Annotated in this window: 48 protein-coding genes, 1 tRNA gene and 2 pseudogenes (2 of these 51 only partly in view); 25 read left to right on the top strand and 26 right to left on the bottom strand. The window is 64.0% G+C overall.

Translation table 11 applies throughout. The features are described 5' to 3' along the window. Together ACVWY3_RS29310 and ACVWY3_RS29305 are read right to left on the bottom strand one after the other, a co-directional pair. Positions 1 to 1,522 (bottom strand): annotated as a pseudogene (locus ACVWY3_RS29310) (AMP-binding protein); it reaches 60 nt to the left of the window's first position. Between the two features lie 277 nt (positions 1,523 to 1,799). Beyond that, positions 1,800 to 2,210 carry a VOC family protein gene (locus tag ACVWY3_RS29305; protein ID WP_456841583.1) on the bottom strand — a complete coding sequence of 137 codons (411 nt, stop codon included), beginning with the start codon at positions 2,208 to 2,210 and terminating at the stop codon, positions 1,800 to 1,802. 159 nt (positions 2,211 to 2,369) lie between these two features. Between ACVWY3_RS29305 and ACVWY3_RS29300 the strand changes: the two genes are divergently transcribed. The 5 genes and pseudogenes from ACVWY3_RS29300 (at position 2,370) to ACVWY3_RS29280 (ending at position 5,440) form a co-directional block, all read left to right on the top strand. Then, positions 2,370 to 3,344: a Bug family tripartite tricarboxylate transporter substrate binding protein gene (locus ACVWY3_RS29300; RefSeq protein ID WP_456841582.1), complete on the top strand. Its 975-nt coding sequence runs from the start codon at positions 2,370 to 2,372 to the stop codon at positions 3,342 to 3,344. A 149-nt stretch (positions 3,345 to 3,493) separates the two neighbouring features. Further along, entirely contained in the window at positions 3,494 to 3,772 is a 279-nt protein-coding gene (locus ACVWY3_RS29295) for a DUF3551 domain-containing protein (protein ID WP_456841581.1), read from the top strand. Positions 3,773 to 3,872: 100 nt separating this feature from the next. Next, positions 3,873 to 4,337: an ArsR/SmtB family transcription factor gene (locus tag ACVWY3_RS29290; RefSeq protein ID WP_456841580.1), complete on the top strand. Its 465-nt coding sequence runs from the start codon at positions 3,873 to 3,875 to the stop codon at positions 4,335 to 4,337. Next, a pseudogene (locus ACVWY3_RS29285) lies at positions 4,322 to 4,681 on the top strand (SRPBCC family protein); the annotation flags it as partial. The gene ACVWY3_RS29290 and the pseudogene ACVWY3_RS29285, both read left to right, overlap by 16 nt. Before the next feature lie 21 nt (positions 4,682 to 4,702). Next, the gene (locus ACVWY3_RS29280; protein ID WP_456841579.1) at positions 4,703 to 5,440 is read left to right on the top strand and encodes a DUF899 domain-containing protein; all 738 of its coding nucleotides are present in this window, start codon (positions 4,703 to 4,705) and stop codon (positions 5,438 to 5,440) included. A gap of 198 nt (positions 5,441 to 5,638) precedes the next feature. Here ACVWY3_RS29280 and ACVWY3_RS29275 read toward each other — a convergent pair whose 3' ends face one another. Further along, positions 5,639 to 6,883: a S1C family serine protease gene (locus tag ACVWY3_RS29275; RefSeq protein ID WP_456841578.1), complete on the bottom strand. Its 1,245-nt coding sequence runs from the start codon at positions 6,881 to 6,883 to the stop codon at positions 5,639 to 5,641. 198 nt (positions 6,884 to 7,081) lie between these two features. Here ACVWY3_RS29275 and ACVWY3_RS29270 point away from each other — a divergent pair, with 198 nt between their 5' ends. From ACVWY3_RS29270 to ACVWY3_RS29255, 4 genes are all read left to right on the top strand, one after another. Continuing rightward, positions 7,082 to 7,699: a hypothetical protein gene (locus ACVWY3_RS29270; protein ID WP_456841577.1), complete on the top strand. Its 618-nt coding sequence runs from the start codon at positions 7,082 to 7,084 to the stop codon at positions 7,697 to 7,699. Then, on the top strand, positions 7,686 to 8,060 hold the full coding sequence (locus ACVWY3_RS29265) for a transcriptional regulator (protein ID WP_456841576.1): 375 nt from the start codon (positions 7,686 to 7,688) through the stop codon (positions 8,058 to 8,060). The genes ACVWY3_RS29270 and ACVWY3_RS29265 overlap by 14 nt, the downstream gene beginning before the upstream one ends. A gap of 29 nt (positions 8,061 to 8,089) precedes the next feature. Next, a complete protein-coding gene (locus ACVWY3_RS29260; RefSeq protein ID WP_456841575.1) occupies positions 8,090 to 8,845 on the top strand; it encodes a di-trans,poly-cis-decaprenylcistransferase in 756 nt (251 codons plus the stop codon). A gap of 506 nt (positions 8,846 to 9,351) precedes the next feature. Continuing rightward, on the top strand, positions 9,352 to 9,837 hold the full coding sequence (locus ACVWY3_RS29255) for a Crp/Fnr family transcriptional regulator (protein WP_456841574.1): 486 nt from the start codon (positions 9,352 to 9,354) through the stop codon (positions 9,835 to 9,837). Here ACVWY3_RS29255 and ACVWY3_RS29250 read toward each other — a convergent pair. Then, entirely contained in the window at positions 9,776 to 10,603 is an 828-nt protein-coding gene (locus ACVWY3_RS29250; protein ID WP_456841573.1) for a metallophosphoesterase family protein, read from the bottom strand. The two genes, ACVWY3_RS29255 and ACVWY3_RS29250, sit on opposite strands and share 62 nt — an antisense overlap. A gap of 205 nt (positions 10,604 to 10,808) precedes the next feature. Here ACVWY3_RS29250 and ACVWY3_RS29245 point away from each other — a divergent pair, with 205 nt between their 5' ends. From ACVWY3_RS29245 to ACVWY3_RS29220, 6 genes are all read left to right on the top strand, one after another. Then, positions 10,809 to 11,495, top strand: a complete 687-nt coding sequence (locus tag ACVWY3_RS29245) for a DNA-3-methyladenine glycosylase I (RefSeq protein ID WP_456843486.1) — start codon at positions 10,809 to 10,811, stop codon at positions 11,493 to 11,495. 327 nt (positions 11,496 to 11,822) lie between these two features. Then, the gene (locus tag ACVWY3_RS29240; RefSeq protein ID WP_456841572.1) at positions 11,823 to 12,116 is read left to right on the top strand and encodes a hypothetical protein; all 294 of its coding nucleotides are present in this window, start codon (positions 11,823 to 11,825) and stop codon (positions 12,114 to 12,116) included. 387 nt (positions 12,117 to 12,503) lie between these two features. Next, entirely contained in the window at positions 12,504 to 15,194 is a 2,691-nt protein-coding gene (locus tag ACVWY3_RS29235) for a hypothetical protein (RefSeq protein WP_456841571.1), read from the top strand. A 157-nt stretch (positions 15,195 to 15,351) separates the two neighbouring features. After that, positions 15,352 to 15,645: a hypothetical protein gene (locus ACVWY3_RS29230; RefSeq protein WP_456841570.1), complete on the top strand. Its 294-nt coding sequence runs from the start codon at positions 15,352 to 15,354 to the stop codon at positions 15,643 to 15,645. Positions 15,646 to 16,155: 510 nt separating this feature from the next. Next, a complete protein-coding gene (locus tag ACVWY3_RS29225; RefSeq protein ID WP_456841569.1) occupies positions 16,156 to 16,443 on the top strand; it encodes a hypothetical protein in 288 nt (95 codons plus the stop codon). Between the two features lie 124 nt (positions 16,444 to 16,567). Beyond that, positions 16,568 to 16,981 carry a gamma-glutamylcyclotransferase family protein gene (locus ACVWY3_RS29220; RefSeq protein WP_456841568.1) on the top strand — a complete coding sequence of 138 codons (414 nt, stop codon included), beginning with the start codon at positions 16,568 to 16,570 and terminating at the stop codon, positions 16,979 to 16,981. 226 nt (positions 16,982 to 17,207) lie between these two features. Here the strand turns inward: ACVWY3_RS29220 and ACVWY3_RS29215 are convergent. From ACVWY3_RS29215 to ACVWY3_RS29155, 13 genes are all read right to left on the bottom strand, one after another. Continuing rightward, a tRNA-Arg gene (locus ACVWY3_RS29215) sits at positions 17,208 to 17,284 on the bottom strand. Positions 17,285 to 17,344: 60 nt separating this feature from the next. Then, positions 17,345 to 17,650, bottom strand: a complete 306-nt coding sequence (locus ACVWY3_RS29210) for a hypothetical protein (RefSeq protein ID WP_456841567.1) — start codon at positions 17,648 to 17,650, stop codon at positions 17,345 to 17,347. After that, the gene (locus tag ACVWY3_RS29205) at positions 17,650 to 20,616 is read right to left on the bottom strand and encodes a bifunctional diguanylate cyclase/phosphodiesterase (RefSeq protein ID WP_456841566.1); all 2,967 of its coding nucleotides are present in this window, start codon (positions 20,614 to 20,616) and stop codon (positions 17,650 to 17,652) included. The genes ACVWY3_RS29210 and ACVWY3_RS29205 overlap by 1 nt, the downstream gene beginning before the upstream one ends. A 174-nt stretch (positions 20,617 to 20,790) precedes the next feature. Then, on the bottom strand, positions 20,791 to 21,876 hold the full coding sequence (locus tag ACVWY3_RS29200) for a branched-chain amino acid ABC transporter permease (RefSeq protein ID WP_456841565.1): 1,086 nt from the start codon (positions 21,874 to 21,876) through the stop codon (positions 20,791 to 20,793). Further along, on the bottom strand, positions 21,873 to 22,883 hold the full coding sequence (locus tag ACVWY3_RS29195; RefSeq protein WP_456841564.1) for a branched-chain amino acid ABC transporter permease: 1,011 nt from the start codon (positions 22,881 to 22,883) through the stop codon (positions 21,873 to 21,875). Before ACVWY3_RS29195 ends, ACVWY3_RS29200 begins: the two co-directional genes overlap by 4 nt. Next, the gene (locus ACVWY3_RS29190; protein WP_456841563.1) at positions 22,880 to 23,602 is read right to left on the bottom strand and encodes an ABC transporter ATP-binding protein; all 723 of its coding nucleotides are present in this window, start codon (positions 23,600 to 23,602) and stop codon (positions 22,880 to 22,882) included. Before ACVWY3_RS29190 ends, ACVWY3_RS29195 begins: the two co-directional genes overlap by 4 nt. Next, positions 23,599 to 24,363, bottom strand: coding sequence for an ABC transporter ATP-binding protein (locus ACVWY3_RS29185; RefSeq protein WP_456841562.1), 765 nt, complete (start codon positions 24,361 to 24,363; stop codon positions 23,599 to 23,601). The genes ACVWY3_RS29190 and ACVWY3_RS29185 overlap by 4 nt, the downstream gene beginning before the upstream one ends. A 161-nt stretch (positions 24,364 to 24,524) precedes the next feature. Continuing rightward, positions 24,525 to 25,709, bottom strand: coding sequence for a substrate-binding domain-containing protein (locus tag ACVWY3_RS29180; RefSeq protein WP_456841561.1), 1,185 nt, complete (start codon positions 25,707 to 25,709; stop codon positions 24,525 to 24,527). A gap of 105 nt (positions 25,710 to 25,814) precedes the next feature. Beyond that, positions 25,815 to 27,860, bottom strand: coding sequence for an acyl CoA:acetate/3-ketoacid CoA transferase (locus tag ACVWY3_RS29175; RefSeq protein WP_456841560.1), 2,046 nt, complete (start codon positions 27,858 to 27,860; stop codon positions 25,815 to 25,817). A 123-nt stretch (positions 27,861 to 27,983) separates the two neighbouring features. Then, the gene (locus ACVWY3_RS29170) at positions 27,984 to 29,294 is read right to left on the bottom strand and encodes an MFS transporter (protein WP_456841559.1); all 1,311 of its coding nucleotides are present in this window, start codon (positions 29,292 to 29,294) and stop codon (positions 27,984 to 27,986) included. Between the two features lie 197 nt (positions 29,295 to 29,491). Next, positions 29,492 to 30,931, bottom strand: coding sequence for a sigma-54 interaction domain-containing protein (locus tag ACVWY3_RS29165; RefSeq protein WP_456841558.1), 1,440 nt, complete (start codon positions 30,929 to 30,931; stop codon positions 29,492 to 29,494). Between the two features lie 125 nt (positions 30,932 to 31,056). Further along, positions 31,057 to 32,793, bottom strand: a complete 1,737-nt coding sequence (locus ACVWY3_RS29160; protein ID WP_456841557.1) for a putative bifunctional diguanylate cyclase/phosphodiesterase — start codon at positions 32,791 to 32,793, stop codon at positions 31,057 to 31,059. A gap of 344 nt (positions 32,794 to 33,137) precedes the next feature. After that, positions 33,138 to 34,103, bottom strand: coding sequence for a sensor histidine kinase (locus tag ACVWY3_RS29155; protein WP_456843485.1), 966 nt, complete (start codon positions 34,101 to 34,103; stop codon positions 33,138 to 33,140). Positions 34,104 to 34,266: 163 nt separating this feature from the next. Here ACVWY3_RS29155 and ACVWY3_RS29150 point away from each other — a divergent pair, with 163 nt between their 5' ends. Then, a complete protein-coding gene (locus ACVWY3_RS29150) occupies positions 34,267 to 35,106 on the top strand; it encodes an SDR family NAD(P)-dependent oxidoreductase (protein WP_456841556.1) in 840 nt (279 codons plus the stop codon). A 238-nt stretch (positions 35,107 to 35,344) separates the two neighbouring features. Here ACVWY3_RS29150 and ACVWY3_RS29145 read toward each other — a convergent pair whose 3' ends face one another. The 3 genes from ACVWY3_RS29145 to ACVWY3_RS29135 all read right to left on the bottom strand — a co-directional run bounded on the left by ACVWY3_RS29145 (position 35,345) and on the right by ACVWY3_RS29135 (position 38,474). Further along, positions 35,345 to 36,721: a cytochrome P450 gene (locus ACVWY3_RS29145; protein WP_456841555.1), complete on the bottom strand. Its 1,377-nt coding sequence runs from the start codon at positions 36,719 to 36,721 to the stop codon at positions 35,345 to 35,347. A gap of 142 nt (positions 36,722 to 36,863) precedes the next feature. After that, positions 36,864 to 38,099, bottom strand: coding sequence for an LLM class flavin-dependent oxidoreductase (locus ACVWY3_RS29140; protein WP_456841554.1), 1,236 nt, complete (start codon positions 38,097 to 38,099; stop codon positions 36,864 to 36,866). 213 nt (positions 38,100 to 38,312) lie between these two features. Then, complete coding sequence (locus ACVWY3_RS29135) at positions 38,313 to 38,474, bottom strand: hypothetical protein (RefSeq protein WP_456841553.1); 162 nt, start codon at positions 38,472 to 38,474, stop codon at positions 38,313 to 38,315. Between the two features lie 221 nt (positions 38,475 to 38,695). Between ACVWY3_RS29135 and ACVWY3_RS29130 the strand changes: the two genes are divergently transcribed. Both ACVWY3_RS29130 and ACVWY3_RS29125 read left to right on the top strand, forming a co-directional pair. After that, the gene (locus ACVWY3_RS29130) at positions 38,696 to 40,102 is read left to right on the top strand and encodes an MFS transporter (protein ID WP_456841552.1); all 1,407 of its coding nucleotides are present in this window, start codon (positions 38,696 to 38,698) and stop codon (positions 40,100 to 40,102) included. A 146-nt stretch (positions 40,103 to 40,248) separates the two neighbouring features. After that, on the top strand, positions 40,249 to 41,406 hold the full coding sequence (locus ACVWY3_RS29125) for an extracellular catalytic domain type 1 short-chain-length polyhydroxyalkanoate depolymerase (protein WP_456841551.1): 1,158 nt from the start codon (positions 40,249 to 40,251) through the stop codon (positions 41,404 to 41,406). A 92-nt stretch (positions 41,407 to 41,498) separates the two neighbouring features. On the opposite strand, the gene ACVWY3_RS29120 is transcribed toward ACVWY3_RS29125, so the two are convergent. Continuing rightward, positions 41,499 to 42,179: an MBL fold metallo-hydrolase gene (locus ACVWY3_RS29120; RefSeq protein WP_456841550.1), complete on the bottom strand. Its 681-nt coding sequence runs from the start codon at positions 42,177 to 42,179 to the stop codon at positions 41,499 to 41,501. A gap of 169 nt (positions 42,180 to 42,348) precedes the next feature. On the opposite strand from ACVWY3_RS29120, the gene ACVWY3_RS29115 reads away from it, so the two are divergent. Then, complete coding sequence (locus tag ACVWY3_RS29115; protein WP_456841549.1) at positions 42,349 to 43,947, top strand: alpha-amylase family glycosyl hydrolase; 1,599 nt, start codon at positions 42,349 to 42,351, stop codon at positions 43,945 to 43,947. Between the two features lie 76 nt (positions 43,948 to 44,023). On the opposite strand, the gene ACVWY3_RS29110 is transcribed toward ACVWY3_RS29115, so the two are convergent. After that, positions 44,024 to 45,724 carry an alpha-amylase family protein gene (locus tag ACVWY3_RS29110; protein ID WP_456841548.1) on the bottom strand — a complete coding sequence of 567 codons (1,701 nt, stop codon included), beginning with the start codon at positions 45,722 to 45,724 and terminating at the stop codon, positions 44,024 to 44,026. 151 nt (positions 45,725 to 45,875) lie between these two features. On the opposite strand from ACVWY3_RS29110, the gene ACVWY3_RS29105 reads away from it, so the two are divergent. Then, positions 45,876 to 46,364 (top strand): MmcB family DNA repair protein, encoded by a 489-nt coding sequence (locus tag ACVWY3_RS29105; RefSeq protein WP_456843484.1) that lies wholly within the window; start codon positions 45,876 to 45,878, stop codon positions 46,362 to 46,364. A gap of 175 nt (positions 46,365 to 46,539) precedes the next feature. Here the strand turns inward: ACVWY3_RS29105 and ACVWY3_RS29100 are convergent, their stop codons facing one another. Next, entirely contained in the window at positions 46,540 to 47,094 is a 555-nt protein-coding gene (locus tag ACVWY3_RS29100; protein ID WP_008141807.1) for an ActR/PrrA/RegA family redox response regulator transcription factor, read from the bottom strand. Positions 47,095 to 47,197: 103 nt separating this feature from the next. Further along, complete coding sequence (locus ACVWY3_RS29095) at positions 47,198 to 48,508, bottom strand: ActS/PrrB/RegB family redox-sensitive histidine kinase (protein ID WP_456843483.1); 1,311 nt, start codon at positions 48,506 to 48,508, stop codon at positions 47,198 to 47,200. 104 nt (positions 48,509 to 48,612) lie between these two features. Here ACVWY3_RS29095 and ACVWY3_RS29090 point away from each other — a divergent pair, with 104 nt between their 5' ends. The 4 genes from ACVWY3_RS29090 to ACVWY3_RS29075 all read left to right on the top strand — a co-directional run bounded on the left by ACVWY3_RS29090 (position 48,613) and on the right by ACVWY3_RS29075 (position 53,020). Continuing rightward, positions 48,613 to 49,413 (top strand): ABC transporter ATP-binding protein, encoded by an 801-nt coding sequence (locus ACVWY3_RS29090; protein WP_456841547.1) that lies wholly within the window; start codon positions 48,613 to 48,615, stop codon positions 49,411 to 49,413. A gap of 187 nt (positions 49,414 to 49,600) precedes the next feature. Continuing rightward, the gene (locus tag ACVWY3_RS29085) at positions 49,601 to 50,419 is read left to right on the top strand and encodes an ABC transporter permease (protein WP_456841546.1); all 819 of its coding nucleotides are present in this window, start codon (positions 49,601 to 49,603) and stop codon (positions 50,417 to 50,419) included. 121 nt (positions 50,420 to 50,540) lie between these two features. Then, entirely contained in the window at positions 50,541 to 51,869 is a 1,329-nt protein-coding gene (locus ACVWY3_RS29080; RefSeq protein WP_456841545.1) for a polyhydroxyalkanoate depolymerase, read from the top strand. Positions 51,870 to 52,180: 311 nt separating this feature from the next. After that, positions 52,181 to 53,020 carry a M48 family metallopeptidase gene (locus ACVWY3_RS29075; RefSeq protein ID WP_456841544.1) on the top strand — a complete coding sequence of 280 codons (840 nt, stop codon included), beginning with the start codon at positions 52,181 to 52,183 and terminating at the stop codon, positions 53,018 to 53,020. A gap of 390 nt (positions 53,021 to 53,410) precedes the next feature. Here the strand turns inward: ACVWY3_RS29075 and ACVWY3_RS29070 are convergent, their stop codons facing one another. Further along, positions 53,411 to 55,636: a transglycosylase domain-containing protein gene (locus ACVWY3_RS29070; protein ID WP_456841543.1), complete on the bottom strand. Its 2,226-nt coding sequence runs from the start codon at positions 55,634 to 55,636 to the stop codon at positions 53,411 to 53,413. Between the two features lie 167 nt (positions 55,637 to 55,803). Between ACVWY3_RS29070 and ACVWY3_RS29065 the strand changes: the two genes are divergently transcribed. Further along, positions 55,804 to 56,229: a DUF1330 domain-containing protein gene (locus ACVWY3_RS29065; protein WP_456841542.1), complete on the top strand. Its 426-nt coding sequence runs from the start codon at positions 55,804 to 55,806 to the stop codon at positions 56,227 to 56,229. A 183-nt stretch (positions 56,230 to 56,412) separates the two neighbouring features. Here the strand turns inward: ACVWY3_RS29065 and ACVWY3_RS29060 are convergent, their stop codons facing one another. Beyond that, positions 56,413 to 56,944 carry the end of an ABC transporter substrate-binding protein gene (locus tag ACVWY3_RS29060; RefSeq protein WP_456841541.1) on the bottom strand. Its footprint extends 710 nt past the window's final position, so only the last 532 of its 1,242 coding nucleotides appear in the window; its start codon lies off the right edge, out of view — the gene reads right to left on this strand; its stop codon occupies positions 56,413 to 56,415.

Here is a 56,944-nt window from a genome sequence, read left to right as displayed (position 1 = left end):
GTCGTCGACGAGCCTGATCTCGCGCGGCACTTTGAAGTCGGCGAGGCTCTTGCGGCAGGCCTCCATCACGCGGTCCTGCAGATCGGGCGCGGCACCCGCGACGCCGCCCTGCGGGATGATGAACACGACCGGCACCTCGTCCAGCATCGGATGTTTCTTCGCCACCACGGCGGCCTCGCGCACGCCCGGCACGAGCGCGATCACCTGCTCGATCTCGGAAGCCGCGACATTCTCGCCGCCGACCTTCAGCATGTCCTTGGCGCGGTCGCCGAACTTGATGAAGCCGTGCTCCAGCCGCTCGACGCGGTCGCCGGTGAGGAAGAAGCCGTGCTCGTCAAAACTCTCGCGCGTGGCTTTCTCGTTGTGCAGATATTCGGCGAACAGCGACAGGCCGGGGATGCCCTTGATCGCGAGATTGCCGGTGTCGCCGACGGCGGTCGGCCGTCCGTCATCATCTGTGATGCGGATCTGATATTCCGGCGCGGCGCGGCCGATCGACATCGGGATGTTGGGCTGGTCGACCTCGCCGAGGATGCCATGGGTGATGGTCTCGGTCATGCCCCACCAGCCGATCATCTTGACGCCGAAGGCGGCGAAGGCCGGCGGCTCGTTGATCGCGGTGCCCCACAAACGGAATTTGTGGTCTTTCGGGATCTCCTGCTCGAGCAGCGCCTTCATGCAGAACGGAATCGTCGAGGTCCAGGTCGCGCCGTGCTCGCGCGCGACGTTCCAGAACCGGCTCGCGGAGAAGCGCGGCTGGATCACGCAGGTGGCGCCGACCCACAGCGTCGCCAGCATGGAGTAGGCGAGGGCGGTTGGTGTGGAATAGCGGCAAGTATGCCTGGTGCACGTCGCCGGCGTGAAGGTCCTCATGCGCGGCGTTGATCTTGGCGCCCCACAGCGCGTTGGCGTGGGTCCACAGCACCGCCTTCGGCCGCGACGTCGTGCCCGAGGTGTACTGCACGCTGCACGGCGCGAGCGGGTCGGTCGCACGTTTGGGACGGTCGGCACTGTCGGCGAACAGCGATTCAAAGCTGTCGCCGCGCGACACCGCCTGCACAGACGCCGCGCCGGCATCATGCGAGGTCACGGCCATCCAGCGGATGTTGCGGCAATTCCGCGCGACGATCTCCGCATAGGCCGGCTGCGTGATCGCGGCGACCGCGCCGCAATGATCGGCGAAATATTCGATCTCGGCCGGCGCCGAGCGGGTGTTGGTGGTGACTGCGATGGCGCCCAGCTCGACACAGGCAAACCAGGCCAGCATCGCCTCGATGCAATTGTCGAGGTGAATGAGCACATATTCGCCCGATGTCACGCCGCGCTTCGCCAGCCCCGCGGCGAGCGCGCCGACCCGCTCGTGAAACTCGCCATAGCTCCAGCGCCGCGCCGGCGCATCGAACGGCGCCCAGATCAGGAACGGGTGATCGCGACGTACCTCCGCGCGCAGCTTGAGCAGCCAGGGCACGTCGAGCCCGTCGAATGGCCCCACGATTCCGGCTGCGGTCTGTTGAATGGCCATGGCTCCTCCCGTGCAGCCTGCATCTTGCTGGCGGCTTTCTTTGGATTATTGCGTCTTTCTGCCATTGGATGACGCGGGGAGCAAATCGGAGGAGATGCTCGAGGTGGCCCGCGCTCTCTCCCCGTCATTGCGAGGAGCCCTTGCGACGAAGCAATCCAAGTCCGTCCACGGAGGGATTCTGGATTGCTTCGCGGAGCCTGTCATCGGGCCGCGCTTCGCGCGGACCCGTTGGCTCGCAATGACGGCGGTGAGGGTCGGCAGGGGAGCCCTATCAGCCTCAATCCTCGTACGACGAAATCTCGATCAGGTTCCCGTCCGGATCGCGGCAATAGACCGAGCGCAGCGTGCCGCGGGCGCCTTGCCTCGGGCCCGGGCCTTCCTCGATCGCGACGCCGTTCGCCTGCAAATGCGCCACGACGTCGTCGGGCGCAGCGGAGGTGAGGAAGCACAGATCGTCGCTGCCCGCGGTCTGGTGCTCGGCGGTGAACCACTCGACCTTGTCGGCATCGCGCGGCCGGACGTTGATCTTCTGGTTACCGAATTCCAACGATGTCCGCGGCGCTTTGCCGCCGCCAGGGTCGAACAGCTTGACTTCCATGCCGAGGATCTTGCGATACCACTCGGCGGTCACCGCGACGTCGGCGACGTTGATCACGAGATGATCGAGGGCTTCGACCTTGACTGTCATGCCTTATCCTTTCGTCGTGATGCGCCAGGTGCACTTTCCGCCTGCGGTAAGCTTTGTTACAACCGCATCGACGACACTTTCAAGATATCCGGCCTTCAAGAACAACGCTCTTTGAAGAACAACACGCTTTGAAGAATACCACCTGGGAGAACCCTTGAGATGATCACTCGCCGTACCGCGCTGGGTCTGCTTGCCGCCACGCCTCTTGCAGCCAGCCCGCTGTCGAAGGCCCTTGCCGCGGATTATCCGTCCCGGCCCGTGAAATGGGTGGTCGGCTATCCGCCGGGCGGGGCCACCGACATCCTGGCGCGGCTGATCGGCCAGCGGCTGTCGGAGAAGCTCGGCCAGCAATTCGTGATCGAGAACAAGCCGGGCGCCGGCAACAACATCGGTACCGAATCGGTCGTCAATGCCGAGCCCGACGGCTACACGCTGCAGCTGGTCAATCCGGCCAACTACATCAACGCCTCGCTCTACGCCAACCTCAAGTTCAACTTCGTGCGCGACATCGCGCCGGTCGCCTCGTTCCAGCGCGTGCCGAACGTGATGACCGTCAACAAGGACGTGCCGGCCAAGAACGTCGCCGAGTTCATCGAATATGTGAAGGCCAATCCCGGCAAGGTGAATATGGCCTCGTCCGGCAACGGCACCTCGGTGCATCTGTCCGGCGAGATGTTCATGGCGATGACCGGCTGCAAGATGCAGCACGTGCCCTATCGCGGCGCCGCGCCCGCGATCACCGACATGCTGGGCGGCCAGGTGCAGGTGATCTTCGATAACATGCCCTCGATCATCCAGCACATCCGCTCCGGCTCGCTGCGCGCGATCGGCGTCACCACCGCGCAGCGCTCGCCGCAGCTGCCGGACGTGCAGGCGATCGCCGAGACCGTGAAGGACTACGAGGCCAGCGCGCTGTTCGGCATGGGCGCGCCGAAGAACACGCCGAAGGAGACCATCGCCAAGCTCAACAGCGAGATCAACACGCTGATGAAGGAGCCCGACATGACCAAGCGCCTGGTGGAGCTCGGCGGCGAGCCGCGGGTGCAGACGCCGGAGGCGTTCGGCGAGGAGATCAAGGCCGAGACCGAGAAGTGGAAGAAGGTCGTCGAGTTCGCCGGCCTCAAGGTCGAGTAGCGGTCTTGTGATGACCGGGAATGGAGCCCTGCCGTTCGGCAGGGCTTTTTCTTGCGTATCTTGTTCTGTTGCGGCGGAATAAGGCGGCGCCGCGAGACCTGATGAGAGAAAGGCGCGCATCTCATGCCGCGAGGAGAGGAGTTGGGATCATGCGCAAGACGCAATTGGCACTGCTGACGTTGGGCGCGACCGTTCTTGCCGGCTTCGTCACGGCGGCGCCGGCCGCCGCCCGCGACTATCCCTGGTGCGCGCAGGGCGGCGAGTATGATTATCCCGGCGAATGCGCCTACAGCTCCTATGAGCAATGCCTCGCCAGTGTGTCCGGCCGGCTGCTGTATTGCGACCGCAACCCCCGCTTTGCCTATGGCCAGCAACCGCTCCCCCAACCGCGGCTGCAGCGTCGCATGAGGCCCGTGGCGCCGTACTGATCGCGCTTCGCACGGATCGCCGCCCGATCACGCAGTCGTGCGGACCTGCGCCCGCCGGTTTCCACTTGACGCATCTTTGCTCGCGCCTATACTAAACCACATGGTTAAGTATCAGGACGACGGACTGGACCGCACCTTTGCCGCGCTCTCTGACCCGACGCGCCGCGCATTGCTGGCGCGCCTCGGCGAGCAGGACGGCCTGTCAGTGAGCGAGCTCGCCGCACCGTTTCCGGTCTCGCTGCCGGCGATCATGAAGCATCTCGATGTGCTCACGGATGCAGGCCTGATCGTGCGGGAGAAGACCGGGCGCACGGTGTCGTGCCGGCTCACGGCGCAGCCGATGGAGCAGGCGATGAACTGGCTCAATCGCTACGCACAGTTCTGGTCGGAGTCGTTCGACCGCCTTGCCGCTTTCGTGGAGGAAGACACATGGCCAACGCAGCCGTCGACGCCGATCCCCGCCCGGCCGCTCGCCCCACCGAACGACCAAGCCTCACGCTCACGCGCCGGCTCCGCGCGCGGCCGGAAAAAGTCTACGCCGCCTGGACGCAAGCCGCGCAGCTAGCGCAATGGTTCGGGCCGCCGAACATGAAGCCGGCGACGCTTGAGGCCGAGCTCGACGTCCGCTCCGGTGGCCGCTTTCGCATCAGCTTTACACGCGATGACGGCGAATATTTCGAAGCGAGAGGCATCTATCGCGAGGTCGTGCCGAACGAGCGCCTGGTCTTCACTTGGGCCTGGCACTCGACCCCTGCACGCGAATCCCTGGTGACGATCACGTTCAAGCCGGATAGCGCCGGTACGCTGATGGTCTTCCATCACGCCCAGTTCTTCGACGAGACCGCACGCGACAACCACCAGCGCGGCTGGAGCTCGTTCTTCGACAAGCTCGATGCCTTTGTTACCTGAAGTCCCTCAGAGGAGAATGCCATGCAGCCTCATCAGATCGTCTCGCGCGAACAATGGATCGCAGCGCGCAAGGCTCATCTCGCGCATGAGAAGGAGCTTAGCCAGGCCCGCGAGCGCCTTGCCGAGGAGCGCCGTGCGTTGCCCTGGGTCAGGGTCGACAAGGACTACGTGTTCGAGGCTCCCACCGGCAGGGTGAGGCTCGGCGATCTTTTCAAGGGCCGTCCGCAGCTTGTGGTCCAGCACGTGATGTTCGCACCCGACTGGGACGCGGCCTGCAAGAGCTGCTCCTTCTGGGCCGACGGCCTCGATCGCATGGCGCCGCATCTGGCCGCGCGCGATACCACCGTGGTGGCGATCTCGCTGGCACCGGTCGCAAAGCTCGAAGCCTTCAAGAGGCGGATGGGCTGGACGTTCGATTGGGTCTCGTCAGGCGGGTGCGACTTCAATCGCGATTACGGGGTCTCGTTCACGCGCGAAGAGATCGACAAGGGTGTCCTGAAATACAATTTCGGCACCACGCCGTTCTATGGCCCCGAACTCCCCGGCATCAGCGTGTTCTTCCGGAACGACGCCGGTGAGGTCTTTCACACCTATTCGTGCTTCGCCCGCGGCCTCGACATGATGAACGCCGCCTATCAGTACCTCGACCTCACCCCGCTCGGCCGCCACGAGGACGGCCTGCCCTATCCGATGGACTGGGTCCGCCTGCGCGACCAATACGAGCCGCAAGCCGCGAAGGCGGCGTGCTGCCACGGGTGAGAGAGCGGGTTGCTGCCGCAAACTCTAATCTATCACCGTCACCCTGAGGTGCTCGTCCTGCGGTGCGCCGCAGGACGAGCCTCGAAGGGCGACGGCCCAGTCGTATCCGGGCCGTTCATCCTTCGAGGCTCCCGGCGCGATGCTTGGCATCGCGCCGCTCGCACCTCAGGATGACAGGGGCTCGTTGTTTGACCAGCTTCACCGCTTCGCGTCGGCCTGCTCCGTGGCATTGCACGAGATCAGCATCGTATAGGGCCGCGCGTTGCCGGCGATGTCGGTGGTCTTGAGCTCGCCCTTGGGTTCGGCGGTCTGGTAGGGCACCACGGAATTATCGAGGAAGTCGCGCAGCGCGCCGGTCTTGATGGCGAAGTTGATGTTCTCGGGAATGTTGCCGGTTGCGACCGCGATCCGCAGAGTGTCGAGCTTTCCCGTGACCACGCCCACGATCTGCCCCGTCGTGTCGAACAACGGGCCTCCGCTGTTGCCGGGCTGTACGGGGGCACTGATCTGCAGGAAACGCGAATCGTTGCGCATGCCGCTGAGCGAACTCACGATGCCGGTGGTCACGGTGAAGTCCGAGCTTAGCAGCCCGTGGTAGGGAAAGCCGATCGCGACCACGGAATCGCCGGAGCGGATCGAGCGGTCGCGGATCCGGGCAAACTCCTTGAACGTCGCTGTCGGCGGCGCCTGCAAAAGGGCGAGATCGTTGTTTGCATCACTCGATACGACGCGCAACGCCATCGCGGCCTCGCCCGTGAGATTGCCCTTGAGGTCGCTGCAGCCCTCGATCACATGGTTGTTCGTGACGATGTGCCCATTGGCGCTGACCACGAAGCCGGTGCCGGTCTTGGACTTGGCGGACTTGCCGGCCGGCGGTGAGACCTGCTTATCCGCCGTGACCGCTGGCTTCGCGGCACCCTTGGCGAAATCCCCGGCCTTGCTGAGCCCGTCCGCTTTCACCCGTGTGACGCAATTTGCCAGCGCTGCGACCACGGGCGCTGTCGACGTCAACACGAATTGGAGCGGCTTGCTGCCGTTGGTCGCCACCACCATCAGGCTTGCCTTCTGGAAGGTGCGAGCGACGTTGAGGGGCAGGATGGTCGTCACCATGTTGGGAGCGTTGGCGGTCGCGAACAATCTAGCCTGCTCCTGGCCGTCGAAGATGAAGTCGACCGGCGCGGTATCGCCCTTGTTGAAGTGAAAGCCGGGGCTGGCAAAGCTCAGAAGGAAGGAGCCGGCCGCATTCTGCGCGACGACGAGACTCACCCCATTGGCGTAAGGCGCGGTAGCCGCGCAATGGGAGAAGGCGCCCGTCTCGTCATTGCTGAAGGCGCCGCCGATCCAGTTGCCCACATTGACTGAGCCGAACGGCCCCGCCGCCTGCGCCATGCCGACGACACTGAGTTGCAGGCAAGACGCAACGACAAATGACTTAAGCCACATACTCTTCCCCCAAGAACATTATGGGAACATCTTAGCGGCCGGGGCAGGGGCGCGCAACCCGCAGTTGTCTGCCCCGGTCAGGTCTCATTCGAATGATCGCGCCCTTGCGTTTACTTTGCACTGCTATATACTTTGCGATACAAAGTAACGGGGCAGCAATCCCGACCAGCACGGGTGGAGCGAGGTTTGGCGTTGCCGATGCGCGATCTCGACAAGGCACTGGCCGACATCGTGGCGATCCGCAGCCAGATCGCGGCGGGCACTGCGTTCCGCGGCTATGGCCCGGCGACGATGGCTGCCACCGGCGCCGTCGCACTGATCACAGCAATCCTGCAATTCTGGCTGCTCGGTGATCCCACAAGTGAGCCGATCGGTTTCTTCTTCGGCTGGTTCATCGCCGCCGCGCTCTCCGTCCTGATCATCGGCATCGAGATGCGGGCGCGCTCGCGCCGTCATCATTCGGGTCTGGCCGACGCCATGATCCATCAGGCGGTCGAGCAGTTCCTGCCCGCGGCCGTCGCCGGCATCCTGCTAGCCGTCGTGATGTGGAAGTTCGCGAGCGAGAGCCTGTGGCTGCTGCCGGGCCTGTGGCAGATCCTGGTGTCGCTTGGCATCTTCGCCTCGGTCCGTTCGCTGCCGCGCACCGTCGCGCTCGCGGGCGCCTGGTATTTCATCTCCGGCTTTGCGGTCGTGGTGCTCGCGAGCCGGACCCACACGCTGTCGCCATGGACGATGGGCCTGCCCTTCGTGATCGGGCAATCCGTAATGGCGGCCATCCTGTATTTCGCGTCCGGAGACCATGATGTCGAAGACTGACAACGCGCCCTTCTCCTATGAAGGGCTGGACCGCGTGATCCACGAGAAGGCGAGGCTCGGGCTTCTGACCTCGCTGATGGCCCATCCCAAGGGACTGGCGTTTGCTGATCTCAAGCAGCTTTGCGGCCTCACCGACGGCAATCTCAGTCGGCATCTCGCCGTGCTCCAGGAGGCCGGGCTCGTCGAGGTCACCAAGGGCTATGAGGGCAATCGCCCGCACACGACCTGCCGGCTGACCAAGGCCGGCCGCCGCCGCTTTCTCGACTATCTCGCCGTGCTCGAGCGCCTGGTGCGCGACGCCGCCAGGGCCGCTGGCCGCGAGGCGCCGCCGCTCGGCCACCTCGGCATGGTCTCGACCTGATCCTCTCCTTTTTGACCGGAGACTTTGCAATGCAAAGTGACAAGACGTCCAGCAACATCACCTCTCGCAACGAGAAGCTACACGTCGGCATCATCATGGACGGCAACGGCCGATGGGCAACGCGGCGCGGACTGTCGCGGGTACGCGGCCATGAAGCCGGCGTCGAGACCATCCGCCGCATCGTCGAGGCCGCGCCCAAGCAGGGCATCGGCACGCTGACCCTCTATGCCTTCTCCACCGACAATTGGCGAAGACCCAAGGCGGAAGTCGCCGCGCTGATGACCTTGCTGCGGCTTTATCTCGCCAACGAGGTGCAGAGCCTGGTCAGGAACGGCGTGCGTCTCACCGTGATCGGCCGCCGCGACCGCCTGCCTGACGGGATCGCCAACGCGATCACGCGCGCCGAGGCCGCAACCGCCCACGGCACCACGCTTCACTTGCGCATCGCCGTCGACTATTCCGCGCGCGAGGCCATACTCAACGCCGCGGCCAAGGCGGCGGCGCTGACCAGCCTCACCCGTGAAGCCTTTTCACAGCTGGTCACGGGCGAAGCCGGCCTTCGCGACGTCGATCTCATCATCCGCACCTCGGGCGAGAAGCGCCTGTCCGACTTCCTGCTCTGGGAAGGCGCCTATGCCGAGCTGCACTTCACCGAGCGGATGTGGCCCGAATTCGACGCCGGCGATCTCGCCGCGGCGTTGGCCTCCTTCCATGGCCGCGAGCGCCGCTTCGGTGGCCTCCAAGCCATTTTGCCGGAGGAGGTGCCCTCGCTCTCTCGGGCGTGATCGTGAAACGGCGCCGAGCAAGAGGCACCGCAGCAAGTCACGCACGATAGTTTCAAGTTCAGTCGGGGGATTGGGATTCTTCATAGAAGCGGGACGGACGATGACACCGATGCGCCGTGTGTGACGCGCGGCACAGGGCAACGCGCGGGTCGTTTCGGCCGCAACTTTGGCAGCCATGTCCAAGCCGCGCGTGCACCGTCTCGGTTAGATCTGCAAGTCCCAGCCACCGGCCTCGGCGACTGGCAGTCGACCACTTCGCCAAGCGCCTGTCGCGCTAAGCATGATCCGGAAAAGTGCGCAGCGGTTTCCGAAAAGATCATGCGCAAACAACAAGCTAAAGCGCGATGACGATTCATCCTGATCTCATCGCGCTTTAGCTCTGATCCGGAGCGCAGCGCCATTCCGGAAAGATCGTGCGCAAACATAGCCTCAAGCCATGCCGGAAATTTGAGCAAGCCTGCGGCGCGGATCGTGCTCTACTGCCCACTTGACGGGAGTTTTGCAGGATGCGCGCAATTCTGGATTATTGCACCGGCGGGACCCAGCGGCAGGTCGCGGCCGGCACGCACCTTGTGACCGAGGGCGGCGCCTCCGGCCATCTCTATGTGCTGATGCAGGGCAAGCTCGAAGTGCTCAAGGGCGAGATGGTGGTTGCCACCGTCACCGAGCCCGGCGCGGTGCTCGGCGAGATGTCCGTGCTGCTGGGTCTGCCGCACACCGCGACGGTGCGGGCCTGCTCCGACGCGGTCGTCTACGAGTTCGAGGATGCGGCCTCGTTCCTGAAGCAGACCCCCGAGGTGGCGCTGCTGATCGCAAAGATGCTGGCGCAGCGGCTCAACGCCGCCAACACCTATCTCGCCGATCTCAAGCGGCAATATGCCGGCCACGGCACTCATCTGGCCATGGTCGGCGAGGTGCTCCAGAGCATGATCAACCTGCCGCCGCTCGAGGTTTCGCCAGGCTCGGATCGGCAATCCGATCCAAGAATGTAAGCCAGTCCGGCGGCTCCTCGATCGAGTTGGCGGGCCGCTGCAGCGGTGCGTTCAGGTCGATCCACTGCGCTTCGCCCGCCGCCAGCCAGAACGCCTTGTCCGCATCGAGATCGAGCACGATATGCGTCGGCGGCCGGCCCGGCTGCAGGCCGGCATTGAACACCCAGGTCTGGCCCAGCCGGTCGAACCACGAGCCATCGGTGATGAAGGGCGATTGATGCACATGGCCCGAGATCACCATCGACGGCTGATACTGCATGATCCATTGCACCAGCTCGACGTCGCCGAAGAAGCGCTTGCCGCCCCAGCTCGTCGGTGAGTTCGCCGGCGGCGCATGATGCGCCCAGATCCAGTGCGGCGGCCGATTGGCCGCGGCCTCCCGCAGCTGCTCGACGATGCCTTGCCTGACCAGCGGCCCGTCCCACCACGGGCATACCGTGAACAGGGTGTCGCCGATGGTGAGGCTGTCGCCGTCGCAGGCAATCCCGAGCTCGCGCACCTCGGATATCCAGCGCGAGATCTTTTCGCCTTCCGCATTGCGCTCGTCGAGATCGTGATTGCCGGAGCAGAGGATGACGCGGGTCTTCGCCGCGAGCAGCGAGAGGTACTTCTTCACCACCACGATCTGCGCGCGGAAATCCACCATCGAGCCGATGTCGAGCGCATCGCCGGCGAAGATCACGAGGTCGAACTCCTGGGCCGCGCTGACCAGCCAGTCGAGCTGCGGCAGCGAATAGTGCAGGTCGGCCACGACCAGGCAGCGCATCGAAAATCCGTTCGCGATTGAAAATGTCTGGGAATTCCAAACGTCATAAAGCAAGAAGCAGACCAGCACGGCCGCTCCTTCAGGTCAGTCCAATGAGCGGGAGCATGCTGCGGCGCGCTGCAGCGCGCAAGGGGCCTGCCGGCGCAGGGCTGGACCGGATCGCCGAATTCTGATGTCGCGGCGCACCCTCAACACGGGCGTCCGCATGACCTCCTTCAAGACCATTCGTGCCCGCGCCGAGACGCGCAAGGGCGGGCCCAAGGCGCTCGAAAAGCTGATGCCTGACAAGCCCGACCTGAAGGGTCTCGCAAAGCTCGGCGACGACCCTATCCTCGCCGAGATGACGAAGCGGGTATTTTGCGCGGGCTTTGCCTGGAGTGTGATCGACTCGAAATGGGACGGCTTTGAAGAGGCCTTCCTGCATTTCCAGCCGGCCAAGCTGAGCTTCCAGCCCGAGGATTATTGGGAGGGCCTCTTGCGCGACGCGCGCATTGTGCGCAACGGCGCCAAGATCATGTCGGTGCGGGAGAACGCCGCCTTCGTGCAGGGGATCGCGAAGGAGCACGGCAGCTTCGGCAAGTTTCTGGCGAAGTGGCCGCCGTCGAACGAGGTCGGCCTGCTCGATCTCCTCGCCAAGCGCGGCAGCCGGCTCGGCGGCAACACCGGCCAGATGCTGCTGCGCTTCGTCGGCTGGGCTGGCTTCGTGACATCAAAGGACGTCGTCGCCTGCCTGCGCGAGGCCGGGCTCGACATCGCCGAAGAGGTGAAGTCGAAAGGCGATCTCGCCAAGGTGCAGGCGCAGTTCAACGCCTGGGCCGAGGAGACCGGCCTGCCCTATACATATCTGTCACGCATCTGCGCGCTCTCGGTCGGCGAGAACCACAGCGCGTAGCGTTTTTCGCTTGCGCTAAAGCATGATCCGGAAACGTGCGCAGCGGTTTTCCGAAAAGATCGCGCTCAAACGACACCGAGGGTGCGGTGACGATTCATCCCAATCTCATCGCGCTCTAGCCGGATCGTGCACATCGTGTGGCGCTTCTGTGCCGCGGGCGCGGCCGATGAAACCCCGCGATCACGAATTGCATTTCGCAGGAACGTTTGTGCCCAGTGCCTGTTCGGCAGTTGAGCCAGGCGGCCACGACGCAGGGAACGCCTGCTCCGGCCCGGACCTTAGGCCCGAGCCGACGAAACCGGACACGACAGACACGGAGCAGCCCCGATGAAGCTAACGTCCGAACAGGTCAAGCAGACCGTCAACCAACTCGGCGCTCAGGTGCTGCCCGACGAGCATCCCGCCATGCCCCAGCTCAACAGCATGTTCGGCGAGCACACCTTCTTCGTCGACGAGATGGGCCTCAAGGTGCTCGAGCCCACCCCGTCGCTGGGCACGGAACGCGAGAGCGGCGAAGTCGTCAGCCTCGCCGATTGGGGCGATGCCGACCTGACGCGCCTGATGGCCCATGAGCCCGAGCCGACCGGCGTGATCGTGGTGTTCGAGCATGTAAGGCATTGAGTTCAGCGAGGACGAGGGCCGCGCCCGGCCCTCGTCCGGTGTCGCGATCGTCGCTCTGGGGTCAAGGCGGTTCCGCGCGCGACGCGAGGAGAGTGCGGTTACGTCGGTCGCATTGCCGTGACGGAGGACACATACCGAGACCCGCTCCCTTTCCGCCGCGAACGCTGGCTCGCATCCTCTTTCTTTGCGTCGGCTCCACCTTCGTCAGCCTCCAGACGCGCCCGCGACTGCATCAAGCGGCGGTGCCGCGGAAGCACCGGAGGTGACGGCGAAGGCCGGTGCGGTCAATTTCCCGTAAAAAACATGCTTCATAACCTGGATAGTTGACCTTATGGGCCATAACAGGCTTGGATTGTAGGACTCCTTTGTCCGATTGGGTGCCGAGCCATGTCCTGGAACTACTCTGTCCAGTTGAGCGATCCGTCCAACGCCGGCGGCTCCGCAGACCCCATTTTGATTTACGACATCGAGCAGGCGCTTGGAGTCTGGTCCCAATATATTTTGGGAACGGGCACCCTGGTGGTCGCGCTAAATGTGGCTGCTACTCAGGAGGGACGAGAGGCGGGAGGGCCTACCTCGTCCGCATATACGGGGACCACGGCTCAAGGTCTGTCGGTCTATGAATCGTCCGCTCTCTACGAGCTCACAACCGGTCATCATGTAAGCGGTACGACGAGCGACATAACGATCACGATCGATCCTGGATATTTCAAGTACCTCGATCTCGCCTCAGGGCTTACATACGGCAGCCAAGTACCGAGCAACGAGTACAATCCCATTGTCGTCTTTTTGCACGAGTTGATGCACGGCTTTGGCATGTCTGGCTGGTACAATCAGTCAGGTGCGCTGCCCGGCAACTACGAGTCTACGTTCGACACGTTCCTTTCGAAAACGGCATCAGGACAAGTCTATTTTACCGGTGCGAATGCTGAAGCCGCTTACGGCGGTCCCGTGCCGATTACGAGCAACAGCACGGCAGGCGAAAATTACTATCACTTTGGAAACCAGCAATCCGACTTGAATGCCACGCCATCTACCGTTCAGGACCCGCTTACATTGGATCTCATGAACGGCATCGTTTTCTATTACGACTACCAATACGCCATCTCCGCGCTGGATCTGGGGGTGCTGAAGGATATCGGCTACAATATCCGTACCGCACCGATCGTCGCCGCGCACGATATTAGTGCCACGCGCTACCAGAGTTTTGCAGCGTCGTCACTATTCACCGCGAGTACGGCCGCCGGGGATTCGATCACCGAATACGCGCTGTGGGACACGAACGGCAACGGCCACTGGATCGTCAACGGCGTTCCGCAAGCAACGAACGTAGAGATCGACATTAGCGCAGCCCAACTTGCAAACACCACTTACCAGGCCGGTGCGGCCTCTGATCAACTTTGGATCAGGGCTTTCGATGGCGTCATATGGGGCAAATGGCAATCTTTCACGGTTTCGGTGCCGACCGATAACCCTCCAGTCGTTTCGGCTTCGAACGTGGCCGCGATCCGCGGCGAGACATCGGCTGCTGCTACGACCCTCTTCAGCGTGAGCGATGCCGACGGCGATACAATCACGCAATATGCGCTGTGGGACAGCAACGGCAACGGCCATTGGGTCGTCAATGGAGCAGTCCAGGCCTCCAATACGGAGATCGACATCACTGCCGCTCAGCTCGCGCAAACCAGCTACCAATTCGGTTCTGCGGCGGACCAGCTCTGGGTCAGAGCCAATGACGGAATCGTATGGGGAGCTTGGGTACCGTTTACGGCGACCCCCTTCGCAGACCATGCTCCCGTAGTCGGCGCGAGTGATTTTGCCGCGACCCACAACCAGAACATCGCGGCCTCCGGCCTGTTCACTGCAACTGATGTGGATGGGGACACGATAACCAACTACCAGCTCTGGGACTCGACAACGGATCCTTCCAGCGGTCATTGGGTTGTCGGCGGCGTTTCGCAGGGGTCGAATGTCGCCATCGACGTAAGCGCTGCGCAGCTGGCAACGACGACGTTCCAGAGCGGCTCCGGATCCGATGATTTGTGGGTGCGGGCCAATGATGGCACGCTATGGGGCGCGTGGAAGGAGTTCCACGTCAATGCTCCGATCGACAACGCTCCTGTGGTCAATGCATCCGATGTGAACGCTATCCATGGACAGAACATCGCTGCTGGTACCCTGTTCACGGCTAGCGATGCTGATCACGACGCGATCACCGGCTACCAGTTTTGGGATTCGACCGCCGATTCCGCGAGCGGGCATTTCGTGGTCGCTGGCGCTGCACAGCCTTCGAACCGGAGCATTGATGTCAGCGCCGCCCAGCTGGCGAATGCGTCATTCCAGAGTGGATCAGGATCGGATGACCTGTGGGTTCGCGCCTTCGACGGCACGAGCTGGAGCAGCTGGAAGGAGTTTCACGTCAACGCTCCGCTGGACAATCCTCCCGTCGTGACCGCAGCGGATTTCACAGCGACCCACAATCAGAATGTCGCCGCTTCAGCTCTGCTCTCGGCCTCTGATGCGGATGGAGACACTGTCACGAATTATCAACTGTGGGACTCGACGACTGACCCGAGCAGCGGGCATTGGGTGGTCGGGGGCGTTGCGCAGGCCGCGAACGTCGCTATCGGTGTCACGTCAGCGCAGCTCTCGACCACGACCTTCCAGAGTGGATCAGGCGCAGATGATCTCTGGGCTCGCGCTTACGACGGCTTTGCCTGGGGGCCGTGGAAGGAGTTTCACGTCAATGCTCCCTTGGATAGGGCGCCCGTCGTTACCGCACCGGACTACCATGCCGCACCCAGCCAGAGCATTGCGGCATCGTCGCTCTTCTCGGTTTCCGATCCCGATGGGGACAGTATCACGCAATACCAGTTCTGGGATTCCACAGCCTCAGTCTCTAGCGGCCACTGGGCCATATCCGGGACCGTCCAGCCAGTGAACACTGCAATCAACGTCAATGCAGCTCAGCTCGCCGCGACGAGTTTCCAAAGCGGCACGGTGTCGGACGATCTCTGGGTGAGAGCCAGCGACGGCGTGTCGTGGAGTACATGGCAAGAGTTTCATGTGCTCGTGTAATAATCAGTCAAATGTCGGATGACATCCCGCAAATAACTGTTGTGCCCCAGTTCATACGCCTCGGTTCGTCAGCGAAGTTGCGCCTCGCCTAGCCGCGGGACTGGCCTCAACGGCAAGGAGGGGATCGTTCTCGGACAAGGGAGACCTTGAACGGTCCATGCTGGTGACGATCGAACCCTTCGGCATCGCCGGTTCTCGGAAGCTCTCCTGCATCAGATCCGCAAATAGGACAAACGCTCATCAATACCTCCTTGGGCGTGGCCCTCTGGGCCGGGACACCGAAAGCGGCTTCCTGGTGGAGATTCTCGTGGCCCGCAAGGCCGCTCATGATTGGGCTTGGCCGGCCGTTCTTTTCGCGGAGACACTTGATGACAAAGGCCGCAGCGAACTCAATCGCTGCGGCCCGCGCAAGGTCAATGAACCGGGTGAAAACGATCTAAGTGAACTATGAAGCCAGCCCCGGTTTGCCGAATCTTCCCGCTGCGTGAGGTTCCCGCGACCACAAATGTGAATCCACCATGGCACCAGCGAGCGGCGCTGGTTCACGCTGCGAGCTTTCGTGGTAGCGCATCGCGTCGCGCTTGGATGGATGGTGCACACGCTGATTTCGGGATTGACCGCCGTTGCCTTGAGCACTCTCCTAATCATGCCGATTGGGTAAGGCGGTCTCAATTGGCGGACTCGCGTTAGGACAGGTTCCTTGCCAGTTATCGCCCAAATAATAGGGGGAGCAGGTTTGTCGTTCGAATGGGAGAGCGTGGTGACAACGTTGGCAATTTCCGCACTCGGGACGCGAAACAATCAACGGCCGCGAGTGACATTTAGCTCTTCGCGCGACAACAGCCGCCGAAAAAAGGGGGCTCCGACAAACTCCTGGAGCCAAAAGGAACGTGCGCCACAGCCCGATGTTGTTTGCTCGCGGCAGGCTCTGCCTGCGCGCCAAAAATTAGGAGGAAGCGTCATGAAATGCACCGTGAGCACCATTGCTATCGCATTCGCTCTTTCAGCCAGCGCGGCGACCGCACAAACTACTCAACCGAACGTCTCCAGCGCTCCGAGCGCCCAAAACTCCGGCGCAGGGATAGCCGGCCAGCCAGGCAACAAAAATGGCCCAGCGTTGAAGCCAGGCGATACCGTTGGCTCCTCCAGCACTCAGCAGAATCCGACGACCTCGCAGCAAGACACTTCTAATATCAAAGGACTGCCAGGCAACAAGAGCGGGCCTGCGGCTAAGCAACCAAGCAAGTGATCCCTTGCGGCTGCGCTTATGCTAGCCTTTGCCTGCCGTGCTATCCGTCAGGAAGGGCGCGGCACCGGCCACAGGACCTGCCTCTGGACGGGTCGCGGGGGCAAACCATCTTTCTGGGGCAAGCATGGCGGAGCAGGTTACAATCTTCTTCTATGGGTTGTTTATGGATCCCGACGCTCTCGAAGCTAAGGGGCTGCGGCCGCGCCAAGTCAGGCAGGCGTTTGTCGAGGGTTTTGCGTTGAAGCTTGGTGCGCGTGCCACGCTGGTCGCGAGCGGACACGGTCGAGTCTACGGCACGACAATGCGGCTTACTCACGCCGAGGTCGACCAATTATATTCAGATCCTAGTGTCGCTGCCTACCGGCCGGAGCCGGTGCTGGCGCAGTTGGCGGACGGCACGGCCGAACTCGCCCTTTGTTTCAACTTGCCGTCTTCGCCGCAGCGGACGAGCGGGAATCCCGAATATGTTGCTGCCTTGCAAGGCGTCGCACGGAAGATGGGATTGCCAGATGCCTACGTGGCGGGACTTTCCAGCTGATGCAACAGTACGATGCTCGCCGCTTCGGAAATCTAAACGTCCGATCGAGGAATGAGAAATTCTCTGCGGAAGGACGGCCCGGCTCAGCGCCTCTCGTCCGAGTTGACGCACAATATTCCGGAAAAGCTTGTGAGAAAACACAGGTGGCTGAAGTCGGACTGCTTACCTAGTGCTTACCCGGCGGGACGCCAAGAACGGCGAATGTCGCGTATCTTGCTGATTTTATTGGCGCACCCGACACGATTCGAACGTGTGACCTTTGCCTTCGGAGGGCAACGCTCTATCCAGCTGAGCTACGGGTGCTGATCGGGCCTCATTAGCCGATTGGCGGGAAGCGGGCAACCGCTTCTCGCCGACATCATCTCAGGCCGATCTGCATCTCAGGCCGATCTGCGTCGCGCCGGGGCCGGAACTGGCGCGCCCCGCGCGGCGGAGGCCGACGAATTCGGCGAGCAGGCGGTCGGCGCCGATGACGCGGTTGCGGCCGAGCCGTTTGGCCGCATGTAGCGCCTCGTCGGCGGCGCAGCACCCGGTCCGGGCCGCCGTCGGCTTCGCCCGGAATGTGGCTGGCGACGCCCGGCACTGAGGGACGGCCGGCACTACCAGTTGTTGCATCAGCCGGACGGCGTAGGAATCGGCATCGTCGACCATCTTGCGCGATTTTGTCATCAGGCCACCGCCGCCACCGGCAAGGCTTTGGGCGAGGCGACGCCTGGGCCGAACAGCTTGCGCACGTCAGCGGCCGGTTTCGGCGCGCTGAACAGGTAGCCCTGCATCTCCGTGCAGCCGAGGTTACGCAGCATCTCGCGCTGGGCCTTGGTCTCGACGCCCTCGGCGACCGTGGTCATGTTGCTGGCGGCGGCGATGTTCACCACCGCCTGCACGATGACGGGCGCGCCGCTGGTCTCCGCGATGTCGGCGACGAAGCAGCGGTCGATCTTGATCTTGTCGAACGGGAAGCGCTTCAGATAGCTCAGCGAGGAATAGCCGGTGCCGAAATCGTCGAGCGCGATGCGCACGCCGATCGAACGGAGCTGATGCAGGATCGAGAGCGCGGCCTCGTCGTCGCGGATCAGCACGGCCTCGGTGATCTCGAGCTCGAGCCGGCGCGGGTCCAGCCCGGAGGCGGCGAGGGCGCCGGCGATCCGCAGCGCCAGCGTGTCGCATTTGAGCTGCACCGGCGAGACGTTGACCGCGACGCGCACATGCGCCGGCCAGGTCGCGGCCTCATTGCAGGCGGTGCGCAGCACCCAGTCGCCGAGCTCGTTGATGAGGCCGGTGTCCTCGGCCACCGGAATGAACTCCGCCGGCGAGACCATGCCGCGCTCGGAATGCCGCCAGCGCAGCAGCGCCTCGCAGCCCGAGACCTCGCCCGAGCGCAGATCGACCAGCGGCTGGTAGTGGATCTCGAAGCCGCCATTAACCAGCGCCCAGCGCAGATCCTGCTCCATGGCCAGGCGCGCCTTGGCGCTCGCATCCATCTCCGGTTCGAAGAAGCGGTGGGTGCGGCGTCCCTCGGCCTTGGCACCGTACATCGCAAGGTCGGCGTTCTTGATGAGCTGGTCGAGGTCGGTCCCGTCCTGCGGCGCCAGCGCGATGCCGATGCTGGCATCGGTGGAGAGCTGATAGCCGAGGCAGTGATAGGGCTGGCGGATCGCCTCATAGATCCGCGTCACGAAGGACAGCACCTCCGCGGAGGACTGGATCCCGGTCCGGATGACGGCGAATTCGTCGCCGCCGAGCCGCGCGATCAGATCATCCTTCTTGAGGCAGCCGCGCAGGCGGGTCGCGATCGCCTTGAGCAGCTCGTCGCCGACATGATGGCCGAGCGAATCGTTGATGCCCTTGAATTCGTCGACATCGATATAGAGCAGCGCGAACTGGCAGCCCTCCGCCACCTTGGCCAATTCGCGCTCGATCTGCTCGCGGAACAGTGTGCGGTTCGGCAGGTCGGTGAGCGCATCGTAATGCGCCATGTGCGCGATCTTGTCGTGGGCGCGCCGTCGCTCGGTGACGTCCTCGACCACGCTGATGAGGTAGCGCGGTTCGCCGGAATCATCGCGGATGCTGATCCGCGTCGAGGTGATGTAGCGCATCCCCTTGGTCAGGCTCGGCCAGGGATGCTCGTCCTTGAACAATCCGGTGTCGGCGCCTTGCAGCGCCTCGCTGTCGTCCTCTGTGACGCGCCTTGCCGTCTCCTCGGGGTAGACGTCGAGGGGAGTCTTGCCGACGATGGCCTCGCGCGATCGGCCGAACTGCTCCTCGGCGGTCCGGTTGACCAGCAGATATTGCCGCGTCCGGGCGTCCTTCACCGTGATCTGCGAGGGGATATGGTCGATGATCTCGCGCAGGAACGTGTAGTTGCGGTCGCGCTCCTGCTCCAGATTGCGCCGGTCCGTGATCTCCTCGATCGTGGCGACCCAACCGCCTTGCGCGAGCGGGGTGTTGATGACGTGGAAGGCGCGGCCGTTCGGCAGATGATGGGTTCGCGCGGAGACCGTGCCTTCGGCGACGACCCGCATCACGTCGGCGCAGAATGCCTCGACGTCGCCATCGAACGCGCCGCGCTCCTTGCGGTGATGCATCGCCTCGAGAATGTGACAGCCGGGCTTGATGACGTCGTGGGAGAGGCCGAACATGTCGGCATAGCGGCGGTTGCAGATGACGATGTAGCCGTTGGCGTCGTACAGGATCAGCCCTTGCGACATGTTGTTGAGAGCGGTGTCGAGCCGCTGCCGCTCCGCTTCGATCCGTGCCTGGGCGTCTCGGTTCTGCCGGTTGATCTGGCGGATGATCAGATAGAGGATCATCGCGATCACGGCGGCCGAGAGCGTCGCGGTCGTGACCATGAAGCCCGTCTGCTGCCGCCAGTCCGCAAGCGCGGCGCTCATGGTGTTGGTGGCGACGATGACCAGCGGAAAATGGTTCAGCGAGGCGGCCGAGCCGAGCCGCTCCTCGCCGTCGAGGGGGCTCCTGACGCGAAGCGTTTGCTGGCCACCCCTGGTCAACACCTTCTGCATCAGCGGTGCGGTCTTGAAGCTCCTGCCGACGTGCAGCCGGCGCGCCACGATCGTGGTCCATTTGCCGATGATGAAGCTGCGGACCGATTCCAGGATGACCGGCTCGGACATCGGATCCGACTTGAAGGTCTGGAAATAGGCGCGCGAGGAGATGTTGATCTTGGGCAGCGGCTGGCTTCGCGACCAGTTGATCAGCTCGCCGTCGGCGTCGTAGATCGCGATGTCGCCGAGATAGGAGACCGAGTTGATCTTGCTGCGCAGCATCCGGTTCGCGGCCGGTCCCGACATGCGCTCGCGGAACATGGCGGCTGAATTGATCTCCGGCAGGTTCATCTGCCCGATCAGATCGGCGGCAACCACGTCGGAATCCTCGAATTGCTGATCGAAGTGGCGCGCGATCAGCTGCACGGTGTTTTCCAGCTCGCGCTCGCGATTGACCAGGGTCCGTTCGCGGAATTCGCCGACAGCCATGGCCGTGACGGCGAAAATCCCCGCGACCAGCAACACGCCGCACAGGGTCAGCCACAGCACCGGTCCGCGCCGAAGCGCTGCCTCCCAGCCGCGCCGAGCGGCTAGGGACATTCCGGCTGTCATCCGTGCAAAGACCTGGTGCATTCCCCCTCCCTGGAGGGACAGAAATACACCGCACAAATGGCGCAAACATTAGGAAAGCCAGTTACCTAAGCATTAATCCGGTTGCGCCAACGCGCTCTGATGCAGCAGGACGGGAATCACGCGGCGGTTGTGTGAGGCGCACACCAACCGCTGCGCTGCATCATTAATCGCGGCCTAATGCGAGGCGCCGGTGCTCTTATCGCCGCCGCCACTGCGGAGACGTCCGACCACGCCTGTCGGGAAGAAATAGACGCTGGCGATGAACAGCAGCCCCAGCCACAGCAGCCAGCGGTCGGGATGCAACAGGCCCGGCAGCAGCGGCAGGCCGGCTTCCGAGGCCGCCTTCGAGGCAACGCCCATCAGCGATTGCAGATAGTTCTGCGCAAGGATGAAGATGGTGGCGCCGATGATGGCGCCGTAGATCGTGCCCATGCCGCCGATCACGACCATCAGCAGGATGTCCAGCATGATCGAGAAGCTGAGCGAGGTGTCGGGGCCGGCATAGCGCAGCCACAGCGCGTTCAAAATGCCGGCGCTGGCGGCAACCAGCGCCGCGAGGCAGTTGGCATAGGTGAGGTGGAAGACGGTGCGGAAGCCGAGCGCCTCGGCGCGGAAACGATTCTCGCGGATGGCTTGCAGCACGCGTCCGAACGGTGAGTTCACCACCCGCAGCAGCGCGAGGATCATCAGGGCCGATATCGCGAACACCAGATAGAAAGTCAGGATACGGCCGTTGATCTCGAAGCCGAACAGGCTCTTGGAGATCAGCACCGTGCCCGGGCGGAGCAGTTCGGGCAGCTGGAAGCTGCGCCCGTCCTCGCCGCCGGTCAGCCAGGACAGCTGCGAGGCCAGCACCTGGAAGGCGGAGGCGACCGCGAGCGTGATCATGGCAAAGAAGATCGCGGCGACCCGCAGCGAGAACAGGCCGATCGCGAGCGCGAGCAGTGCGGCCAGCGGCAGGCCCGTGACGATGCCGGTGGCGACCGCCGCCCAATTGGGACCCATGCCATACAGTGCGATGGCAATGGCGTAGCTGCCGATGCCGTAGAACATGGTATGGGCGAACGACACCGAGCCGGTATAGCCGAGCAGCAGATCGTAGGACGCGACCAGCGCGGCGAAGACGCAGATCTTGGCCGCCACATTCAGCGCCTTGGCACCTGGAAACAGGAATGGCGTCGCCGCCAGCGCCAGGATGATGACGACGAGGACGAGCGTGAGGATGCGGCTGCGCGGCGGATCGCCGGAAAGAATCATCATCGACTGGTTACCGCATAGAGGCCGCGCGGACGCCACATCAGAATGGCGACCATCAGCAGGATGTTGGAGACGAGGGCGAGTTTCGGCACCAGGAAGCCGCCGTAATTGGCGACCATGGCGACCAGGATCGCGCCGATGAAGCAGCCGCCGATCGAGCCCAGACCGCCGATGATCACGACGATGAAGATCAGCACGGTAAGATCGTCGCTCATGGAGGCGTGGACCTGCTCGCGGTAGAGCGCCCACATCACGCCGCCGAGGCCGGCAAGCGCCGATCCGGTCATGAACACGCCGAGGAACAGGCGGCGGATGCGATAGCCGAGCGCCTCGACCATCTCGCGGTTCTCGACGCCGGCGCGGATCAGTAGGCCGAGCTTGGTGCGGTTGAGCACGAGCTGGATCGCGATGAAGACGGCGAGGCCGATCAGCATCGCCAGTACGCGGTATTTGGCGATCGCGACGTCGCCCAGGATGAAGGAGCCGCGCAGCGAGGCCGGCAGCGGCATCGGAATGATCTGCGGTCCCCACAGCGCATAGAGCGTCTGTTCTGCAACAATGAGGCCGCCCGTGGTCATCAGGATCTGCTTCAGGTGCTGGCCATAGACCGGCAGGATCAGCACGCGCTCGACGACGAGGCCGAGCGCGCCGGAGACCGCCATCGAGAGCAGCGCGGCCGGGGCGAGCACCGCCAGGTTGATCCAGAGCGAATCCGCTTGGATGGAGGCGGCGAACGGCGCCAGCACCAGCGTTGCGATATAAGCGCCGACGGCGATGAAGGCGCCGTGGCCGAAATTGAGCACGTCCATCAGGCCGAAAACGAGAGTAAGCCCGGAGGCCATGATGAAGATCATCATGCCCATCGCGAGGCTCGCCGCGGTCAGTGTCAGCCAGGACGAGGTCGATCCGATCAGCGGGATCATCAGAAGTGCGAGCGCGACCGGCAGCAGGATCGGCGCGATGTCGCGCTTCGGCTTCGGCAGCGGGTCGGTCGCGGCAAGGTCAGTCACTGATGCGCCTCCAGGCTCAGGCCGAGCAGCCGCTCCTGCAGCGGCACGTCGGCGGCGAGCGCCGCCATCTCGCCGCGATGGACGATGGTGCCGTTGTCCATCACCAGCACGCTGTCGCCGAGCTCGCGGGCGGCGAAGAAATTCTGTTCGACCAGGAGAATCGTCGCGCCTTTGCGCTTGATCTCCTTCAGGCACTCGATCAGCGCCATGACGATGGCGGGCGCAAGGCCCTTGGTCGGCTCGTCGATCAGCAGCAGCTTCCGGGGCTCGATGATGGCGCGTGCGATGGACAACATTTGCTTTTGCCCGCCTGACAGGCTTCCCGCCCGCGACAGCCAGAACCGGCGCAGCGCCGGGAAGAAGCCAAAGATCCATTCCAGCTGCCTGTCGTCCATCGGCGCGTCGCGCGCCGCGAGGACGAGATTTTCCTTCACCGTGAGATCGGAGAACACCGCCATGCTCTCGGGCACATAGCCGACGCCGAGCCGCGCGATGTCGGGCGTGGCGCGGCTCTCGATGCGCTCGCCTGCGAGGGTGATCACGCCGGAGGAGGCCTGCCACAGGCCCATGATGGTGCGAAGCGTCGTGGTCTTGCCGGCGCCGTTGCGGCCGAGCAGCATCGTGACCTGTCCTTGCGGGACGGCGAGATCGATGCCTTGGAGGATGTGGTAGCGCCCGATATGGGTGTGCACGCTGGCAAGTTTGAGAAGGTCGGTCATGCGGCACTCTTCGGGGCGACGCCGAGATAGGCTTCCTGCACGATCGGCGAGGCGATCACTTCGGCTGGCGGGCCATCGGCGACAAGCTGCCCGTTATGCAGCACGATGATGCGATCGGCGAGCGAGCGCACCACGTCCATCTTGTGCTCGACCAGCAGGATGATCTTGCTCTTGTCCTGCTTGAGCTGTGCGATCAGGTTGAGGACAACGGGCACCTCGTCGATGCTCATGCCGGCGGTCGGCTCGTCGAACATGAAGACTTTCGGCTCCAGCGCGATCATCAGGGCGACCTCGAGCTTGCGCTGATCGCCATGCGACAGCGCGGTCGCGGCGACGCCGCGGCGATTGCCGAGCGCGACCTGGTCGAGGATGGCATCGGCGCGCGCGATCAGGTCGCGGCGCACCATCCAGGGCCGCAGCATGTCGTAATGGGTGCCGTTGGCCGCCTGCACTGCGAGGCGGACATTCTCTTCCACTGACAGGTTCGGGAACAGATTGGTCAGCTGAAACGCGCGGCCGAGACCCGCACGGGTCCGCAGCGGCGCGGAATGCTGGGTGATGTCGGTGCCGTCGAACAGGATGCTGCCGCTCGATGCGCGCAGCTGGCCCGAGATCAGATTGAAATAGGTGGTCTTGCCGGCACCGTTCGGCCCGACGATGGCGGTCAACTCGCCCGGGCGGAACGTGCAGGTGACGCTGTTGACCGCGACATGGCCGCCGAAGCGGATGGTGAGGTCGCGGGTTTCGAGGGTGAGGGGCATTGAGATTTTGCAAGTGACAGAATGAAGATATGTCCGCGATCTCGGTGGGCTCCCTCCCCCGCTTGCGGGGGGTGGGGAGAGGGTGTTTCCGCGAGGCGAGGACTCCCAAGAGGTGAGAGCCCTCTCCCGGCCTCCCCCGCAGGGAGGTGAAGAAAGAAAGCTCAGCGCTTGTTCTTCACCGGAACGTCCATGTCTTCGATCTTCAGCTCGCGCACCGGCTCAAGCACGGCCCAGGCGACGTTCGGATCGACCTTGACCTTGAAGTGGTACATGCTCTGCAGCGCCTGATGGTCTTCCTTCCGGAACACCATCTTGCCCTTCGGCGTGTCGAACTCCATGCCCTCCATCGCCGTGATCAGCTTCTCGGTGTCGGTCGACTTCGCCTTGGTGACGGCGGCGACGACGGACATCGCGGCGGCGAACCCACCGGCGGTGAAGAAGTCCGGCGGCGCGTTGAAGCGCTTCTGGTGCTCGGCGACGAGCCAGTCGTTCACCGGGTTCTTCGGGATGTCGTAGTAGTAATAGGTGGCGCCTTCCATGCCGGGCAGGCCCTTATAAGCGGCGAGCGCCGGCAGGATATTGCCGCCGGTGGAGAGCTCGATGCCGTAGCGCTTCGGATCCATGTCCTGGAGCTTGGCCAGCGGATTGCCGGCGCCGGCCCAGATCACCCAGATGATCTTGCGGCCCGGCTTGTCCTTCAGCGCGTCGAACAGACGCTGGCCGACCGCGGTGAAGTCCGTGGTCGTGGTCGGAGCATATTCTTCGGCGGCGAGCGTCGCGCCGGTCTTGGCCAGCGCCTCCTTGAAGGCGGCAACGCCGTCGCGGCCGAACGCGTAGTCCTGCGCCAGCGTCGCCACGGTGACGCCCTGCTTGCCGATCGCGACCGCGTTCGAGATCGCGTCCTGCGAGGAGTTGCGCGCGGTGCGGAAGATGTAGCGATTCCACTTCTCGCCGGTAATCTGGTCCGCGACAGCGGGCTCGACGATCAGGATCTTCTTGTTCTCCTCGGCGACGGGGAGAATGGCGAGCGCGGCGGCCGACGAGGTCGTGCCGATCGCGATATCGGCCTTGTCGTCCTGATAGGCTTCGGCGAGCGCGGCCTTGGACAGGTCCGGCTTGCCCTGATCGTCCTTGGTGATGACGACGATCTTGCGGCCGTCGATCGTCATGGTGCCCTTGGTAGCGTATTCAAAACCCATTTGCAGCCCAGTCTCGGTCTGCTTGGCATAGGCCTCCAGCGGACCGGTCTTGCCGTAGATCAGCGCGACCTTGAGGTCGTCGGCCCGTGCGGAGGTGCCCGCAGCGAGGGCAAGAATGGTTGTTGTTATGATGAGCGATCGACGCACGATGGTCCCTCCTGATTCAAAGTTTCTCGGCAACAGCGATTTGCACAAGCTCGCAGATATTGCAATTGCACCTTCCGGCGAAGCGCGTCGGCCTACGAGCCTGCATCATTTTTGAGCCTGCCGCAGGGCGTGGGATGCGCCGGCGGCGGCAGCTCCCTCGGCTTGACGCCGATCCGACTGCGCCTCGTCCGCACTCTCGAAAATATGCGGCGCAACGCCGCGCCGCTCCAGCGCTTCGCCGAGCTTGATGCGCAGGAACCCCGACGTGGTGTAGCGCGACACGCCGGAATAGAAGCGATCGACGAGGCTGCGGACCATGGCCGAATAATCGTCCATCAGCTCCGGCAGGATGGAAAAGTTGTCATAATTGACGATGGCGTAGACCCGGCGGCCGAGCGGCGCGAGCCTCGCCTCGACGATATCAGCGATGGTGTCGATCTCGGCCCGGCTGCGCAGCGGATAGCGTTCCAGATTGACGAAGAACAGGTTCTGCTGCTCGTCCAGCGTGAAGCGCTGGTCGAGCGGGACGGTGAGCAACCGCTCGCGCAGCTCCATCAGGCCATCGCGAAAGATCCGCTCGTCCATCAGCGCGGGATCGCGCGGGATCAGCGGCTTGAAGTCCATCAGGCGCAGGATGTCGCGCTCGATGTCGATGCCCGGCGCGACTTCCGAGAGCTCGATTCCGTCCGGGCGCAACACGAAGACGCAGCGCTCGGTGACATAGATCACGCGTTGCCCGCGCGCCGCCGAGACGGCGCCGCTGAAGGTGACGTGCTCGACATGATCGACGAATTTGCGTGAGCTGGCTTCCTCGAGGATCGACAACCTGCCGTCGTTCACCGCGATACGTTGCCGGCCTGCGCCGAAAGTGCCGACGAAGACGACCTCCTTGGCGTTCTGGCTGATATTGATGAAGCCGCCCGCGCCCGCGAGCTTCGGGCCGAACTTGCTGACATTCAGGTTGCCGGCGCGGTCGACTTGCGCCAAGCCAAGGAAGGCGGCGTCGAGGCCGCCGCCGTCGTAGAAGTCGAACTGGTAGGGCTGGTCGATCACGGCCTGGGTGTTGATCGCCGCGCCGAAATCGATGCCGCTCGCCGGAATGCCGCCGATCACGCCGGGTTCCGCCGTCAGCGTGATCAGATCGATGATCCGCTCTTCATTGGCGACCGAGGCGATCCCCTCCGGCATGCCGATGCCGAGATTGACGACGCTGTTCGCCTTCAGCTCGAGCGCGGCGCGCCGCGCGATGATCTTGCGCTCGCTGACCGGCATCACCGGCAGCGAGGCGGCGCGGACGCGGATCTCGCTCGAATAGGCCGGATTGTAGGGCGTGCCGAAGGTCTGCCAATGGTTTTCAGGCTTCGCCACGACGACGCAGTCGACCAAAACGCCGGGGATCTTGACCTGGCGCGGATTGAGGCTGCCGCTCTCGGCGACGCGTTCGACCTGGGCGATGACGATGCCGCCGGAATTATGCGCGGCCATGGAGATGGCGAGCGCTTCCAGCGTCAGCGCCTCCTTCTCCATGGTGAGGTTGCCGTCGGCATCGCCGGTGGTGGCGCGGATGATGCCGACATGAATCGGAAACGTCTTGTACAGCAGGCAGTCCTCGCCGCCGATCCGGATCAGCTCCACCAGCTCTTCGGTGGTGCGCGCATTGAGCTTGCCGCCGCCGTGCCGGGGGTCGACGAAGGTGCCCATGCCGACGCGGCTGATGTGGCCGGGCCGGTGGGCCGCGATGTCGCGGAACAGGTGCGTGATCACGCCCTGCGGCAGGTTATAGGCCTCGATCTGATTGGCGATCGCAAGCTGCTGCAGCTTTGGCGCAAGGCCCCAGTGCCCGCCGATCACGCGGCGGACCAGGCCCTCATGCGCGAAATGGTTGAGGCCGCGATGCTTGCCGTCGCCCTGGCCCGCGGCATAGACCAGCGTCAGATTGCGCGGCTTGCCTTGCGTATAGGGCGCATCGCCCTCGTTGGAGAGATAGAGCTCCTCCAGCGCGATCGCGATCTCCTCGGCAAAACCGATGCCGACGAAGCCGCCGGTCGCCACGGCGTCGCCGTCGCGGATCAGCATGACCGCTTCCGCCGCGCTGACGACTTTGCCCTTCTCGGCGTTGCGCAAATAGGGCAAGGCAGGATGCTGGCTCATGGCATTACCTCCCATGTCAGTCGCGGACCGCATGCCCGTTCTTCTCGCTTGCCTCTATTCGTAGCGCGTGGAGCGGCTGGCGACCAGCCGCTCCGGCGTCGCGGGGGGCCGCGCTCAGCCCATTCAGGGCTGAGCCGTCTTGCGCGTCTCGGTGGCGAAATAGACCGACACGACCGTGATGATCGCGAGCGCGATCATGTAGAGCGAGATCGGCCAGGTCGCCGGCGCGTAGGCCGTCATCAGTCCCGTCGCGATCAGCGGCGACAGCGCGCCGGCGAAGATCGAGGCGAGATTATAGCCGAGCGAGACGCCGCTATAGCGCACCTTGGTGCCGAACAGCTCGGACAGGAAGCTCGCTTGTGGGCCGTACATCGCGGCATGGCCGACAGCGAGGCCGAGCACGATCGCGATCCAGGCATATTGCGGGTTCTTGGTCGCAAGCAGCATGAACAGCGGGAACGACATCAGCGCCGAGAACACCGCGCCGAAGATGTAGATCGGCCGCCGCCCGACGCGATCGGAGAGCGCGCCGAAGGCGGGAATGGTGAAGGTCTCGATCGCGGCGCCGATCAGCACGCCGTTGAGCATGTCCTGCTTGTTCATGCCGAGCGATTGCGTGGCATAGGCGAGCACGAAGGTGGCGTAGATGTAGAAGAAGCCGTTCTCGGCAAAGCGCGCGCCCATCGCGAGCAGGATGTTCTTTGGGTACATCCTGATCGCCTCCAGGATCGGCATCTTCACCTCCTGCTTGGTGTCCTTGACCTTCTGGAACTCCGGCGATTCCGCGATGGTGAAGCGGATCCACAGGCCGACCAGCACCAGCGCGATCGAGAACAGGAATGGGATGCGCCAACCCCAGGCATAGAGCTGGGCGTCGGTCAGCAGCGCCGACACCACCGAGAACACCAGCGTGCCGAGCACGAGGCCGAGCGGCGCCCCGAGCTGCGGCCAGCTGCCATAGAAACCCTTCTTGTCCGCGGGCGCATGCTCCACTGCCATCAGCACCGCGCCGCCCCATTCGCCCCCTAGGCCAAAGCCCTGGATCAGCCGGCACGTCACCAGCAGGATCGCGGCCCAGATGCCGGCGGTCTCGTAGGTCGGCAGGAAGCCGATCGCCGCGGTCGCCGCGCCCATGATCAGCAGCGTCAGGTAGAGCATGGTCTTGCGGCCGATCTTGTCGCCGTAATGCCCGAACACGACGCCGCCGAGCGGGCGCGCGATGAAGCCGAGCGCGTAAGTCGCGAACGCCAGCAGCGTTCCCATCATCGGGTCGAAGGTCGGAAAGAACAGCTTGTTGAAGATCAGCGCCGCGGCGGTGCCGTAGAGGAAGAAGTCGTACCACTCGATGGCCGTGCCGATCAGGCTCGCGGTGGCGACCGTGACGTGCGAGGGCTGCTTTGCCCCGAGTTCATTGACGGTGATCGCTCCACTCATCTGGCGTCCTCCCTGGTTTTGCGAATGCGCATGTGCGGCATGCGTCATTGTGCAAAGCAAAGAGCAAACGTCGCGCCAGATGCCGAGGGCCTGGGCAAAATGCCGGAAAATCCAGCAGATTCAGCGCCCGTGCCGAACTGAAGGTGTAAATCGCCCTGTCCGGAATCCGAGACTCCGGACACACTGAGTCTCGAAACTCAGACGGAGGCGGGGCCCGAGGCGAGGCCGAACTTGGCCAGCTTCTTGTAGAAGGTCGCGCGCGAGATCCGCAGCATCCGCGCGGCCTCGGCGATCTGGCCGTTGCTGGCGGCGAGCGCCTGTTCGAGCGTGTGCTTCTCGAACTCGGCCTCGGCTTCGGCATAGGGCACCACGCGCCCGGTCGGGCGCGAAGGCGCCGCGAGCCTGACCTCGGCGCCGAGGGGAAGGATGCGCGCGACATCGTCGCCGGTCAGCCGCCCGGAATCGCTCAGGATCAGCGCGCGCTCCAGGATGTTACGGAGCTCGCGGACATTGCCGGGCCAGTCGTAGCGCGCGAGCGCTGCGAGCGCGCTCGGCGTGATCCTGGCGTTGACGTAGTCGCCGGATGCGCTGATGTCCTCGATCAGCCGGGCGCAGATGTCGGGCAGATCGTCCAGGCACTGCCGCAGCGGCGGCAAATCGATCGAGAGCACGTTGAGGCGATAGTAGAGATCGGGCCGGAACGCGCCGTCGCTGACGCGCTTGCGCAAATTGACATTGGTGGCGGCGACGACACGCACATCGACCTTGGAGATCTTGTCCGAGCCGAGCGGCTCGATCTCGCGCTCCTGCAGCACGCGCAGGAGCTTGGCCTGCAATTGCAGCGGCATCTCGCCGATCTCGTCGAGGAACAGCGTGCCGCCGTCGGCGATGCGGAACTTTCCCTCGCGCCCCCGGCGGTCGGCGCCGGTATAGGCGCCCGGCGCCGTGCCGAAGAACTCCGATTCGATCAGCGTGTCGGGAACGGCCGCGACATTGACGCTGACGAAGGGCTTCTCGGCGCGCGAGGAGGCATTGTGAATGGCCTGCGCCAGCATCTCCTTGCCGGTTCCGGTCTCGCCGGTGAGCAGCACGGTCACGTTCTGCCGCGCGGCGCGGCTTGCGAGCTGCTTGGCCTGCGCGATCGCCGGCGTCGTGCCGACGAAGTCGGCGAAGGTGAAGCGCGCCGCGCGGGCGTTGGACAATTGCCGCCGCGCCAGCCGCAGATCGCTCTCGAGCTGGGCGACGCGGGCGAGCAGGGGTTTGAGGCTTTCGAGATGGTCGTAGAGCACGAAGCCGATCGCGCCGATCACCTTGCCGGTCTCGTCCTCGATCGGCATCCGGGTGACGACCAGCTGCTCGCCGCCGAGCTCCATGATGTCGAGCAGGATCGGCTCGCCGGTCTCGGCGACCTTCCGCATCAGGCTGTTCGGAATGACCTCCTCGATCGGCCGTCCCATCGCCTCGGACGTATGCTTGAGGCCGAGCGCCGCAAGATATTTCTCGTTGACGTAGACCACCCGCCCGCCGCGATCGATCGCGATGGCGCCCTCGCAGAGCTTCTCCAGCCGCTCGAACAGCGTCTCCATCGCGCGCGCACGAAGATAGGCGGGGTCGCTGACGGAGGACGAGGCGGACATGACATATCCCAGGGGAGGTCCGCCTGTGTATTAGCAAAAGCGCAGCAATTTCAAAGGGGGAAATGGTGATTGGAGCACGGTCGAATCTCCGCCGTCGTCCCGGGCAGGCGCAGCCCGCTGTCGGCCTACCTTCGGTAACCGCCCGCCCGCGAATAGCCCTGGCGGTTCTGCTGCATCGGGCGGCTCGCCACGTTGACGCGCGCCTCACTGGAGAGCGGCGTTGCGAGCTTCAGCTCCTCCAGGAAGATCGGCCGCGAGAAGTAATAGCCCTGGGCGTAGCGGATCTTGGTCGCGGCCTGGAGATAGGCGAGCTCCTCGTAGGATTCGAGGCCTTCGGCGACCACGGTCATGCCGAGTGCCTCGCTCAAGGATTCGATCGCGCGCAGGATGCCCTGGCTGCGCGGACGCTTATGGATGTCGGTGATGAAGGAGCGGTCGATCTTGATCTCGTCGGCGGTGATGTCGGCCAGCGCCGACAGCGAGGAATAGCCGGTGCCGAAATCGTCGATCGAGATGCCGACGCCGAGCTTGCGGAACATCGGCAGGATCTCGGCCTGGAAATGATTCTTGGTGACGAAGGCGTCTTCCGTCACCTCGATCATGAACCGCTTGGGAAATCCGGTGTCGTCGAGCGCCTGCGCGAAGCTGCGCATGAATTCGGGATTGCCGGCCTGCCTGGCCGCGACGTTGATGCTGATGGTCGCTTCGGGGCCGAACGTATCGTTGATCAGGTCGATCGACTTGACGATCTCGGCCAGCACCAGATGGGTCAGCTCGTCGATCAGCCCGAGCTCGCTGGCGAGGTTGATGAACGAGCCCGGCGCCTGGATCACGCCCTCGTCGTCGCGCAGGCGCACCAATGCCTCGATGCCCTTTACGGCCTGGGTGCGGATGTCGACCTTGGACTGGAACGCGCAGCAGAAACGCTTTTCGAGGATGGCGAGCCGCAACGACTGCTCGATCTTCATCCGCGCCAGCGCCTCGCGCTCCATGCTGGAATCGAAGAAGGCGGCCGATCCCTTGCCATCGTTCTTGATGCGGTACATCGCGATGTCGGCGTTCTGGCGCAGCGTCTCGAAATTGCGTCCATGGTCGGGATAGAGGCTGATGCCGACCGAGGTCGAGGCGAAGACTTCCGAATTGTCGATGAAGAACGGTGCGGTCAGCCGCTCCAGCGTCGATTGGATGAATTCGGCGACTTCCTCCTGGCTCTGGATTGGGGCGAGCAGCAGCAGGAACTCGTCGCCGGAGATGCGCGAGAGCATGTCGGAATCGCGCAAGTCGCGCCCGAGCCGCTTCGACAGCTCGACCAGCAGCGCGTCGCCGACGGCGTGGCCGTAATAGTCGTTGATGTGCTTGAAATTGTCGACGTCGAGAAAGGCGAGCGCAAAGGGCTCGCCAGCGCGATCGCGCGCCAGAAGGCTGTTGGCGCGATGCTCGATCACACGCCGCGAGGGCAGGCCGGTCAGCTCGTCGAAATAGGCCGAGCGAAACAGCTGGTCCTCGAAATTCTTCTGCTCGGTGATGTCGGAGGAGGCCGAGATCAGGAGCTCGCGTCCGGCGAGGCGCACGGGGCGATGGGTCGTGAGCAGCACCTGGCGCGCGGCGCCCTCGTGCAGCGCTTCCTCCGTGACGACGCATTGGCCGGCGCTCAGCGCCTGACGGCAGGCTTCGCGGCGTGGCGAAAGATCGGGCGAGGGACGGCTGCCGTCCATGCCGAGCTGGGCGGCTGCGGCATCGTTGACCAGCAGAAGCCTGCCTTCGGCGTCCTGCACGGTCAGGCCGGCAGGAAGCATTCTAACGATTTCCTTGAGAAATCCGAGCTCGGCTTCGCTCACGCCGGAATATTTTTTGTCGTTCATAGAAGTCATGAATCTTGTTGTTTCAGCGCGCCTTTGCAATGGCCGCGATCTTGCGTGGTTCCCTCTTAGGTTTGGTTAAGGGATCCGCAGAAATACGTGGGTGTTTTCGAGGAAACTTGCAGCGATGCGACACACGCTGTCGATCGTCATTAACAGAGCGTCAATGTCACTTGCGAAAGCGCGTGTGGTGTGCGCGGATCGCTTTCGCCTGGATCGAGTCTCGTTGCGTGATCAGAGCTTGTCATGCCCGGGCATCCAGCCGCGTGGCGAGGCGTGGGTGGCCGGGACGAGCCCGGCCATAACGCTGTGGATGGTTCGGTGAGTCGATAACGTTCGCTATCCGCCTAGCCGCTCTTCGGGATGCGGCATTGCATGATGCAATGCAGGCCGGTCTGAAGATACGAGATCTCGGTCTTGCCCTCGAAGGCGGACAGGGCCGACTTCAGCAATCTGGTGCCGAAGCCCGGCGCCGAGACCTCGCCGATGCTCGGCCCTTCGGTTTCATCCCAGGTGATGGTCAGGCGATCGCCGTTGACGGTCCACGAGACCTGCAACAAGCCGCGCGGCGAGGAGAACGCGCCATATTTGCCGGCGTTGGTGGCGAGCTCGTGAAACATCAGTGACAGCGTGACTGCGAGTTTCGGCGGCAGGAACAGCCGGTCGCCGTTGAGCGTGAAGCGGACATGGCCGTAAGGTCCGAGCTCCGCGATCAGCAGATCGCGGATGTCGCAGCCACCCTTGTCGACCCGCGAGATCAGATCGTCGGTCGCGGCCAGCGACCGCAGCCGCGGATCGATCCGGGCCCAGATCTGCGGCTGGTCGTGCAGCACCTGGTGCATCACGGCATGCACGGTCGACAGCTTGTTCTTCAGCCGGTGCTGGAGCTCCTCGACCAGGAGCTTGCGATACTCTTCCTCCTCGATCAGGCGCCTGGAAATCCGGCGCTGCTCGACCAGAAGCGAGCGATAGTGCTCGACGCCCCAGATGGTGAGCGCGCAGACGGCCCAATACAGCGCCAGGAGGGCAAATCGCGCACGATCGGCAAAGGCATCGCCGAAATTCACGACGACGCCGAGCACGCCGCCGACGATCGCCGTCAAGATGCCGATCCGGAAGCCGCCGAAAGCGGTGGCAAAGAACACGGCAGGAAAGTAGGGGGTGAAGTAGACGTCGGGCCGCACTTGCGCGAGGCCCCAGCGCGCCAGCGTCGCAACCAGCACGCAGGCAACCGCAAAGGCAAGACTCAGGCCGAGCGATGGCGGTGCGATGCCCAGCCAGCCCTTGCGGAATTCGTCGATCAGCTTCTCCATGCGCGGCCCGGTCGCGATGTGCATTCGGTGCGAATGTTACGCATGTCGCCAGCGCAAGCAAAGCTTGCCTTGGCGAAAGCCGGCAGGAATAGTGACCATCGCGGAGCCGTCATGCGCGGTGTCCGCCATTTGGCATCAAAACGTTCAAAAACGGGGACATTCCATGGCCAGGCTGGACGGCAAGGTGGCGGTGATCACGGGCGCGACGAGCGGCATCGGCTTGCGGACTGCGGAAGTCTTCGTTGCCGAAGGTGCCAAAATTGTGATCGCGGGGCGGCGTATACCGGAAGGCGAGGCGCTGGCAACGCGGCTCGGGGCAAACTGCATCTTCCGCCAAACGGACGTAACGGTCGAAGCGCAGATGCAGGCGCTGATCGCGCTCGCGGTGGAAAAATTCGGCCGGATCGACTGTCTCTTCAACAATGCCGGCGGCCCGGCCCAGACCGGGGGCATCGAGGGTCTCGAGGTCGAGCGTTTCGACGCGGCGATGGCGACCCTGGTGCGCAGCGTCATGCTCGGCATGAAGCATGCCGCGCCCTACATGAAGAAGCAGGGTTCCGGCAGCATCATCAACAATGGCAGCATCGCCGGCCGTCTCGCGGGCTTCTCCTCGTCGCTCGTCTATGGCGCGGCCAAGGCGGCGGTGATCCATCTCACCAAATGCGTGGCGATGGAGCTCGGCGAGTCCAACGTCCGCGTCAACTCGATCTCGCCCGGCGCGATCGCGACCGGCATTTTCGGCAAGGCGCTGGGGCTATCGACTGATGCCGCCGAGAAGACGCCGGCCGTGATGCGCGAGGTCTACAAGACCGCGCAGCCGATCCCGCGCGCGGGCCTGCCTGACGACATCGCCCAGGCCGCGGTGTTCCTGGCCAGCGACGAATCCAGCTTCATCAACGGGCACGACCTCGTCATCGACGGCGCCATGACCGGCGGCCGCAACTGGAGCCAGCAACAGCAGGGCTTGAGCGCGTTGCGCAAGGCGTTTGACGACGGGGCGTAACGGCTCGGGCGACGCTGCCGTAGGGTGGGCAAAGGCGCGCCCTTCGCGCGCCGTGCCCACCAAATGTCCCTATGTGAAAGTCGTGGGCACGGCGCTACGCGCCTTTGGCCACCTGCGATATCCGCTGTCATTCCGGGGCGATGCGGAGCATCGAACTATGGTGCGCAGTTGCGCACCTGAGAATCTCGAGATTCCGGGTTCGCACTTCGTGCGCCCCCGGAATGACGTCGTGCTGACTTCACACCGCCCTCATCCTCACCCTCAGCCCATCCTTCGGCTTCGGGATCGGCCACATCTGCCAGTCCGGCTTGTAGCCCTCATTCAGCGACACCTCGATGTTCTGCAGGAAGTGCCGCGCGAAGCACTTTGCCTGCATGTAGGCGAAATGCAGGCCGAGGCACATATGCGCGCCGCCGCCGAACGGCACGAAGGCGAAGCGATGGCGGTTGCGCTGGGCCTCTTCGGTAAAGCGCATGGGATCGAACCGATCCGGCTCCGGCCAGAGTTCCTTCATATGATGGGTGTAGAGCGGATTGACGCCGACCGCGGTGCCGGCTGGAATCCTGTAGCCCTTGAAGCTGAAATCGCGCATCGCGCGGCGCGGCATCGAGGGCACCGGCGGCTTGATCCGCAGCGCTTCCTTGAAGGCCATCTCCGTCAGCTTCATCTTGTCGAGATCGTCGAAGCTGCTCGGTGCGTCCGGCGCGAGCCGGAGTGCCAGAACCTCGGCCCGCAGCTTCTCCTGCCAGTCCGGATTGGCGGCGAGCTCGCCGACGAAGGAGGTCAGCGACGAAGTCAGCGTGTCGTGCGCCGCCATCATCAGGAAGCTCATATGATCGATGATGTCCTGCTCGGAGAGCAGCGCACCGTCCTCATGTGTGGCGCGGCAGAGCTGCGAGAACAGATCGTCGCCGCCGTGGTTGCCGCGTCGCAGCGGAATCTGCTCGCGGAAATAGGCGACGATGCGCCTGCGGCCCTTCACCCCGCGCGCCATCTGCGTGCCGGGCAGGGGCCGACGGATCGGCGCGACGGCGGCCGCGACCATGTCGACGAAGGCGCGGTTGATCTCGTTGACTTCCGGCCCGATCCCGGCGCCAAGGAAGGATGCGGCGGCCAGATCGAGCGTCAGCTGCTTCATCGCCGGATAGAGCTGCATCTCGCCGGGATTGGCCTTCCACTGCGCGACGCGCGCGGAGATGCCGCGATCGAGATCGGACAGGTAGGACTTCATCGGCCCGGACTTGAACGCGACCGACAGCGCCTTGCGATGCAACCGGTGCTCGTCGAAATCGAGCAGCATCAAGCCGCGTGGAAACAACAGGCCAAGCACCTTGTTCCAGCCGTGCGTCGACGAGAACAGCTTGTGCTGGTCGAACAGCACCAGCTCGTTGGCCTCGGGGCCGAGCAGCACGACGTTGGTCTCGCCGAAAATGTGGGTGCGATAGACGGGGCCATATTTGGCACCGTTGCGCTCGATATGCCCCTTGGGGTCGGCGAGCACCTTGAAGGTCATGCCGATGATCGGCCAGCCTTCGTCGCCAGGGATATGCGTCAGCTCGTTGCGTCTGGGCGCCGTGTACTGGAGCGCGGGCGTGGCCACATTCTGGATCGACATGACGCTTGCTCCGGTTGGCGGACCGAATAGACATCGCGCGACCGCGGCAACATTGCGGCCTGCGCCAAGCTGAGAGGTCAGCATAGCACAGGCCAATATGTCTTGCGCGTGAACGAGGTTACGATCGTAACGCCAACTTGGCCTAGCGCTTCGCTGCTTCCTTCTGCAGATCAGGTGCGTTGACGGCGGGAATCGCGACGCGGCCGGGGCCGGTCACCTTCAGCGCCTCGGCGGCCTTTTCGTTCTCCATGATCTTGGCCATCACGGCCTGTCCCGCGCGCTCGAAGATCGCGCGGTTCTCGATCACGAATTTTTGCGACTTGCGCAGGCCGTCGATATAGCCGTTGATCTCCGGCACGACATAGCGCGCCACCATGTCCCAGCTCCGGCGCGTGGCTTCCGGATTGGCCCAGTCGTGCACGAAGCCGATAATGGCGCCGACGCCGCCGGACACCTGCATCACGTTCTTGATGGTTTTGACGAGATCGTCGGGCGTGCCGATCGTGGAGGCCGCGCCCTCGACGAAAGCAGTCTTGTCCACGGCCTCGTCGGGCGAGGAGAATGCGGTGAGGCCGGGCCGCTGCAGCGTGCCGACATTATATTCGTTGTGCCAGCGCATCAGCCCGGCGGCGGCTTCGCGGCGGGCCTGCTCGCGGCTCTCGGCGATGTGGAAGGTCAGCAGCACGCGCCAGTCGGCGCGGTTCACCGTTGTGCCGTGCTTCTTGGCGGCATCCTCGGCGAACTGCCATTGCTGCTGCAAGGACATCAGCCCCTGCGTCGTCATCGAGCCCAGCGAAATGATGCCGATGCCGTATTTGCCGGCGAGGGTCATGCCTGACGGCGAGATCTGCGAGGCCACCACGAACGGCATCTCCTCCTGCAACGGCAGGATCTGCAGCGCGGCGTCGTTCATGGTGAACCAGTCAGTCTTGGCGGTGACGCGTTCGCCGTTGAAGAGGCGGCGGATGATGCCGATCGCCTCGTCCTGGCGGTCGCGCTGCGTCATCGGGTCGATGCCGAGCGTATGTGCATCCGACGCCAGCGCGCCGGGGCCGGAGCCGAAGATGGCGCGGCCGCCGGTCATGTGATCGAGCTGCACCATGCGCTGGGCGACGTTGAAGGGATGATGATAGGGCAGCGAGATCACGCCGGTGCCGAGCCTGATCCGCTTGGTGCGCTCGCCCGCCGCAGCCAGGAACATCTCGGGCGAGGCGATCATCTCCCAGCCGGAGGAATGGTGTTCGCCGCACCAGAACTCGTCATAGCCGAGCGCGTCGAGCTGCTCGACCAGGTCGAGATCGCGCCGGAACTGGAGCATCGGATGTTCCCCGATCGGATGATGCGGGGCAAGAAAGGCTCCGAACTTCAGGCGCGCCATGGCGTTCTCTCCGGCTGAATTTTCTGGTTGTTGAAGTGATGAGGCTACGTGGTGGCGGAAGCGAACGCAATCGCGTGATGTCCCGCGCGACGGAATGGAGGCATGCGTGGCGTAGACCGCTCTCTTCTCCGCTTCTCCCGGTTTATTGCGCGCACACGCTCCCACAGCCGTCATGGCCGGGACAAGCCCGGCGATGACCAGAAGTGAGTGAAGTTACCGCGTCATCCTGTTCCACGCATCGAGCTCAGCGATCTCGACGCCTCGGCCAGCGTCGGATAGTTGACCGTGTTCTGGAAAGTAGTCGATGCCGGCTTTGAGGTTCAGCACGGCCTGCCCGATCCGCAGCGCGACATTGCGGTCGCGCAATTCGTGCATGAACGTCGATCAATTCCTTGTCGATGAAACCGAGGAAGGCCGGCCGCGGCTCGATCAGGGTGGGAGACTTCCGAACCCCCTGCAAAATCAGCGGGAACCGACATGCAGCAATCGCGCCGGTGCGGCACGGGGAGAACAAGCCTTACCTCTGAGGTAATCGCGCAGATGACGCCGATCTGCGAGCATCGCGTGCAAATAGATTTCCGAAAGCCCGCGCGCCAATGCATCAAACCGTCACAAAGCCGATCGATTCGACCCGCCGCTGGTGGGTGCTGACGATCGTCGTCGCCGCCCAGTTCATGTTCGGCGTCGACGCGTTCGTTGTGAACGTCGCGATCCCGACCATCGCGGTCGATCTGCACGCGACGCCGGCGCAGATCGAATCTGTGATCGCGATCTATCTGATCGCCTATGCGACGCTGGTCGTCACCGGCGGCCGCCTCGGCGACATTCATGGCACCAAGAACGTCTTCCTGGCCGGCGTGCTTGGCTTCACCCTGACTTCGCTCTGGTGCGGTCTTGCGCAATCCGGCGTCGAGCTGATCATTGCACGGCTGGCGCAGGGCGCGACCGCGGCGCTGATGGTGCCGCAGGTGCTGGCGACGCTGCATCTGCTGTTCACCGACGAGACGCGCAGCCGCGCCTTCGCCATCTACGGCATCGTGCTGGGGCTCGCGGGTGCCGCCGGCTTTCTGCTCGGCGGTCTCCTCGTCACGATCGACCTCGCGCACACGGGCTGGCGCTCGGTGTTCTTCGTCAACGTCCCATGCGGCCTCCTCATCGCGCTTGCAGCCTGGCAGATCATGCCCTCCGCGCCGCGGCAACCAGACACGAGGCTCGACGTCAAGGGCAGCGTCGTCCTGTTCGCGGGCCTGCTCTGCCTGATCGGGCCGCTGCTGTTCGGCCACGACGTCGGCTGGGCGCCGTGGCTGTGGGTGGTGATGGCACTCGGCGGCGTGATCCTCCTGGCGTTCCTGAAGCTCGAGCACGCTGTCGCGCACGCCGGCGGCATGCCGCTCGTCGATCTCACTCTGCTCGCGGATGCCGCCTTCCTGCGCGGGCTCGGCGCCGCCTTCTTCTTCTTCGTCGCCAATCTCTCCTTCTATCTGGTCATGACGCTGTACATGCAGCGCGGGCTCAGAATCCCGCCGCTCGAAGCCGGCACGGCCTTCATTCCGCTCGCGCTCGCCTTCGTCGTTGCCTCGCGCCACAGCGGCGTGCGGGCGCGCCATCGCGGCACCAAAGTGTTGATCGAGGGCTGCGCATTGCAGATCGCGGGCCTCGCCGCGCTCGCGCTCGTTGCGGGCGCGATGGAATCGCCGACGGCAATCACGCTCGCCCTCACCATGATCGTCTTCGGCTATGGTCAGGGACTTGTGATGGCGCCGCTCTCAGGCGCGGTGCTGTCGACCGTCAAGCCTGTCGCGGCAGGCTCCGCCTCCGGCGCGTACGGCACGACGGCGCAGATCGGAAATGCGGCCGGAGTGGCCGCTATCGGTGCGGTGTTCTTCGCGATCGAGGCACTGCAATCAGCGCGCGCAGGATTTCTCGTTTCGCTCGCGTTGTTTGTGACGTTAATCCTGATCTGCGCCGCATTCCTGTCGTGGATGCGCCGCGCACCTGCATGAAGTTGAGGCAGTGCGGCCGACACGAGGTGATTCCTGCGAGTTTTTGCGTGATTTCGGGTGATTGACAGCACACGGCCTTTTTATTTTGCGCTGCAGCAACTATTTGGTTTGGGTGAACGTTGAAAGTCGCCCACCAGGAAGTTGCCGTGTCGCTAGCTAGAAATGTCGATCTGTTGAGACGTCTGCCGAAGCTGGACGGTCTGCGCTTTGCCGAGTTCGGCCGCAGCGCTGATTCATCCAGTCCTTTGCAAGAGGTCACGGACTTCGGCGCCAATCCCGGAAACTTGCGCATGTTCGCGTTCGTGCCGGCGCAGCTGCAGAAGCCGCGCGCGCTGGTCGTCGTACTGCATGGCTGCGGCCAGACCGCTGCCGGCTACGATCTTGGCGCGGGCTGGTCGACGCTCGCGAAGCATTACGGCTTCGCGCTGCTGATGCCCGAGCAGCAGCGCGTCAACAATGCCAACACCTGCTTCAACTGGTTCAATCCGGAAGATACCGCGCGGGACAGCGGCGAGGCGCGTTCGATCCGCGAGATGATCGCTCATATGGCCGCGACGCATCGCATCGATGCCAGGCGCGTCTTCATCACCGGTCTTTCCGCGGGCGGCGGCATGACCTCTGTGATGCTCGCGACCTATCCGGAAGTTTTTGCGGCCGGCGCCATCATCGCGGGACTTCCCTACGGCATCGCCTCGAATTTGCGCGAGGCGCTCGACGGCATGTTTCATTCGCCGGTGCGGTCCGCACGCGAGCTCGGCGATCTCGTCCGCAATGCCTCGAATCATCGCGGGCCCTGGCCAAAGGTCTCGGTGTGGCACGGCAGCGCCGACCGCACCGTCAATCCCGGCAATGCCAGCGAGATCGTCAAGCAGTGGCTCGATCTGCATGACCTGCCCGCGGTGCCGATGGCCGAGACCAATGTCGACGGCTATCCGCGCCAGGCCTGGTGGAACAAGGACGGCGAGACGCTGGTCGAGTCCTACGCCATCACCGACATGGCGCACGGCACGCCGCTTGGGCTGGCCGACAACGACCAGCGCTATGGCATGGAGGGCGCGTTCCTGATCGAGGCCGGCATTTCCTCGTCCTATCACATCGCAAAATTCTTCGGCCTGACCGGCTGGATTCCGGACGCCGCGAAGAAAGCGGACGCAAAGCCGGCGCTGCCTCCCGCGCCCCATCTCGCCCGCTCGATCCGCGCCGCCGCCGCCGAGCAACCCGCGCCGAAGCGCGAGAAATCCCGCAGCTTCGATCTCGGCCAGATCATCACCCGCGCGCTGACAGCCGCGGGGCTGATGAAGTAGGCCAGCCCCGCTGTCGTCCCTGCGAACGCAGGGACCATACTTTATGATCTATCGATCGCGGACGGTCGATGTGCCGAACAACGGGGAATATCTCACATCTCGCCGGTGATGAACGGATTGGTCATCCGCTCCTGGCCGATGCTGGAGCCGGCGCCATGGCCGCAGATGAAGCCGACATCGTCGCCGAGCGGCAACAGCTTGGTCTTGATCGAGTTGATCAGCGTGGCGTGACTGCCGCCGGGCAGATCGGTGCGTCCGACCGAGCCCGCGAACAAGACGTCGCCGACATGGGCAAAGCGCATCTCCTTGTTGAAGAACACCACGCTGCCGGGTGAATGACCCGGGCAGTGGAAAATCTCGAACGACAGGCCGCCGATCGAGACTGTATCGCCTTCTTCGAGCCAGCGGTCCGGCGCGAAATTACGCACGCCGGTCATGCCGAAGCGCGCGCCGCTCTCGACGACATTGTCGAGCAGGAACTTGTCCGCGACATGCGGGCCTTCGATCGGCACCTTCAGCGCATCGCGCAAGTCCGCCGCGCCGCCGACATGGTCGATATGGCCGTGGGTCAGCCAGATCTTCTCCACGGTGACGCCGGTCTGCTTGATTGCATCCAGGATCTTCGGCACATCGCCGCCGGGATCGATCACCACGGCCTTCTTGCCGGGCTCGTCCCAGATGATGGTGCAGTTCTGCTCGAACAGCGTCACGGGGACGATGATCGCGCCCGCCCTCGCTCGCGAGGATTCTTGGGTGTCATTTTGCTCGGTCATGGCCTCACAATGCCGATTTTTGCCATGCCGCCAAGCAAAAGATTCGCGCGGCCCCGGGAACAGCCGCAACTGCCGTCACACGGCTGTCCCAATTGCCCCGCCAATCTGAACCGGGGCGCTGCTTTCGCGTTCTCCCGCGCAAGACACGGATTTTCAGGGTACCTCCGGCATGGCACAGGGCGGCGACAATTGGTGGCGCGACGGCATCTTCTATCAGATCTATCCGCGCTCGTTTCAGGATAGCAACGGCGACGGCGTCGGCGATCTCGCCGGCATTTTGCGCCGGCTTGCTTATGTCAAATCGCTCGGCGTCGACGCGATCTGGCTGTCGCCGATCTTCCCCTCGCCGATGGCCGATTTCGGTTACGACATCTCCGACTATACCGGCATCGAGCCGCTGTTCGGCACGATGGCGGATTTCGATGCGCTGCTCGCCGCCGCGCATGACAACGGCTTGAAGCTGATCCTCGACCTCGTGCCGAACCACACCTCCGACCAGCATCCCTGGTTCATCGAGAGCCGGTCCTCACGCGACAATCCCAAGCGTGACTGGTACATCTGGCGCGACCCGAAACCGGACGGCGGCGTGCCGAACAACTGGCTCTCCGAATTCGGCGGCAGCGCCTGGCAGTTCGACGAGACCACGGGTCAATATTACTACCACGCCTTCCTCGCCCAGCAGCCGGACCTCAACTGGCGCAATCCCGAGGTACGCACGGCGATCTACGACGTGATGCGGTTCTGGCTGGAGAAGGGTGTCGACGGTTTTCGCGTCGACGTGATCTGGCACCTGATCAAGGACGCCGAATTCCGCGACAATCCACCCAACCCGCATTACGTCGAGGGCAGGCCGCCGAACGAGAGAATCCTGACCCAATATTCCACCGACCAGCCGGAGGTGCATGAGGTGATCGCGCAGATGCGGCGCGTCACCGATGCATATGCAGCGCGCGTGCTGATCGGCGAGATCTACCTGCCGCTGCACCGCCTGATGGCCTATTACGGCAACGACCTCACCGGCGCGCAGATGCCGTTCAACTTCGCGCTGCTCTCGACCTTCTGGAGCGCGCGCTCGATCGAGAAGATCGTCGAGGATTACGAGAAGGCGCTGCCGAAGGGCGCCTGGCCGAACTGGGTGCTCGGCAATCACGATCGTCCGCGTGTCGCGAGCCGCGTCGGGCCGGAGCAGGCCCGCGTCGCCGCCATGCTGCTCTTGACCCTGCGCGGCACGCCGACGCTTTATTACGGCGACGAGATCGGCATGCATCAGCTCGCGATCGCGCCCGAGGATGTGCGCGATCCCTTCGAGAAGAACGTGCCCGGCCTCGGGGTGGGCCGTGATGGCTGCCGCACGCCGATGCAGTGGGACGCGTCGAATTACGCCGGCTTCTCGGAAGCAAGGCCGTGGCTGCCGCTGCCTGAGGATCACATCCGCGAGAACGTCGTCAATCTCGACGCCGATCCGCGTTCGATCCTCAGCCTGTACCGGCGCCTGATCGCCTTGCGGCGCACAAGTCCGCAGCTGGTCTCGGGCGACTATCACCCGATCTCCGCGCAAGGCGATCTCCTGATCTATCGCCGCGAGGCCGAGGACAGGTCGATCATCGTGGCGCTCAATCTCGGTCGCGAGCCGATCGCGGTGACGACCAGCGCGATCCGGTTTGGCAGCGAGATATTGCTGTCGACGTTCCTGGATCGCGAGGGTGAGCGGCTCGAAGGCGTGCTGGATTTGCGCGGCAATGAGGGTGTGATCGTCGCGCCGCCGTAGCTACTGTCGTCCCGGGGCGCGAAGCGCTCGCAATGACGAGCGTTGAGACGGCGGAGCAAACGACGGCAAGCCTACATCATCCCGAATGCTTCTTCCCCCGCACCATATGCTCGTCGATATCATCGCGCTTCAAGAGATAGTCCAGCCCGCCGACGCGGTACCAGCGATAGCCATAGGGCTCCAGCACGACGCGGTGCTGGCCGCGCTTGTCGGCGTGGCTGTGGTCTTCCGCGAGCAGGTTGATCAGCAGCTTGCCGGCGTCATCCGGCAGCCCGGCCGAGAACGCGATCTCGCGCGGCTTCTCGTCGAGATTATGCACGAACAGCACCGAGTTGCTGCGCCAGTCGTAGCGGATGATGAAGATGGCGGGATCGCGCGTCGGAATCACCGTGAAATCGCCCCAGCCGATCTCCGGCACCTCCTTGCGCATGCGCAGGATGCGCTCGGTCCAGTTCAGCATCGAGTTCGGATCGCGCCGCTGCTTTGCGACATTGAGGTGCGGGTAGCCGTAAGGTCCCTCGTCGATGACGGGGATCGCCGGCTTGTCGCTCTTGGTGAAGCCGCCATGCGGCTCGGTCGACCATTGCATCGGCGTGCGCGCGCAATTGCGCTCGGGCAGCGAGAGATCGTCGCCCATCGCGATCTCGTCGCCGTAGCGGATCACGGGCGTTCCCGGCAGCGTGCACATCAGGCTGTAGGCGAGCTCGAGCCGCCTGCGGTCGCCGCCGAGCATCGGTGCAAGGCGCCGGCGGATGCCGCGGTCGTAGAGCTGCATGTCCTTGTCAGGGCCGAAGCTTTTGAACACGGCCTCGCGCTGCGCTTTCGTCAGCCGCCCGAGATCGAGCTCGTCGTGATTGCGCAGGAACATGCCCCATTGCGCCGAGGCCGGCCGCGGCTTCGTTGCTTTCAGCGCCTTGGCCAGCGGGCGGGAATCGGCGGATGCCAGCGCATAGAACAGATGCTGGTTGACCTGGAAGTTGAACATCATGTGCATGCGGTCGGCATCGCGGCCGAAATACTCAAGGTCGGTTTCCGGCAGCACGTTGGCTTCGGCGAGGATGATGGCGTCGCCCTGCCGCCATTGCAGGAATTCGCGGAATGTGCGCAGCATGTCGTATTGCTCGACCGGCTTCTTTACCTTTGCACCCTTGGTCGCGATCACGAAGGGCACCGCGTCCATGCGGAAGCCGGAGACGCCGAGCTGGATCCAGAAGCCCATGATCTTCAGGATCTCGGCCTGCACGCGCGGGTTCGAGGTGTTGAGGTCGGGCTGGAAATCGTAGAAGCGATGGAAGTAGTACGCGCCGGCTTCCTCGTCGCGCGTCCAGGTCGATTTCTGCACGCCGGGAAACACCATGCCCTTGTTGGCATTGGCCGGCTTCTTGTCGGACCACACATACCAGTCGCGATAGGGAGAGCTCTTGTCGCGCCGCGCCTCCTTGAACCAGGGATGCTGGTCCGAGGTGTGGTTGACGACGAGGTCGATGATGATTCGGATGCCGCGCTGCTGGCAGCCATGGGTGAACTCGACGAAATCGCCGAGCGTGCCGTAGCGGGAATCGACACTGTAATAGTCGGCGATGTCATAGCCGTCGTCGCGGCCCGGCGAGGTCTGGAACGGCATCAGCCAGATCGTGGTGATGCCGAGCCCGTGCAGGTAGTCGAGCCGGCGGAGCAGGCCCTTGAAATCGCCGATGCCGTCGCCGTTCGCATCCATATAGGTGCCGACGGACAGGCAATAGATCACGCCGTTCTTGTACCAGAGATCGTCGATCATGCGTGCAGCCTGGCTGGTTCCGCCCGGATGCGGCGGCTGCGTGATAAGTGCGTGGGGCAGGTGAGGTTCCGCGCGTGTCCGCATACTCACTGTCGTCCCGGGGTGCGCGAGACGGTGTCCGCCCTTTATGGAATCGGCTATCCTCCCGGCGATGGACAACACGGCCCGCATCACCCTCGTGCCGCCGCCGGATCGCCGCCAGTCCGAGACGGCGCTCGCGATTGCGCGCGGCACGTCCCGGCTGCTCCGTTCGCTCGGCTTCTCCTGCATCAGCGAATTGCCGCTGCCCTCGGGCCGGCGCGCCGATCTCGTGGCGCTGAACGAGCGCGGCGAGATCTGGATCGTCGAGATCAAATCGTCGGTCGAGGATTTGCGCGCCGATCAGAAATGGCACGAATACCGCGCCCATTGCGACCGGCTGTTCTTCGCCTTCACGCAGGATCTGCCCTGCGAGATCTTTCCTGAAGATACCGGCCTGATCATCGCCGACGCCTATGGCGCGCACATGCAGTGCGAGGCGCCCGAGCACAAGCTTGCTGCGGCCACGCGCAAGCAGATGACGGTGCGCTTTGCGATGGCGGCGGCGTTGCGGATCAACCGCCTGGTCGACCCGCAAGGCCACGCGGATTTTTGGGAATAGCAACGAGCAGAGCTGCTGACCCGTCATCCTGAGGTGCGAGGCATGGGACGCAAGGCGTCCCATGGGGAGCCTCGAAGGATGCACGGCCCCGATGCAGCCGGGCCGTCGCCATTCGAGGGCCGCTGAAGACGCGGCCACCTCGGGGTGACGGTGATAGATTGCTTGAGGCGGAAGCTTACCGCGGCGCGCGCTTGGCCAGGATCCGCTGCAGCGTACGCCGGTGCATGTTGAGCCGGCGCGCCGTTTCCGAGACGTTGCGGTTGCACATCTCGTAGATGCGCTGGATGTGCTCCCAGCGGACGCGGTCGGCCGACATCGGGTTGGTCGGCAGCTCGGATTTCTCGGCGCTGGTCGAGAGCAGCGCGGCGACGACGTCGTCGGCATCCGCCGGCTTGGAGAGATAATCGATCGCGCCCATCTTCACCGCGGTCACGGCGGTGGCGATGTTGCCATAGCCGGTCAGCACGATGGCGCGCGCATCGGGACGCTTCTTCTTCAGCGCCGAGACCACGTCGAGGCCGTTGCCGTCACCTAATCTGAGATCGACGACGGCGAATGCCGGTGCCGCCTTGCCGATCTGGGCAAGACCGTCGGAGACCGTGTCGCACGAGGTCACCGCAAAGCCGCGTGTCTCCATCGCGCGCGACAACCGCTCCAGGAACGGCTTGTCGTCTTCCACGATGAGCAGCGAGCGGTCGGTCTGTTCGTTCAGTTCGGCGATGGCGTTCAAGGTGTTGTCCTCTCTCCAGCGCGTTGACATATGGCGTCGCAATCGGGCGGTGCCAAGGCCGCCGATAGTCGAGCGGCCCTGCTGTGCGACGCAAGGTCGCGGTCTATCCTATTGTTTCTTCGAGCGTCTCGATAGCCTCAAATCGCTCTCGCGGCCATGTGACCTGCACCACCGCGCCGTGTTCCGGGAATGTACGGTTGGTAAACGAGACCTTGGCGCCGGTGCGCTCCAGCAAGGTGCGCGCGATGAACACGCCGAGCCCGAGGCCGCCGCCGGCATCCTGGGTGCGCCGCCGCGACAGATAGGGCTCGCCGATCCGGTTAAGGATATCGGGCGGAATGCCGGGGCCGTCGTCGGAGATTACGAGCTCGATCGCGTCCTTGTTCCACCACGCGTTCACCTCGACGGTGGTGTGGGCGAAATCGACCGCGTTCTCGATGATGTTGCCGACGCCGTAAAGGATCGCCGGATTGCGCGAGCCGACCGGCTCGGCGGCGGCCGTCACTGCGATCCGCACCTTGATCTCGACGCCGAAATCGCGGTGCGGCGCCACCACCTCCTCGATCAGCTCCGACAGCTTCATGCGATCGAACGGCGCACCGGTGGAGGAGAGCTGCGTGATCTTGCTCAATATGTCGCGGCAGCGCTGGGTCTGCTCGCGCAGCGTCTTCAAATCGGCGGCAAAGCCCGGATCCATCACGGTCTTTTCCAGCTCGCGCGAGATCAGGAAGATGGTCGCGAGCGGCGTGCCGAGCTCGTGCGCGGCGGCGGCGGCGAGGCCGTCGAGCTGGGTCAGATGCTGCTCGCGCGTCAGCACCAGCTCGGTCGCGGCCAGCGCGTCCGCAAGCTTGCGCGCCTCCTCGGTCACCTGGAACGAGTAGAGGCTGGTGACGCCGATCGCGAGCACGATGGAGAGCCAGACGCCGACGAGATAGATCGGCGGCAGCACCAAGGGATCGTCGGAATCCCATGGCAGCGGAAAATGGAAGAAGAACAGGATCGATGCGCAGGCAACGGCCAGGAGGCCGAGGCCGAAGGTGAAGCGGGCCGGCAGCGCGGTCGCCGAGATCAGCACCGGCGCGAGGAACAGGAACGAGAACGGGTTCTGCAGTCCGCCGGTGAAGAACAACAGCCCGGCCAGCTCCACGATGTTCAGCGCGAGCAGCCCCGCCGCCTGCATCGGCTCCAGCCGCTGCATCGGATTCGCCGCGGTCTGGAGTCCCAGATTGAGCGCCGCCGACAGGGCGATGATGCTGACGCAGGGGACGATCTCGACGTTGAACTCCAGCCCCTGCGCTACGATGAAGATCGCGGCGAGCTGGCCGAGCACCGCGAGCCAGCGCAGCCGCAGGATCGTGTCGAGCCGGATATGCCGCTGCGCGGGGCGGAAGCCGGAAGCGGCGATTTCGGTCATATCGGCCAATGTGGCGGTGCCTTCTCGATCACAAGCGCGGGGCTGGCGGAACCACCGGATACAAGCCTTGCGCTATCCGCTGCAATAGCAGAAGAACGGCCAGCATGACCGAGAATGGCAAGGCTTCAAGTCGGTCGACTGTCGCGGAGCACAGCTCCCCGGCGATTGCGGTCGATCATCTGGTCAAGGTCTACAAGCAGACCCGCGCCGTCGACGGCATCTCGTTTGCGCTGCCGCGCGGCAGCATCACCGGGCTGCTCGGCGGTAACGGCGCCGGCAAGACCACGACCATCGCCATGATCATGGGCCTGGTGCTGCCGACCTCCGGCCGCGTCCAGGTGCTCGGTCATGAGATGCCCGAGCAGAGCGCTGCCGTGCTGGGGCGGATGAATTTCGAGAGCCCCTATGTCGACATGCCGATGCGGCTCACGGTGCGCCAGAACCTGACAGTTTTCGGCAAGCTGTACGCCGTCAAGCATCTCTCCGACCGCATCGCCAAACTCGCCGACGATCTCGACCTCACCGATTTCATCGATCGCGCCAACGGCAAGCTCTCCGCCGGGCAGAAGACCCGCGTCGCGCTGGCGAAGGCGCTCATCAACCAGCCCGAATTGCTGCTGCTGGACGAGCCGACCGCCTCGCTCGATCCTGATACCGCCGACTGGGTGCGGGCGCATCTGATGAGCTATCGGAAGGAGAACAACGCCACCATCCTCTTGGCCTCCCACAATATGCTCGAGGTCGAGCGGCTCTGCGACCGCGTCATCATCATGAAGCGCGGCCGCATCGAGGACGACGACACGCCGGAAGCCATCATGGCCCGCTACAACCGCACCACGCTGGAGGAGGTGTTCCTGGACGTCGCGCGCGGCCGGGTGAACGGCACAAAGGAGGCGGCGAGATGACGGGGAAGCGGGTGCTCCTTTCGTCATTGCGAGCGAAGCGAAGCAATCCAGAATCGTTCCGCGGAAGGACTCTGGATTGCTTCGTCGCATCGGCGCAAAATTGCTTCGCAATTTTGTCGCGAGCTCCTCGCAATGACGCCTTGGATAGACCGTGGGCGGCATTTCTATCCCTGTGCGGGAGCATGCCATGACCGACATCTCCCTCCACCGCGGCATCTCCCCGCACCGCATCGGCGCGATGATCCTGCGCTATTGGTACCTGCTGCTGTCGTCCTGGCCCAGGCTGCTCGAGCTGCTGTACTGGCCGGCGCTGCAGGTCATCACCTGGGGCTTCCTCCAGCTCTACATCGCGCAAAACGCCAATTTCTTCGCGCGCGCCGGCGGCACGCTGATCGGCGCCGTCATCCTCTGGGACATCCTGTTCCGCGGCCAGCTCGGCTTCTCCATCTCCTTCCTGGAGGAGATGTGGGCGCGAAACCTCGGCAACCTCATGATGAGCCCGCTCAAGCCCATCGAGTTTCTGCTGTCGCTGATGATCATGAGCCTGATCCGGCTCGCCATCGGCGTCATCCCGATGACGCTGCTGGCGCTGTTCCTGTTTCACTTCAACGTCTATGCCCTCGGCCTGCCGCTGATCGCGTTCTTCTGCAATCTGATCTTCACGAGCTGGTCGGTCGGAATCTTCGTCTCGGGCCTGGTGTTGCGGAACGGCCTCGGCGCCGAGAGCATCGTCTGGACGCTGATGTTCGCGATCATGCCGCTCGCCTGCATCTACTATCCCGTCAGCGTGCTCCCTGTCTGGCTGCAATATGTCGCCTGGGCGCTGCCGCCGACCTACGTGTTCGAAGGGATGCGCGCGCTGCTGATCGAGAACACCTTTAGGAGCGATCTGATGCTGGATGCGTTGCTCATCAATGCGGTACTTCTGGTCGCTTCTTTTGGGGCATTCCTTGCCCTTTTGCGCAGCGCCAAAAAGCACGGCTCGCTGCTCTCGGGCGGTGAATAACGTCACTTTCTCGTGGATTCATGCCGATTTAACGTGATCGGCTACGTAGATGTACGGAACCATGGATTGACGCAATATTACGCATTCGGCAGTATGCTGCGATGCGAAGAGGAATTTGACGATGCCTATTGGTGAGTTCGGCGGCGCGCCGCCCCTGGCTGCAGAAGGCAGTCCGGTCCTGACGACGCCGATGTACTGGATGTACGAGATGGCACAGGCCTCTCTCAATCCGGCGCGTGCGGTCACCGATGCGACCAAGCTGCTGTTTCAAAATCCCCTCAATCCCTGGGCGCGCACCGAGGTCGGCAAGTCGGTCGCCGCCGCCTGCGAACTGTTCGAGCGCACCACGCGCCGTTACGGCAAGCCGGAGTGGGGTCTCGACGACACCGAGGTCAACGGCATCCGCGTCCCCGTCGAGGTCCGCTCGGTCTGGGAAAAGCCGTTCTGCAAGCTGCTCTACTTCGATCGCAAGTTCGCCCGTCCGCTGCGCAGCCCGCAGCCGCGCGTGCTGATCGTCGCGCCGATGTCCGGCCACTATGCCACGCTGCTGCGGGGCACGGTCGAGGCCTTCCTGCCGGCGCATGAAGTTTACATCACCGATTGGGCCGATGCACGCATGGTGCCGCTCAGCGAGGGCCGCTTCGATCTCGACGACTACATCGACTACGTCATCGAGATGCTGCACGTCCTCGGCGGCAACACCCATGTCATGGCGGTGTGCCAGCCCTCCGTGCCTGTCGTCGCGGCCGTCTCGATCATGGAAGCGCGGCGCGATCCGTTCGTGCCGACCTCGATGACGCTGATGGGCGGTCCGATCGACACCCGTCGCAATCCGACTGCGGTGAACAAGCTCGCGCAGGAGCGCGGCATCGACTGGTTCCGCAACACCGTCATCACCAAGGTTCCGTTCCCGCATCCGGGCATGATGCGTGATGTCTATCCGGGCTTCCTCCAGCTCAACGGGTTCATCAGCATGAACCTCGACCGCCACATGGACGCCCACAAGCGCCTGTTCGCCAATCTGGTGAAAGGCGACGGCGACCTCGTCGACAAGCATCGCGACTTCTACGACGAATATCTCGCGGTGATGGACCTCTCCGCCGAGTATTACCTCCAGACCGTCGACACCGTGTTCGTGAAACACTCGCTGCCGAAGGGCGAGATGACCCATCGTGGAACGCGTGTCGATCCCTCCAAGGTCACTCGAGTCGCGTTGATGACGGTCGAAGGCGAGAACGACGACATCTCCGGCCTCGGTCAGACCGAAGCGACGCACACTTTGTGCAGCTCGATCCCCGATCATCGCCGCGTTCATTATGTCCAGAAGGGCGTCGGTCATTACGGCGTGTTCAACGGATCGCGATTCAAGTCGGAGATTGTGCCGCGCATCCATGACTTCATGGTCTCGGCGGCGAATCCGACCTCGTTGCAGGCTCTCGCGGCCGAGTAAGAGCGTTTTCGAGCGAAGTGGCGGCCGGTTCACGTAAAGAAAACGCGGCAAAGGAAGAAACGAGAGCCGTTCCGACTACATCGGGACGGCTAAGTTGCGAATTTCGGCTTTCCCGTCGAAATTTCGGGCCCCTCGGGAGGCTCCGGGAGGGTCGGGTTCCCGTCAGATTCGGGGTATTCAGGTAGCGTTCTAGGAGTGAGTCTGACCTCACTCCTTGGGGGTGTCGCATGCGGCCAGCGGGGGCGAAAAAAGCGGGTTCCAACCCCAGTCTGTAGGGTCTCCCGGACGTCAGACCCCTGTATATTGGGCAAATGATTTGTTTTTGCGCCGAGCGCTTTCCCTGGCGGCGGTTATGGCAGAATCCGGGCGAACTCCTGCTCCCCGGACTCACAGACATGGCCACACGCGCGCTCCTTTATCGGCGGCCCCACGAACCAAAGACCCTCGTTATCACCCATGGATCGCAATTCTTTGCGATTCGCCTGCGCAGACATCGCCGAGCGCGCCGCTACACGCTCAGAATTCATCCGAGCGATCGCGAAGCCATCCTCACCATGCCGCCGCGCGGCACGCTCGCCGAAGCAAAAGACTTCGCGCAGCGTCACGGCGCGTGGATCGCGGCTCGTCTCGGCCGTCTGCCGAAGGCTGCGCCGTTTCAGCCTGGCACAGTGATACCGCTTCGCGGCACGCCGCATCGCATTGTTCATCGCGCCGGCCAGCGTGGCACGGTGTGGACCGAGATTCGCGATAGCGGCGAGAAGATTCTCTGCGTCGCCGGCGGGCTCGAGCATGTCGATCGCCGCGTCAGCGACTTCCTCAAGCGCGAGGCGCGCCGCGACCTGCAGCGCTCGGCGGAAGCCTATGCTGCCGAGCTCGGTGTCAGGGTGAAGCGGCTCTCGATCCGCGATCAGTCCAGCCGCTGGGGCTCCTGCACCTCGGCGGGCTCGCTGTCCTTCTCCTGGCGCCTGATCCTCGCCCCGGCCTTCGTGCTCGACTATCTCGCCGCCCATGAGGTCGCCCATCTCGTCGAGATGAACCACTCGGCGCGGTTCTGGCGCGTCTGCGGCAAGATCTGCCCGTCAATGGAGCGTGCCAAGAAGTGGCTCGACACCTACGGCAATGATCTGCACCGGTATGGGGTCGAGGATTAGGGCGGACTTCTGACCACGCACTCGGTGTCGTCCACTGCCAGCCCAGCAAACACCGTCATCGCCCGCGAAGGCGGGCGATCCAGTATTCCGCGACGCCAGTAATCGAATCGAGAAGCTGTGGCCTACCGGATTCCCCGCCGGAGCCTGTCATCGGGCTCGCCGAAGGCGAGACCCGGTGGCGGGGAATGACACCAGAGGGCGCGGCAACATCGGCGCGCCTTGCTCGATTCTCGCCACACTCCGCGATGATTGCGCAAGACGCGTGATTTACCCCGCCGCGTCAAGCGCTTCGCGCCATTCACCGCGCACAGTGCCTGATATCACCGGCTACTGTGCATGGGGTTGTTTTCGCAGTTTGTGTTTTAAGGCCGCGATGACCTCAAGCCGAAGCTAGCGATTCCCGCCAAACAGTCGGTCCATCAGCCAGCCATCCAGCCCCGCGGCGGCTTCCGGCCGCACATTGGCGCGCGTCGGCGGTGGCGGGCGATAGCCGCCATTGCCGACCTGCGCCGGTGCAGGTCCAGGCGTGGCCGGTGTCGGCGCCGAGATCTGCGAAGCCGCCTGCGCGAGGTTCGACAGGCCCCAGCCGCCTGGTGAGCTCGGCAGGTTCGCCACCGGCACACCCTCATGCGCGGTCTTCATGAAGCGCGACCAGACTTCCACCGGCAGACCGCCGCCGGTCGCCTTCTTGGTCGGCGAGTTGTCGTCATTGCCGAGCCAGACGCCGGTGACGAGGCTGGCGGTGTAGCCGATGAACCAGGCGTCGCGATAATCCTGGCTGGTGCCGGTCTTGCCGGCCGCCGGCCAGCCCGGGATTTCCGCCTTCTTGGCGGTGCCCGATATCAGCGTCTCCCGCATCATCGCATTCATCATGCCGACATAGCGGGGATCGATCACCTGGTTGCGCTCGTCCGGCTGGCGCATGTAGAGCAGCTTGCCGCTGAGCGTCCTGATCCGCGTCACGACATGCGGCGTCACCGCGAAGCCGCCATTGGCGAAGGGCGCATAGGCCCCGACCAGCTCGACCACCGAGACTTCGGAGGTGCCGAGCGCGATCGAGGCGTTGGGCTCGAGCTTCGAGGAGATGCCGAGCCGGTGCGCGGTGCGCACCACATTCTTCGGCCCGACCTCGAGGCCGAGGCGGATCGCGACCGTGTTGAGCGACATCGCCAGCGCCTGGGTCAGCGTCACCGCGCCGAAATATTCATGGGTGTAGTTCTCGGGCTTCCAGCCCTTGACCTCGATCGGCGCGTCCTGGCGGACGGTGTCGGGCGTCAGGCCCTGCTCGAGCGCGGTCAGATACACGAACGGCTTGAACGAGGAGCCCGGCTGGCGCCTGGCCGTGACCGCGCGGTTGTACTGGCTCTCGGAATAGTTCCGCCCGCCGACCATGGCGCGCACCGCGCCGTCAGGCGTCATCGCCACCAGCGCGCCCTGGCTGACATTGAACTTCACGCTCTTGGCCGCGAGCTCGTCGATGATGGCGGCCTCCGCGATGCTCTGCAGCTTCGGATCGATCGTGGTCTCGACCTTGATGCTCTCGTCGATCTGGCCGACGAGGTCGTCCAGCACCTCGCCGATCCAGTCGGCGACGTAATTGACCGTACCGGCGCCGGCCGGCTTCACGTTGTAGGAGGGATGGCCGATCGAGGCCTGCGCCTGCGCGTCGGTGATGAATTTCGCATCCGCCATCGCCGCGAGCACGACTTGCGCGCGCGCTTCGGCGCCTTCGGGGTTGCGGTTCGGGGCGAGGCGCGAGGGCGATTTGACGAGGCCCGCCAGCATCGCGGCTTCCGCGACCGTGACGTTCTTGGCCGACTTGCCGAAATATTTCTGCGCGGCGGCTTCGACGCCGTAGGCGCCGGAGCCGAAATAGACGCGGTTCAGATAAAGCTCCAGAATCTCGTTCTTGGAGTGCTTGCGCTCCAGCCAGATCGCCAGCTCCGCCTCCTGCAGCTTGCGCTGCATGGTGCGCTCCTGGGTCAGGAACAGGTTCTTCGCCAGCTGCTGCGTCAGGGTCGAGCCGCCCTGCGACACGCCGCGATGCAGCACATTGGTGACGAGGGCGCGCAGGATGCCGATCGGGTCGATGCCGAAATGCGAATAGAAGCGGCGGTCCTCGATGGCGATGAACGCCTTCGGCAGATACGGCGGCAGATCCTTCAGCGCGACATTGGCGCCGGCCATCTCGCCGCGCTGCGCCAGCATGCTGCCGTCGATGCCGACGATCTGGATCGTCGGCGGACGCTTGGGGATTTCCAGCGACTGGATCGGCGGCAGATGAGCGCCGACATAGATCACGACGCCGATCACGGCGATCACGCCCCACAGGCTCAGCACCGCGCCCCAATAGACCAGGCGGCCGAGGCCGAATCCGCCACGCGACTTCGACCGGCGCTTGGCGCCGCTACGGCCGACCGGCGCCTTGCGTTCGCGCGGCGGCGGCTCCTCGTCCGGCTCCTCGGCTTTGCGCTTGGCGGATGATTTCGTGGACTTCTTCGGCGCGTCGTCGCCGCCGGGGATGCGGTCCGCGGCCGTGAGGCGCAGATCGGCGAGCGCAGCAGGCAAGCCGAACAACGGCTCTTTCCGCCCACTCTTCTTCTTTCCCCACGCCATACGCGAAACGCCCGGTCAGCCCGCCCCGCCGCACGCTAGCGGTCGCTGTTTAAGGCCCGGTTACCCTGGCGTTAACGCGCGATTAGGAGATGCGGCATTCGCCCACCGCAGTTCCGCTTCCCAGGCGCGGGAGTTAGGATCGCCTGCATAAAGAAGAGGGAGTTCGCATGGGCCACATCGATCCGACCAAGGAGATCTTCGCGCGATTCCGGGACAACGACCGCCCGGGTCCGATCCACATGCTCAATTTGGTGCGCCTGCGCAAAGAGGCGGCCTACCCCGACGGCCGCAAGGCGAGCGGCGCGGAAGCCTACGCGGCCTATGGCCGCGAGAGCGGCCCGGTGTTCGAGCGCGTCGGCGGCCGCATCGTCTGGCAGGGTAGGTTCGAGCTGATGCTGATCGGCCCGCAAGAGGAACGCTGGGACCATTGCTTCATCGCCGAATATCCGAGTGTCGCCGCCTTCGTCGAGATGATCCGCGATCCCGTCTACCGCGAGGCGGTCAAGCACCGGCAGGCCGCGGTGGAGGATTCGCGGCTGATCCGCCACGCCGTGCTGCCGATCGGGAAGAATTTTGGCGAGATACCGACTTGATGGCGGTGGAGCGAATCGCTCTCTACCGTCATGGCCGGGGCTTGACCCGGCCATCCACGCCTTCGTTTTCAGTCATTCCGGGGCGGCTCGGAGAGCCGAACCCGGAATCTCGAGATTTCCAGGTGCGCAATTGCGCACCATGGTTGGATGCTGTCGCATCGCCCCGGAATAACAGCGAGAGACCTAACCCGACGGTCCGGTGTCCTCGATGATCGGTCCGAACAGCTCCCAGCGCTCGCCGTTGAACTTCATCAACTGCATCTGCTTGTTGACGCGGTAGTCGTTCGGCCCGGTGTTGATCTTGATGCCGGGCAGCGCCAGGCTCGGAGTGAAGTCCTTGATGCTGGCGACCTGCTTCATCACGTTCTCGCGCGTGAGGTCGTCGCCGCATTGCTTCAGCACCTGGGTCAGCAGCTCGGCGACCGAATAGGCATAGGTGTTGACCGTGTTGAGCTTGTCTCCCTCAGGGAAATACTTGTCCATGAAGGCGAAGAACGCTTTCACGCCCGGATCGTCCTTCCACTGGGGATCGCTGGGCTCCTTGCCGTATTGGGTCGAGATGATGCCCTTGGAGATGTCGAGGCCGGCCGGCTTCAGGGTCGCCGAGATCGGGCTCGCATTGATGTCGAGGATATGCACGGGGTTCCAGCCGAGCTCGGCCACCTTCTTGATGGCTTGCGCCGCGAACTTCGGTGTCGAGGCATCGTAGAAAAGG

Source organism: Bradyrhizobium sp. USDA 4486 (genome assembly GCF_054057995.1).
Note: the sequence above shows the minus strand (reverse complement) of the source record. Positions and strands in the feature narration are given on the sequence as shown.

Coding starts and splice junctions, on each gene's coding strand:
- ACVWY3_RS29305 (WP_456841583.1), bottom strand. CDS start 2,210: ATGACAGTCAAGGTCGAAGCCCTCGATCATCTCGTGATCAACGTCGCC.
- ACVWY3_RS29300 (WP_456841582.1), top strand. CDS start 2,370: ATGATCACTCGCCGTACCGCGCTGGGTCTGCTTGCCGCCACGCCTCTT.
- ACVWY3_RS29295 (WP_456841581.1), top strand. CDS start 3,494: ATGCGCAAGACGCAATTGGCACTGCTGACGTTGGGCGCGACCGTTCTT.
- ACVWY3_RS29290 (WP_456841580.1), top strand. CDS start 3,873: ATGGTTAAGTATCAGGACGACGGACTGGACCGCACCTTTGCCGCGCTC.
- ACVWY3_RS29280 (WP_456841579.1), top strand. CDS start 4,703: ATGCAGCCTCATCAGATCGTCTCGCGCGAACAATGGATCGCAGCGCGC.
- ACVWY3_RS29275 (WP_456841578.1), bottom strand. CDS start 6,883: ATGTGGCTTAAGTCATTTGTCGTTGCGTCTTGCCTGCAACTCAGTGTC.
- ACVWY3_RS29270 (WP_456841577.1), top strand. CDS start 7,082: ATGCGCGATCTCGACAAGGCACTGGCCGACATCGTGGCGATCCGCAGC.
- ACVWY3_RS29265 (WP_456841576.1), top strand. CDS start 7,686: ATGTCGAAGACTGACAACGCGCCCTTCTCCTATGAAGGGCTGGACCGC.
- ACVWY3_RS29260 (WP_456841575.1), top strand. CDS start 8,090: ATGCAAAGTGACAAGACGTCCAGCAACATCACCTCTCGCAACGAGAAG.
- ACVWY3_RS29255 (WP_456841574.1), top strand. CDS start 9,352: ATGCGCGCAATTCTGGATTATTGCACCGGCGGGACCCAGCGGCAGGTC.
- ACVWY3_RS29250 (WP_456841573.1), bottom strand. CDS start 10,603: ATGCGCTGCCTGGTCGTGGCCGACCTGCACTATTCGCTGCCGCAGCTC.
- ACVWY3_RS29245 (WP_456843486.1), top strand. CDS start 10,809: ATGACCTCCTTCAAGACCATTCGTGCCCGCGCCGAGACGCGCAAGGGC.
- ACVWY3_RS29240 (WP_456841572.1), top strand. CDS start 11,823: ATGAAGCTAACGTCCGAACAGGTCAAGCAGACCGTCAACCAACTCGGC.
- ACVWY3_RS29235 (WP_456841571.1), top strand. CDS start 12,504: ATGTCCTGGAACTACTCTGTCCAGTTGAGCGATCCGTCCAACGCCGGC.
- ACVWY3_RS29230 (WP_456841570.1), top strand. CDS start 15,352: ATGCTGGTGACGATCGAACCCTTCGGCATCGCCGGTTCTCGGAAGCTC.
- ACVWY3_RS29225 (WP_456841569.1), top strand. CDS start 16,156: ATGAAATGCACCGTGAGCACCATTGCTATCGCATTCGCTCTTTCAGCC.
- ACVWY3_RS29220 (WP_456841568.1), top strand. CDS start 16,568: ATGGCGGAGCAGGTTACAATCTTCTTCTATGGGTTGTTTATGGATCCC.
- ACVWY3_RS29210 (WP_456841567.1), bottom strand. CDS start 17,650: ATGACAAAATCGCGCAAGATGGTCGACGATGCCGATTCCTACGCCGTC.
- ACVWY3_RS29205 (WP_456841566.1), bottom strand. CDS start 20,616: ATGCACCAGGTCTTTGCACGGATGACAGCCGGAATGTCCCTAGCCGCT.
- ACVWY3_RS29200 (WP_456841565.1), bottom strand. CDS start 21,876: ATGATGATTCTTTCCGGCGATCCGCCGCGCAGCCGCATCCTCACGCTC.
- ACVWY3_RS29190 (WP_456841563.1), bottom strand. CDS start 23,602: ATGACCGACCTTCTCAAACTTGCCAGCGTGCACACCCATATCGGGCGC.
- ACVWY3_RS29185 (WP_456841562.1), bottom strand. CDS start 24,363: ATGCCCCTCACCCTCGAAACCCGCGACCTCACCATCCGCTTCGGCGGC.
- ACVWY3_RS29175 (WP_456841560.1), bottom strand. CDS start 27,860: ATGAGCCAGCATCCTGCCTTGCCCTATTTGCGCAACGCCGAGAAGGGC.
- ACVWY3_RS29170 (WP_456841559.1), bottom strand. CDS start 29,294: ATGAGTGGAGCGATCACCGTCAATGAACTCGGGGCAAAGCAGCCCTCG.
- ACVWY3_RS29165 (WP_456841558.1), bottom strand. CDS start 30,931: ATGTCCGCCTCGTCCTCCGTCAGCGACCCCGCCTATCTTCGTGCGCGC.
- ACVWY3_RS29160 (WP_456841557.1), bottom strand. CDS start 32,793: ATGAACGACAAAAAATATTCCGGCGTGAGCGAAGCCGAGCTCGGATTT.
- ACVWY3_RS29155 (WP_456843485.1), bottom strand. CDS start 34,103: ATGGAGAAGCTGATCGACGAATTCCGCAAGGGCTGGCTGGGCATCGCA.
- ACVWY3_RS29150 (WP_456841556.1), top strand. CDS start 34,267: ATGGCCAGGCTGGACGGCAAGGTGGCGGTGATCACGGGCGCGACGAGC.
- ACVWY3_RS29145 (WP_456841555.1), bottom strand. CDS start 36,721: ATGTCGATCCAGAATGTGGCCACGCCCGCGCTCCAGTACACGGCGCCC.
- ACVWY3_RS29140 (WP_456841554.1), bottom strand. CDS start 38,099: ATGGCGCGCCTGAAGTTCGGAGCCTTTCTTGCCCCGCATCATCCGATC.
- ACVWY3_RS29135 (WP_456841553.1), bottom strand. CDS start 38,474: ATGCACGAATTGCGCGACCGCAATGTCGCGCTGCGGATCGGGCAGGCC.
- ACVWY3_RS29130 (WP_456841552.1), top strand. CDS start 38,696: ATGCATCAAACCGTCACAAAGCCGATCGATTCGACCCGCCGCTGGTGG.
- ACVWY3_RS29120 (WP_456841550.1), bottom strand. CDS start 42,179: ATGACCGAGCAAAATGACACCCAAGAATCCTCGCGAGCGAGGGCGGGC.
- ACVWY3_RS29115 (WP_456841549.1), top strand. CDS start 42,349: ATGGCACAGGGCGGCGACAATTGGTGGCGCGACGGCATCTTCTATCAG.
- ACVWY3_RS29110 (WP_456841548.1), bottom strand. CDS start 45,724: ATGATCGACGATCTCTGGTACAAGAACGGCGTGATCTATTGCCTGTCC.
- ACVWY3_RS29105 (WP_456843484.1), top strand. CDS start 45,876: ATGGACAACACGGCCCGCATCACCCTCGTGCCGCCGCCGGATCGCCGC.
- ACVWY3_RS29095 (WP_456843483.1), bottom strand. CDS start 48,508: ATGACCGAAATCGCCGCTTCCGGCTTCCGCCCCGCGCAGCGGCATATC.
- ACVWY3_RS29090 (WP_456841547.1), top strand. CDS start 48,613: ATGACCGAGAATGGCAAGGCTTCAAGTCGGTCGACTGTCGCGGAGCAC.
- ACVWY3_RS29085 (WP_456841546.1), top strand. CDS start 49,601: ATGACCGACATCTCCCTCCACCGCGGCATCTCCCCGCACCGCATCGGC.
- ACVWY3_RS29080 (WP_456841545.1), top strand. CDS start 50,541: ATGCCTATTGGTGAGTTCGGCGGCGCGCCGCCCCTGGCTGCAGAAGGC.
- ACVWY3_RS29075 (WP_456841544.1), top strand. CDS start 52,181: ATGATTTGTTTTTGCGCCGAGCGCTTTCCCTGGCGGCGGTTATGGCAG.
- ACVWY3_RS29070 (WP_456841543.1), bottom strand. CDS start 55,636: ATGGCGTGGGGAAAGAAGAAGAGTGGGCGGAAAGAGCCGTTGTTCGGC.
- ACVWY3_RS29065 (WP_456841542.1), top strand. CDS start 55,804: ATGGGCCACATCGATCCGACCAAGGAGATCTTCGCGCGATTCCGGGAC.